The organism is Paraburkholderia sp. BR10954 (genome assembly GCF_040965775.1).
Classification (GTDB): Bacteria; Pseudomonadota; Gammaproteobacteria; order Burkholderiales; family Burkholderiaceae; genus Paraburkholderia; species Paraburkholderia youngii.
This window is the reverse complement of record NZ_JBFRCK010000009.1, coordinates 173,015-229,609: the sequence shown is the minus strand read 5'-3', so window position 1 is coordinate 229,609 and position 56,595 is coordinate 173,015. Positions and strand designations below refer to the sequence as shown.

53 protein-coding genes and 2 pseudogenes (2 of these 55 only partly in view) are annotated in these 56,595 nt (G+C 64.4%); 20 read left to right on the top strand and 35 right to left on the bottom strand.

What is annotated here, in order from left to right; all coding sequences use genetic code 11:
* From AB4Y34_RS16190 to AB4Y34_RS16140, 11 genes are all read left to right on the top strand, one after another.
* A protein-coding gene (locus tag AB4Y34_RS16190) for a formylmethanofuran dehydrogenase (RefSeq protein ID WP_368716597.1) crosses the window boundary here: on the top strand, nucleotides 1-114 show its final stretch. It extends 1,266 nt beyond the left edge of the window; the window shows 114 of its 1,380 coding nt (coding positions 1,267-1,380); the start codon falls outside the window, past its left edge; it ends in the stop codon at nucleotides 112-114.
* Nucleotides 111-1,820, top strand: a complete 1,710-nt coding sequence (locus tag AB4Y34_RS16185; protein WP_368716596.1) for a formylmethanofuran dehydrogenase subunit A — start codon at nucleotides 111-113, stop codon at nucleotides 1,818-1,820. Before AB4Y34_RS16190 ends, AB4Y34_RS16185 begins: the two co-directional genes overlap by 4 nt.
* Nucleotides 1,821-1,830: 10 nt before the next feature.
* A complete protein-coding gene (fhcD, locus tag AB4Y34_RS16180) occupies nucleotides 1,831-2,802 on the top strand; it encodes a formylmethanofuran--tetrahydromethanopterin N-formyltransferase (RefSeq protein ID WP_368716595.1) in 972 nt (323 codons plus the stop codon).
* Complete coding sequence (locus tag AB4Y34_RS16175) at nucleotides 2,799-3,635, top strand: formylmethanofuran dehydrogenase subunit C (RefSeq protein WP_368716594.1); 837 nt, start codon at nucleotides 2,799-2,801, stop codon at nucleotides 3,633-3,635. The genes fhcD and AB4Y34_RS16175 overlap by 4 nt, the downstream gene beginning before the upstream one ends.
* Nucleotides 3,636-3,642: 7 nt before the next feature.
* The gene (locus AB4Y34_RS16170) at nucleotides 3,643-4,299 is read left to right on the top strand and encodes a cytochrome b (protein ID WP_368716593.1); all 657 of its coding nucleotides are present in this window, start codon (nucleotides 3,643-3,645) and stop codon (nucleotides 4,297-4,299) included.
* Nucleotides 4,296-5,336 (top strand): alpha/beta fold hydrolase, encoded by a 1,041-nt coding sequence (locus AB4Y34_RS16165; RefSeq protein ID WP_368716592.1) that lies wholly within the window; start codon nucleotides 4,296-4,298, stop codon nucleotides 5,334-5,336. The genes AB4Y34_RS16170 and AB4Y34_RS16165 overlap by 4 nt, the downstream gene beginning before the upstream one ends.
* Nucleotides 5,333-6,247 (top strand): pyrroloquinoline quinone biosynthesis protein PqqB, encoded by a 915-nt coding sequence (gene pqqB / locus AB4Y34_RS16160; RefSeq protein WP_176379716.1) that lies wholly within the window; start codon nucleotides 5,333-5,335, stop codon nucleotides 6,245-6,247. The genes AB4Y34_RS16165 and pqqB overlap by 4 nt, the downstream gene beginning before the upstream one ends.
* 76 nt (nucleotides 6,248-6,323) lie before the next feature.
* Nucleotides 6,324-7,082 carry a pyrroloquinoline-quinone synthase PqqC gene (gene pqqC / locus AB4Y34_RS16155; RefSeq protein WP_368716591.1) on the top strand — a complete coding sequence of 253 codons (759 nt, stop codon included), beginning with the start codon at nucleotides 6,324-6,326 and terminating at the stop codon, nucleotides 7,080-7,082.
* Complete coding sequence (gene pqqD / locus AB4Y34_RS16150; RefSeq protein ID WP_176379717.1) at nucleotides 7,079-7,357, top strand: pyrroloquinoline quinone biosynthesis peptide chaperone PqqD; 279 nt, start codon at nucleotides 7,079-7,081, stop codon at nucleotides 7,355-7,357. The genes pqqC and pqqD overlap by 4 nt, the downstream gene beginning before the upstream one ends.
* 4 nt (nucleotides 7,358-7,361) lie before the next feature.
* The gene (gene pqqE, locus AB4Y34_RS16145; protein ID WP_176379718.1) at nucleotides 7,362-8,600 is read left to right on the top strand and encodes a pyrroloquinoline quinone biosynthesis protein PqqE; all 1,239 of its coding nucleotides are present in this window, start codon (nucleotides 7,362-7,364) and stop codon (nucleotides 8,598-8,600) included.
* Nucleotides 8,597-9,259 carry a response regulator transcription factor gene (locus AB4Y34_RS16140; RefSeq protein ID WP_013091038.1) on the top strand — a complete coding sequence of 221 codons (663 nt, stop codon included), beginning with the start codon at nucleotides 8,597-8,599 and terminating at the stop codon, nucleotides 9,257-9,259. The genes pqqE and AB4Y34_RS16140 overlap by 4 nt, the downstream gene beginning before the upstream one ends.
* On the opposite strand, the gene AB4Y34_RS16135 is transcribed toward AB4Y34_RS16140, so the two are convergent.
* Nucleotides 9,229-10,227 (bottom strand): histidine kinase, encoded by a 999-nt coding sequence (locus AB4Y34_RS16135; RefSeq protein ID WP_368716590.1) that lies wholly within the window; start codon nucleotides 10,225-10,227, stop codon nucleotides 9,229-9,231. The genes AB4Y34_RS16140 and AB4Y34_RS16135 overlap by 31 nt on opposite strands.
* Nucleotides 10,228-10,406: 179 nt before the next feature.
* On the opposite strand from AB4Y34_RS16135, the gene AB4Y34_RS16130 reads away from it, so the two are divergent.
* Nucleotides 10,407-12,788 (top strand): TonB-dependent receptor, encoded by a 2,382-nt coding sequence (locus AB4Y34_RS16130; RefSeq protein ID WP_368716589.1) that lies wholly within the window; start codon nucleotides 10,407-10,409, stop codon nucleotides 12,786-12,788.
* Between the two features lie 204 nt (nucleotides 12,789-12,992).
* Here the strand turns inward: AB4Y34_RS16130 and AB4Y34_RS16125 are convergent, their stop codons facing one another.
* From AB4Y34_RS16125 to AB4Y34_RS16105, 5 genes and pseudogenes are all read right to left on the bottom strand, one after another.
* A complete protein-coding gene (locus tag AB4Y34_RS16125; RefSeq protein WP_368716588.1) occupies nucleotides 12,993-13,463 on the bottom strand; it encodes a lysozyme inhibitor LprI family protein in 471 nt (156 codons plus the stop codon).
* Between the two features lie 60 nt (nucleotides 13,464-13,523).
* Nucleotides 13,524-14,024, bottom strand: coding sequence for a lysozyme inhibitor LprI family protein (locus AB4Y34_RS16120; protein ID WP_176379721.1), 501 nt, complete (start codon nucleotides 14,022-14,024; stop codon nucleotides 13,524-13,526).
* Nucleotides 14,008-14,571, bottom strand: coding sequence for a lysozyme (locus AB4Y34_RS16115; protein ID WP_368716587.1), 564 nt, complete (start codon nucleotides 14,569-14,571; stop codon nucleotides 14,008-14,010). The genes AB4Y34_RS16120 and AB4Y34_RS16115 overlap by 17 nt, the downstream gene beginning before the upstream one ends.
* Before the next feature lie 39 nt (nucleotides 14,572-14,610).
* Nucleotides 14,611-15,043: pseudogene (locus tag AB4Y34_RS16110) on the bottom strand (hypothetical protein).
* A gap of 357 nt (nucleotides 15,044-15,400) precedes the next feature.
* A complete protein-coding gene (locus AB4Y34_RS16105) occupies nucleotides 15,401-16,528 on the bottom strand; it encodes a beta-propeller fold lactonase family protein (protein WP_368716586.1) in 1,128 nt (375 codons plus the stop codon).
* Nucleotides 16,529-16,707: 179 nt separating this feature from the next.
* Here AB4Y34_RS16105 and AB4Y34_RS16100 point away from each other — a divergent pair, with 179 nt between their 5' ends.
* The 5 genes from AB4Y34_RS16100 to gph all read left to right on the top strand — a co-directional run bounded on the left by AB4Y34_RS16100 (nucleotide 16,708) and on the right by gph (nucleotide 20,400).
* Nucleotides 16,708-17,499 carry a TonB family protein gene (locus tag AB4Y34_RS16100; RefSeq protein ID WP_255208777.1) on the top strand — a complete coding sequence of 264 codons (792 nt, stop codon included), beginning with the start codon at nucleotides 16,708-16,710 and terminating at the stop codon, nucleotides 17,497-17,499.
* Between the two features lie 59 nt (nucleotides 17,500-17,558).
* The gene (locus AB4Y34_RS16095; protein ID WP_368716585.1) at nucleotides 17,559-18,329 is read left to right on the top strand and encodes a MotA/TolQ/ExbB proton channel family protein; all 771 of its coding nucleotides are present in this window, start codon (nucleotides 17,559-17,561) and stop codon (nucleotides 18,327-18,329) included.
* On the top strand, nucleotides 18,320-18,742 hold the full coding sequence (locus AB4Y34_RS16090) for an ExbD/TolR family protein (protein ID WP_368716584.1): 423 nt from the start codon (nucleotides 18,320-18,322) through the stop codon (nucleotides 18,740-18,742). The genes AB4Y34_RS16095 and AB4Y34_RS16090 overlap by 10 nt, the downstream gene beginning before the upstream one ends.
* Nucleotides 18,743-18,889: 147 nt before the next feature.
* The gene (locus tag AB4Y34_RS16085) at nucleotides 18,890-19,717 is read left to right on the top strand and encodes an HAD family hydrolase (RefSeq protein ID WP_368716583.1); all 828 of its coding nucleotides are present in this window, start codon (nucleotides 18,890-18,892) and stop codon (nucleotides 19,715-19,717) included.
* Entirely contained in the window at nucleotides 19,708-20,400 is a 693-nt protein-coding gene (gene gph / locus AB4Y34_RS16080) for a phosphoglycolate phosphatase (protein WP_176379725.1), read from the top strand. Before AB4Y34_RS16085 ends, gph begins: the two co-directional genes overlap by 10 nt.
* Before the next feature lie 9 nt (nucleotides 20,401-20,409).
* Here the strand turns inward: gph and AB4Y34_RS16075 are convergent, their stop codons facing one another.
* The 9 genes from AB4Y34_RS16075 to AB4Y34_RS16035 form a co-directional block, all read right to left on the bottom strand.
* Nucleotides 20,410-21,072: an ankyrin repeat domain-containing protein gene (locus tag AB4Y34_RS16075; protein ID WP_176120541.1), complete on the bottom strand. Its 663-nt coding sequence runs from the start codon at nucleotides 21,070-21,072 to the stop codon at nucleotides 20,410-20,412.
* Nucleotides 21,073-21,086: 14 nt separating this feature from the next.
* On the bottom strand, nucleotides 21,087-21,707 hold the full coding sequence (locus AB4Y34_RS16070; RefSeq protein WP_176379726.1) for a cytochrome c: 621 nt from the start codon (nucleotides 21,705-21,707) through the stop codon (nucleotides 21,087-21,089).
* Nucleotides 21,704-23,437, bottom strand: a complete 1,734-nt coding sequence (locus AB4Y34_RS16065; RefSeq protein WP_176379727.1) for a PQQ-dependent dehydrogenase, methanol/ethanol family — start codon at nucleotides 23,435-23,437, stop codon at nucleotides 21,704-21,706. Before AB4Y34_RS16065 ends, AB4Y34_RS16070 begins: the two co-directional genes overlap by 4 nt.
* A gap of 418 nt (nucleotides 23,438-23,855) precedes the next feature.
* Complete coding sequence (locus tag AB4Y34_RS16060; protein WP_368716582.1) at nucleotides 23,856-24,728, bottom strand: VOC family protein; 873 nt, start codon at nucleotides 24,726-24,728, stop codon at nucleotides 23,856-23,858.
* An 87-nt stretch (nucleotides 24,729-24,815) separates the two neighbouring features.
* Nucleotides 24,816-25,244 (bottom strand): RT0821/Lpp0805 family surface protein, encoded by a 429-nt coding sequence (locus tag AB4Y34_RS16055; RefSeq protein ID WP_368716581.1) that lies wholly within the window; start codon nucleotides 25,242-25,244, stop codon nucleotides 24,816-24,818.
* A gap of 18 nt (nucleotides 25,245-25,262) precedes the next feature.
* Nucleotides 25,263-27,014, bottom strand: coding sequence for a SulP family inorganic anion transporter (locus AB4Y34_RS16050; protein ID WP_368716580.1), 1,752 nt, complete (start codon nucleotides 27,012-27,014; stop codon nucleotides 25,263-25,265).
* Nucleotides 27,015-27,096: 82 nt separating this feature from the next.
* Nucleotides 27,097-28,056, bottom strand: coding sequence for a DUF2950 domain-containing protein (locus AB4Y34_RS16045; protein ID WP_176379731.1), 960 nt, complete (start codon nucleotides 28,054-28,056; stop codon nucleotides 27,097-27,099).
* Between the two features lie 9 nt (nucleotides 28,057-28,065).
* Entirely contained in the window at nucleotides 28,066-28,461 is a 396-nt protein-coding gene (locus tag AB4Y34_RS16040; RefSeq protein ID WP_368716579.1) for a hypothetical protein, read from the bottom strand.
* Between the two features lie 87 nt (nucleotides 28,462-28,548).
* On the bottom strand, nucleotides 28,549-29,661 hold the full coding sequence (locus AB4Y34_RS16035) for a DUF3300 domain-containing protein (protein ID WP_368716578.1): 1,113 nt from the start codon (nucleotides 29,659-29,661) through the stop codon (nucleotides 28,549-28,551).
* 228 nt (nucleotides 29,662-29,889) lie between these two features.
* On the opposite strand from AB4Y34_RS16035, the gene AB4Y34_RS16030 reads away from it, so the two are divergent.
* Together AB4Y34_RS16030 and AB4Y34_RS16025 are read left to right on the top strand one after the other, a co-directional pair.
* Nucleotides 29,890-30,363 carry a glycine zipper family protein gene (locus AB4Y34_RS16030; RefSeq protein WP_176107434.1) on the top strand — a complete coding sequence of 158 codons (474 nt, stop codon included), beginning with the start codon at nucleotides 29,890-29,892 and terminating at the stop codon, nucleotides 30,361-30,363.
* A gap of 18 nt (nucleotides 30,364-30,381) precedes the next feature.
* Entirely contained in the window at nucleotides 30,382-30,969 is a 588-nt protein-coding gene (locus AB4Y34_RS16025) for a hypothetical protein (protein ID WP_176379733.1), read from the top strand.
* 15 nt (nucleotides 30,970-30,984) lie between these two features.
* On the opposite strand, the gene AB4Y34_RS16020 is transcribed toward AB4Y34_RS16025, so the two are convergent.
* The 18 genes and pseudogenes from AB4Y34_RS16020 to AB4Y34_RS15935 all read right to left on the bottom strand — a co-directional run bounded on the left by AB4Y34_RS16020 (nucleotide 30,985) and on the right by AB4Y34_RS15935 (nucleotide 52,874).
* A complete protein-coding gene (locus AB4Y34_RS16020; protein WP_368716577.1) occupies nucleotides 30,985-32,001 on the bottom strand; it encodes a hypothetical protein in 1,017 nt (338 codons plus the stop codon).
* Between the two features lie 19 nt (nucleotides 32,002-32,020).
* Entirely contained in the window at nucleotides 32,021-32,278 is a 258-nt protein-coding gene (locus AB4Y34_RS16015; protein WP_176107432.1) for an RNA-binding protein, read from the bottom strand.
* Nucleotides 32,279-32,298: 20 nt separating this feature from the next.
* Entirely contained in the window at nucleotides 32,299-33,081 is a 783-nt protein-coding gene (gene fabI / locus AB4Y34_RS16010) for an enoyl-ACP reductase FabI (RefSeq protein ID WP_176120531.1), read from the bottom strand.
* Between the two features lie 12 nt (nucleotides 33,082-33,093).
* Complete coding sequence (locus tag AB4Y34_RS16005; protein WP_176379735.1) at nucleotides 33,094-34,269, bottom strand: acetate/propionate family kinase; 1,176 nt, start codon at nucleotides 34,267-34,269, stop codon at nucleotides 33,094-33,096.
* A 4-nt stretch (nucleotides 34,270-34,273) separates the two neighbouring features.
* Nucleotides 34,274-35,209 (bottom strand): phosphate acetyltransferase, encoded by a 936-nt coding sequence (locus tag AB4Y34_RS16000; RefSeq protein ID WP_368716576.1) that lies wholly within the window; start codon nucleotides 35,207-35,209, stop codon nucleotides 34,274-34,276.
* Between the two features lie 118 nt (nucleotides 35,210-35,327).
* Nucleotides 35,328-37,664, bottom strand: coding sequence for a DUF3141 domain-containing protein (locus AB4Y34_RS15995; protein ID WP_368716575.1), 2,337 nt, complete (start codon nucleotides 37,662-37,664; stop codon nucleotides 35,328-35,330).
* Nucleotides 37,665-37,842: 178 nt separating this feature from the next.
* Entirely contained in the window at nucleotides 37,843-38,454 is a 612-nt protein-coding gene (locus AB4Y34_RS15990) for a membrane integrity-associated transporter subunit PqiC (RefSeq protein WP_368716574.1), read from the bottom strand.
* Entirely contained in the window at nucleotides 38,451-40,070 is a 1,620-nt protein-coding gene (locus AB4Y34_RS15985) for an intermembrane transport protein PqiB (RefSeq protein WP_368716573.1), read from the bottom strand. Before AB4Y34_RS15985 ends, AB4Y34_RS15990 begins: the two co-directional genes overlap by 4 nt.
* On the bottom strand, nucleotides 40,054-41,334 hold the full coding sequence (locus AB4Y34_RS15980; protein ID WP_176379740.1) for a paraquat-inducible protein A: 1,281 nt from the start codon (nucleotides 41,332-41,334) through the stop codon (nucleotides 40,054-40,056). Before AB4Y34_RS15980 ends, AB4Y34_RS15985 begins: the two co-directional genes overlap by 17 nt.
* Entirely contained in the window at nucleotides 41,331-42,845 is a 1,515-nt protein-coding gene (locus tag AB4Y34_RS15975) for an efflux transporter outer membrane subunit (protein ID WP_368716572.1), read from the bottom strand. The genes AB4Y34_RS15980 and AB4Y34_RS15975 overlap by 4 nt, the downstream gene beginning before the upstream one ends.
* Nucleotide 42,846: 1 nt before the next feature.
* On the bottom strand, nucleotides 42,847-46,080 hold the full coding sequence (locus AB4Y34_RS15970) for an efflux RND transporter permease subunit (RefSeq protein WP_176379742.1): 3,234 nt from the start codon (nucleotides 46,078-46,080) through the stop codon (nucleotides 42,847-42,849).
* Nucleotides 46,081-46,092: 12 nt separating this feature from the next.
* Nucleotides 46,093-47,343 (bottom strand): efflux RND transporter periplasmic adaptor subunit, encoded by a 1,251-nt coding sequence (locus AB4Y34_RS15965; protein WP_176379743.1) that lies wholly within the window; start codon nucleotides 47,341-47,343, stop codon nucleotides 46,093-46,095.
* A 16-nt stretch (nucleotides 47,344-47,359) separates the two neighbouring features.
* Nucleotides 47,360-47,752, bottom strand: a complete 393-nt coding sequence (locus tag AB4Y34_RS15960; RefSeq protein WP_176379744.1) for a hypothetical protein — start codon at nucleotides 47,750-47,752, stop codon at nucleotides 47,360-47,362.
* A 155-nt stretch (nucleotides 47,753-47,907) separates the two neighbouring features.
* A complete protein-coding gene (locus AB4Y34_RS15955) occupies nucleotides 47,908-48,297 on the bottom strand; it encodes a response regulator transcription factor (protein WP_368716571.1) in 390 nt (129 codons plus the stop codon).
* Between the two features lie 150 nt (nucleotides 48,298-48,447).
* A complete protein-coding gene (locus tag AB4Y34_RS15950; protein WP_176120520.1) occupies nucleotides 48,448-49,071 on the bottom strand; it encodes a response regulator transcription factor in 624 nt (207 codons plus the stop codon).
* A gap of 5 nt (nucleotides 49,072-49,076) precedes the next feature.
* Nucleotides 49,077-50,525: an ATP-binding protein gene (locus AB4Y34_RS15945; RefSeq protein ID WP_368716570.1), complete on the bottom strand. Its 1,449-nt coding sequence runs from the start codon at nucleotides 50,523-50,525 to the stop codon at nucleotides 49,077-49,079.
* 782 nt (nucleotides 50,526-51,307) lie between these two features.
* On the bottom strand, nucleotides 51,308-51,853 hold the full coding sequence (locus AB4Y34_RS15940) for a YSC84-related protein (RefSeq protein ID WP_176120518.1): 546 nt from the start codon (nucleotides 51,851-51,853) through the stop codon (nucleotides 51,308-51,310).
* A gap of 341 nt (nucleotides 51,854-52,194) precedes the next feature.
* A pseudogene (locus tag AB4Y34_RS15935) lies at nucleotides 52,195-52,874 on the bottom strand (hypothetical protein).
* 233 nt (nucleotides 52,875-53,107) lie between these two features.
* On the opposite strand from AB4Y34_RS15935, the gene ppk2 reads away from it, so the two are divergent.
* Complete coding sequence (gene ppk2 / locus AB4Y34_RS15930; RefSeq protein ID WP_176379748.1) at nucleotides 53,108-53,923, top strand: polyphosphate kinase 2; 816 nt, start codon at nucleotides 53,108-53,110, stop codon at nucleotides 53,921-53,923.
* 28 nt (nucleotides 53,924-53,951) lie between these two features.
* On the opposite strand, the gene AB4Y34_RS15925 is transcribed toward ppk2, so the two are convergent.
* A complete protein-coding gene (locus AB4Y34_RS15925; protein ID WP_176107417.1) occupies nucleotides 53,952-54,704 on the bottom strand; it encodes an SDR family NAD(P)-dependent oxidoreductase in 753 nt (250 codons plus the stop codon).
* Nucleotides 54,705-54,847: 143 nt separating this feature from the next.
* Nucleotides 54,848-56,595 carry the 3' portion of an acyl-CoA dehydrogenase family protein gene (locus AB4Y34_RS15920; protein WP_368716569.1) on the bottom strand. The gene runs 37 nt beyond the window's last position, so only the last 1,748 of its 1,785 coding nucleotides appear in the window; its start codon lies beyond the right edge, outside the window; the stop codon is at nucleotides 54,848-54,850.

The window sequence follows — 56,595 nt, the reverse complement described above, 5'->3', positions numbered from 1 at the left end:
GTGATGCCGCTCACCGCCGCGCGTGGGGTGGCGCTGGAAACGGTTGCGTCGATTGCCGCGCGGTTGAACGAACGACTGAACGAACGACTGAATCCGCGCGAGGATCAGCCATGACTCTCGTTCGGCTTAAGGGCGGCACGCTGTTCGACCCGATCAACAACGTCAACGGCGAGCGCCGCGATCTGACGTTTCGCGACGGCCGAATCGTCGATGTTCCCTCCACCACACCCGTCGATCGTGAATACGACGCGACCGGCATGATCGTGATGGCGGGCGGCATCGATCTGCATTCGCATATCGGCGGCGGCAAGACCAATCTGTCGCGCCTGCTGCTGCCCGAGGACCATCGCGCCGACGGGCGGGGCGCCCATGCGCCTCGCGAGGCCGCCTACGAAGCCGCGCGCGACGACAGCGGCCGCTACCTGCGTCTGCCTTCGTGCGGCGTCTGCGCGCCGGGCACGCTCGCGACCGGCTACCGCTACGCTGAAATGGGCTACACGGCCGCGTTCGAACCGGCGATGATGCCGTCGAACGCGCGCCACACGCACCTCGAAATGGGCGACACGCCGATCATCGATCACGGCGCGTACGTGATGCTCGGCAACGACGAACTGTTCCTGCAAATGCTCGCCGCACGCGACGACTTCGAACGTCTGCGCGACTACGTCGGCTGGACCATCGACGCGAGCAAGGCGCTCGGCGTCAAGGTGGTGAACCCCGGCGGCATCTCCGCGTTCAAGTTCAACCAGCGCTCGCTCAACGTCGACGAACCGCACGCGCACTACGGCATCACGCCACGCGACGTGCTGCGCACGCTGACCCGCGCGCTGACCGAACTGCGCGTGCCGCATCCGCTGCACGTGCATACGAGCAACCTCGGCGTGCCCGGCAACCTCGCATCGACGATCGCGACGATGGACGCCGCCGACGGCCTGCCGATCCATCTGACGCATATCCAGTTTCACAGCTACGGTACCGAGGGCTCGCGCAAGTTCTCGTCGGGCGCGCGGCAGATTGCCGAGGCCGTGAACGCGCGGCCGAACGTGTCGATCGACGTCGGCCAGATCATCTTCGGACAGACCGTCACGGCCTCCGGTGACACGATGATGCAGTTCCGCAACGCGCCGCTCGCGCGGCCGCACAAGTGGGTGGTCGGCGATATCGAGTGCGACGCGGGCTGCGGCGTCCTGCCGTTCCGCTATCGCGAACAGAGCTATGTGAACGCGCTGCAATGGATCATCGGCCTCGAAACCTTTTTGCTCGTCGACGACCCGTGGCGCGTCGCGATGACCACCGATCATCCGAACGGCGGACCGTTCACGAGCTATCCGCATTTGATCCGCCTGCTGATGGATAAAGCGTTTCGCGATGAGCAGCTGGCGAAGCTGCATCCCGAAGCGCAGGTCGCCAGCGCGCTGCCGGAACTCGAGCGCGAATTCTCGCTGTACGAGATCGCGATCATCACGCGCGCCGGTCCCGCGCGGCTGCTCGGTCTGCGCGATCGCGGCCATCTCGGCGCGGGCGCGGCGGCGGATATCGCCGTCTATCGCGACGAGCCGGACCGCGAGCGGATGTTCACGTCGCCCGCCTATGTGTTCAAGGACGGCGAACTGGTCGCGCGCGACGGCACACTGGTCGCGACGCCGACCGGCGGCATCCATTTCGTCGCGCCCGAATTCGATCGCGGTATCGAGAAAACGCTGCGCGCGTATAGCGACGCGAATCTCGCGAGCAACTTCGCGCACGCCGCGATCAGCGACGACGAAGCCTGCCGCTGCTGCCGCGGCGGGCGGCTGTTGCCCGTCGAATGTCTAACCTGACGCGGCCACGATGAACGCTCCCGCCCCGCTCGAAATCAACGGCACCGCGATCGACGCGACCTTCGCCGAAGCCTTCCCGATGAAGGCGACGCGGCTCGTGATCACCGCGCACACGCCAACGTGGGCGATGCACGCGGCGAACTCGCTGTCGGGCTTCGCGACCTCGGTGATCGGCTGCGGCTGCGAGGCGGGCATCGAACGCACGCTCGCGCCCGAGGCAACGCCCGACGGCCGTCCCGGCGTCGCGGTGCTGCTGTTCGCGGTGTCGACGAAGGAACTGGCGAAGCAGATCGGGCGGCGTGTCGGCCAGTGCGTGCTCACCTGTCCGAGCACGGCCGTCTACAGCGGCATCGATCCGGCCACGAGCCGCGCGCCGCTGTCGGACCCGGCGCCGCTCGGCAGCGGGCTGCGTTTTTTCGGCGACGGCTGGCAGATCGCGAAGATGATCGACACAGGAAACGGCCCCACGCGTTACTGGCGCGTGCCGGTGATGGACGGCGAGTTCGTCTGCGAAGACACGGCGGCGACGGTCAAGGCCGTCGGCGGCGGCAACCTGCTGCTGCTCGCGCGCGACCAAGGCGCGGCGCTCGCCGCCGCCGAAGCCGCGGTCGCCGCGATGCGCGGGCTGCCTAACGTGATCATGCCGTTTCCCGGCGGCATCGTGCGGTCGGGCTCGAAGATCGGCTCGAAGTACGCGGGCGCGACCGCATCGACCAACGACGCGTTCTGTCCGAGCCTGATCGGCCTCGCATCGCGCAGCGAGTTGAGCGCGGACGTGGGCTGCGTGCTGGAGATCGTGATCGACGGTCTGACCGACGCCGACGTCGGCGCGGCGATGACGGCCGGTATCGGCGCGGCGACCGGACTCGGGCGCGCGGCCGGCGTGCTGCGCATTTCGGCGGGCAACTACGGCGGCAAGCTCGGGCCGTACCACTTTCATCTGCACGAGCTGGCGGCGGGACTCAACGGGGGACGCGCATGAGCACGACCACGTTGCGCGTGAAAACACCGCCCGGCTTTCGCGTCGATGCGGCCGCACTGTCGCCGGCGGCGCTGGCGAGCATGAGCGTGGCCGAGATCGAGCGCATCGTGCTGCCGGCCGGCAACGAGCGCTGCGTGGTCGGCGACGTATTCGAGGTTTCGCGCGATGACGCGCCCGCATCCGGCGACGACATGGCCACGCTGCTGATCGACGGCGCCGCGCGGTGGCTCGACCGGCTCGGTGCGCAGATGGACGGCGGACGGCTCGTCGCGCGCGGTCCGGTCGGCGACTACAGCGGCTTCAGGATGAGCGGCGGCTTGCTTGAAATCGACGGCGACGCGGGGCACTTCACCGCTTGCGAAATGCGCGGCGGACGCGTGACGGTGCGCGGCGACAGCGGCGACTTCGCCGCCGGCGCGCTGACGGGCGACATGGAAGGCATGAGCGGCGGCACGCTGACGATCCACGGCAACGCGGGCGCGCGGCTCGCCGACCGGATGCGCCGCGGCCTCGTGCTGGTCGGCGGCAACGCGGGCGACTTCGCGGCGTCGCGGCTGGTGGCGGGAACCGTCGGCGTGGCGGGGCAACTGGGCGCACACTATGCGTATGCGATGAGGCGCGGCACGCTGCTGCTCGCGCAACGACCCGAGGGTTTGCCGCCCCCGACGTTCACCGGCGGCGGACACGGTTTCGACGTATTCTGGTCATTGCTCATACGCAGCCTCGCGGCCGAAATCGCGCCGTTTTCGCAGTGGCGCGCGGACCGTCTGCCGGTTCGTTTTACGGGCGACCTCGCGGTCGACGGCCGCGGCGAAATACTGATCGCCGGGTGAGGCAGCTATGTCGCCCAGGACTGAAACGCTATTCGGCAAAAAAGAAACGTCCCGCCACGATGTTGCATGGAGACAGGGCATGACGACAGCGGATTCTCGAAACGCGAAGCCTGATATCAACGTCAACGCAACTGCCAGCGCCGGCGGCCCGCGCTATGCCGGGCTGCTGATCGCGCTGCACTGGCTGATCGCGCTCGGCATCATCGGTCTGCTCGCGCTCGGCCTCTATATGGTCGGATTGCCGAAGGGCTTGCCTGTCAAAGCGACGCTGATCAACCTGCACAAGTCGCTCGGACTGACGGTTTTCCTGCTGGTGCTTTTGCGCATCGTCGCGCGGGTGGTCCTTCACCGGCCTGCCCTGCCGCCGATGCCACCGTGGCAACGCGCCGCCGCGCGCACTACGCAGGGTCTTTTATACGTCTGCATGGTGGCGATGCCGCTCGCCGGGTATCTCGGCTCGTCGTTCAACCGCTACGGCACGCGCTTCTGGGGGATCCTGCTGCCGAAGTGGGGCTGGGACGACGCGCATCTGCGCGAGCTGTTCTTCGGCCTTCATCATGCGATCGGCTATGCGCTGATCGCGCTGATCGTGCTGCACGTGGCGGGCGCGTTCAAGCATCAGTGGATCGATCGCGACAACCTGCTCGTGAGGATGCTGCCATGACGATGCGAAGCTCGTCGCGCCCCCCGCAGGCAGCCGCGGCGCTCGAAGTGCATACGCTGCGCACGCGCGATGGCCATCGCGTGTGGTATGCGCTCGCCGGCGCGCGCGACGGCGTGCCGGTCGCGGTGCTGCACGGCGGCCCCGGCAGCGGCAGTCAGCCCGGTGTGCTGCGGCTCTTCGATCTGCGGCGTTTTCGCGTCGTGCTGATCGACCAGCGCGGCACCGGTGCATCGACGCCGCACGGCAGCGTGCGCCACAACCGCACCGACTATCTGATCGCCGATCTCGAAGCGATTCGCGCGCGGCTCGGCTTCGCGCGCTGGGGCGTGCTCGGCGGATCGTGGGGCGCGGCGCTCGCGCTCGCGTATGCGGGACAGTGTCCACAGTCGGTCACGGGCGTCGTGCTGCGCGGCCTGTTTCTAACATCCGCGCGCGAAGTGCGCGGTTTGTTCATCGCGTCGCGCAAGCGCGCGCCGCGTGTGTGGTCGAGACTGCGTGCCGCTGCCCGCTGCGACGAGCCTGCAACGCTAGCCGCGCGATGTGGCTCCGGCTTGCAATACGGCGCGAGCGAAGCGCGGCAACGTGCGGTCGCGCTGGCATGGCGCGGTTATGAAAACGCGGTGCTGGCGAGTGCATCGCCGCGAGGCGCCGCGGCACAACAACGCGGGGCCCAGCGAAACGCACACGATTCCGAACGCCATGCCGCTCGCAAGTTGATCGGCAAATACCGGATTCAGGCGCACTACCTCGCGCATCGCTGCTGGCTCGGCGAAACGCGTTTGCTGTCGCTCGCGCGGCGCGCGGCGGCGGCCGGCGTGCCGATCGCGGCCGTGCATGGCTCGCGCGATCCGGTGTGTCCGCACGGCAATCTGCGGCGTCTGTCGCGCGCGGTTCCTTCCGCGCGTGTCGAGTCCGTGAGCGCGGCGGGCCATCTGGCGAGCGACCCCGCACTGCATGCACGCGTCGCTCAGGTGCTCGCCGCGATGTTCATTCCCACCATCGACGAGGAGCGCAGCAGCATGCGTCACGCGGCATGAAGATCAAGGTACTCGGCTCGTCGGCGGGCGGCGGTTTTCCGCAGTGGAACTGCAATTGCCGCAATTGCGACGGCGTGCGTCGCGGCACGGTGAAGGCGACGCGCCGCACGCAGTCGTCGATCGCGGTCAGCGCGAACGGCGAGGACTGGCTGCTCGTCAATGCGTCGCCCGATCTGCTCGCGCAGATCGCCGCGCATCCCGAGCTTCAGCCGGCGCGGCGCGCGCGCGACAGCGGCATTGCCGCGGTGCTCGTGATCGACGCGCAGATCGACCACGTGACCGGCCTTCTGATGCTGCGCGAACGCGACACGCCGCTGCCGCTGTACGCGACCGATGCGGTCTGGCAAGACCTGCGCTCCGGCTTTCCGGTCGCGCCGATCCTGTCGCACTACTGCGGTGTCGAGCATCGCCGTATCGCGCTAGACGGCGCGCCGCTCGTCGTCGACGCATTGCCCGGCATCCGCATCGACGCGCTGCCGCTATCGAGCAAGGCGCCGCCGTACTCGCCGCATCGCGAGGCGCCCGAGCGCGGCGACAACCTCGGGCTCGTGCTGACGAACCTGCAATCGGGCCAGCGCGTGTTCTACGCGCCGGGCCTTGGCGCGATCGAGCCGCACGTGCTCGCGGCGATGCGCGAGGCCGATCTGCTGCTCGTCGACGGCACGCTGTGGACCGGCGACGAAATGATCCGCCTCGGCCTGTCGAAGAAGACCTCGGCGGATATGGGCCATCTGCCGCAGAGCGGCGCGGGCGGCATGATCGAAACGCTCGATTCGCTCGGCGCGAAACGCAAAGTGCTGATCCATATCAACAACACGAATCCGATCCTGATCGAAGACGGCCCCGAGCGGCGCATGCTAGGCGAGCATGGAATCGAGGTCGCGTACGACGGAATGAGCTTCGAGCTTTGAAGTGCGCAGTAAAGAGTGCGAAGAGATGAGGTAGGCAGGCGCGGCTGTAAACGACGATAAAACGGAGACGGACGGCATGAACGCGAAAGACATTCAGGACACGATACCGACACGCGACGCAAGTGCAGCGGGAACCCAGCTCATCGAGCGACCCGCCTGGAGCCGTGAGGAATTCGAAGCGCAGTTGCGCGCGAAGGGCACCGCCTACCACATCCACCATCCGTTCAACGTGAAGATGAATAGCGGCGGTTGCTCGCGCGAGCAGATTCGCGGCTGGGTCGCGAACCGCTTCTACTATCAGATCAACATTCCGCTCAAGGATGCGGCCGTGCTGTCGAACTGTCCGGACCGCGCGACGCGCCGCCGCTGGGTGCTGCGCATTCTCGATCACGACGGCTATGAAGGCGCGGAAGGCGGCATCGAAACCTGGGCGCGTCTTGGGGACGCGGTCGGTCTCACGCGCGACGAATTGTGGTCGCTCGAACACGTGACGCCGGGCGTGCGCTTCGCCGTCGATGCCTATGTGAATTTCGCGCGCCGTGCGCCGTGGCAGGAAGCGGTGTGCTCGTCGCTGACCGAGATGTTCGCGCCGCAGGTGCATCGCGACCGGCTCGCGAGCTGGCCCGAGCACTATCCGTGGATCGAACCCGAGGGCCTCGCGTACTTCCGCTCGCGCATTTCGCTCGCGCAGCGCGACGTGCAGCACGGACTCGAAGTCACGCTCGCACATTTCACGCGACGCGATCAGCAGGAACGCGCGCTCGAAATTCTGCAGTTCAAGCTCGACATTCTGTGGACCATGCTCGACGCTATCGAGAAGGCGTTTCCGCAATGAACGACACCACACGCGCCGACCCCGCCACGCCGCTCACGATCGCGAAGCCGTTCCGCCTGCAATGGGAGCCCGCGCAGAACGCGCACGTGCTGCTCTACCCGGAAGGCATGGTGAAACTCAATCAAAGCGCGGGAGAAATCCTCAAGCGCTGCGACGGCACACGCGACATCGATACGCTGATCACCGAGCTCGAACAGGCGTTCAACGCGACCGGCATCGGCGCCGAGGTGCGGGCTTTCATCGCCGACGCGCATGGGCGCGGCTGGCTGGAGTAGTGCGATGACCGATCTTTCTCAACCAGGCTCTCAACCCGGCGGGCAACCGCAAAGCAGCGCGGCCGCCGCGGTGCCGCCGCCGCTGTGGCTGCTCGCGGAGCTGACCTATCGCTGCCCGCTGCATTGCGCGTTCTGCTACAACCCGCTCGACTACACCGATCACAACCGCGAACTGACCACCGGCCAATGGCTCGACGTGCTGCGCGAGGCGCGCGCGCTCGGCGCGGTGCAACTCGGATTTTCGGGCGGCGAGCCGCTGGTGCGCGACGACGTCGAAGTGCTGGTCGAAGAAGCGCACAGACTCGGCTTCTACACGAACCTGATCACGTCGGGCGTCGGTCTCACCGATCAGCGCCTCGGCGACCTTAAGGCCGCCGGGCTCGATCACATCCAGTTGTCGTTCCAGGACTCGACGCAGCAGCTGAACGACTTCCTCAGCAGCACGCGCACGTTCGAGCTGAAACAGCGCGTCGCCGCCGCGCTGAAACGGCACGGCTTTCCGATGGTGATGAACTGCGTGCTGCATCGCTACAACCTGCCGCACGTCGACAAGATCATCGAGATGGCGCTGGCACTCGGCGCCGAATATCTGGAGCTGGCGAACACGCAGTACTACGGCTGGGCGCGCGAGAATCAGGCGCAACTGATGCCGACGCGCGAGCAGCTCGAAGAAGCCGAAGCGGTAGTCGCGCGCTATCGCCAGACTCATGGCGAGCGCTGCAAGATCTTCTTCGTCGTGCCCGACTACTTCGAGCGCCGCCCGAAGCGCTGCATGAACGGCTGGGGCGCGGTGTTCCTCGGCGTCGCGCCCGACGGCGCAGCGCTGCCGTGTCACGCTGCGCGCGGCTTGCCCGGCCTGACACTGCCGAACGTGAAGGACATACCGTTGCGCGAGATCTGGTACGACAGCGACGCATTCAATCGCTTTCGCGGTTTGCAGTGGATGAAGGAGCCGTGCCGCAGCTGCGACGAAAAGGAACACGACCTCGGCGGCTGCCGCTGCCAGGCATTCCTGCTGACCGGCGATGCGGCCAACGCCGACCCTGTCTGCGACAAATCGCCGTTTCACGAGAACGTGGTCAAGATCGTGCGGCACGCGGCGTCGGAATCCGCGGCGACAGCAGCGGCGCGCGAACAGCCGATCCTGTTCCGCAACGACGCCAACTCGCGCAAGCTCGCGGCGGCGGCCCGCGAGCCCGACACGGCCGGCGACAACCGAGCATCACCCGGAGCCCAATCATGAGTGCCGACACCATCTCCGTTCTGCTCGTCGACGATCATGCGGTCGTGCGCGAAGGCTACCGGCGTCTGCTCGAATTGAACGACGACGTCGAGGTGTGCGGCGAAGCGGCAGACGCCGCGCAGGCCTACCAGCGTTTTTGCGCGTTGCGGCCCGATGTGGTCGTGATGGACGTGTCGCTGCCGGGCGCGAGCGGCATCGAAGCGATGCGGCGCATGCTCGCGCGCGAACCGGATGCGCGCGTGCTGATCTTCAGCGTGCACGAGGAATCGATCTTCGTGCGGCGCGCGCTCGACGCGGGTGCGCTCGGCTACGTGACAAAGGCGAGCGCGCCGGACGTGCTGGTCGAAGCGGTGCGCTCGATCGCCCGGCGCGCCGGCTATCTGAGCCCGGACATCTCGCAGGCGCTTGCGCTGCGCACCGCGTTCAACGAAGGGCCGCCGGGGCGTCAGTTGTCCGCGCGCGAGTTCGAAGTGCTGCGGCTGCTCGTGCAGGGCTACACGCTGCCGAGCATCGCCGAAAAGCTCGGCTTGAGTCAAAAGACGGTGGCCAACCATCAATCGGTGATCCGGCAGAAGTTCGGCGCCGACAACGGCGTGCAGCTCGCGCAGATGGCAAGCCGCCTCGGACTTCAGTTCACGGGCTCGGCCAGCCCCGCTTGAGCGGATACGCGCGCGCAGAACAGAAAACCGCGCTGCGGCTCGCTCGCGACGTGAAACTCGCCGCCGAGCGCCTCGACACGTTCGCGCATGCCGATCAGCCCGAGCCCGCTACGCGGCTTCGTCAGATCGGTGCCGGGGCCGTCGTCGGCCATCGTGACGACGATCTCGTCGATCTGCGTGCCGTTGTCTTCGCGCGGCGCGCGCACCATGAACAGTTCGACGCGCGAGCGGCGCGCGAACTTCGACACGTTCGTCAGTCCTTCCTGCACGAGCCGGTACAGCGTGATCGTCAATGCATCGCTGAGGCCGCTGAAATCGCCTTCGATCGTCATCGAGAACGACGCCTCGGGCAAACGCTCGCGCCAGCCGTCGACGCAATGTTCGAGCGCGGTCGGCAAGCCGAATTCGTCGAGACCGATCGGCCGCAGGCGGCGGATCATGCCGCCGATCTCGCGGTACACATGCGTCGCGCTCTGTATCAGCCCGAGCGCGATGCGATGAATCTCCGGCTCGCGCTCGCCCGATAGATCGCGGATGCGCGCCGCGTCGAGCGACATCGCGTTCAGGTATTGACCCAGCTCGTCGTGCAGCTCGCGCGCCATATGGCGGCGCTCGAGTTCCTGCGCCTGCAGCGCCTGACTGGCGAGGCGCCGGTTGTCGGCGAGCAGTCGTTCGGCCTGTTCCTCGAGCATGCGGCGATGGCGCGCTTCGCGGCGCGCATCGCTATAGCGTCGCCACGCGAACCATGCGAGCGCGATCGACAGCACGAACAGCGTGCCCGGCAACTCGTCGAGCTGGAAGCGCTCCATGCCGCGCGTGAACCGGTAGATCTTTTCGCTCAGATCGAAGGCGGCGCCGAGCGCCGCCGCGAGCACGGTCACGGCGACGACCCAGCCGAGGTCGCGCCATATCGGTGACGATGGCGGCGGGCGGCCAGCAGACGAGGAATGGATCGGTTCGCTTGACATGACGCTTGCATTCTACTCAGCGCCGGCACGCGCAGCGGGTTTCGCGCGAGTTTGGGAACGCTTCCCCGGCAGATCGGGAAAAGCTCCCGCGCGGCTTACAGATGTGTATGCGAAGCTTTACACCAACGTCGAACAACGCGCGACACGCGCGCATAACAAGCCGGCAGGAGACAACAACGATGAGGATGCGATCTCAAGCACGCCGCAAACGCCGGCTTCAGCGGCGCGCCGGCATCACCTTCTGTGTGGGTGGCGCGCTCGCCGGTTTGTCCACGGGCGTATGGGCGCAGGGGCAAGCCGAGCCGCCGGTCGCGGCGTCGGCGCCGGCTTCGGCGTCTTCCGCGGCGCCTTCCAAGGCCGCCGACGACAACGCCACCAACAACACGACACCCACCACGACCCTCGCACCGATCGTCGTCGTAGGCACCACGCCGTTGCTCGGCATCGGCACGCCGCTGACGCAAGTGCCGGCCAACGTGCAGACGGTCCATGCGGCCGATATTCAACGACAGGGACGCCAGACGCTTACCGATTACCTCGCGGCGAATCTGCCTAGCGTCTCGATCTCCGACGCTCAGGGCAATCCGTATCAGATGAACCTGTTCTATCGCGGCTTCACCGCGTCACCACTGCTGGGCACGCCGCAGGGCTTGTCGGTATTCGTCGACGGCGTGCGCGTGAACGAGCCGTTCGGCGACGTCGTGAACTGGGACCTGATACCGCAACAGGCAATCGACACGATGCAGCTGATCCCCGGCTCCAATCCGACCTTCGGCTTCAACACGCTCGGCGGCGCGCTGGCGATCACGACGAAAAACGGCAAGGACAACCCGGTCGGCGAGGCCGAAATACAGGGCGGCTCGTGGGGACGCAAGGCCGCGCAGATCGAACAGGGCGGCACGATCGGCCAGAACCTCGATTACTACTTCACCGCCAACGCCGCGAACGACAACGGCTGGGCCGAGCAGAACGAGAGCCGCATCCGCCAGGCATTCGGCAAGCTGCGCTATACCGACGCCGACACCACGCTGTCGTTGTCGGCCGGTGGCGCGGACAACGATCTGCACGGCGTGCAAACCATTCCGCGCTCGTTCCTCAACAACCCGAAGCAACCGTACACGTATCCCGACCGGAATCAGAATAGCGTCGGCTACCTGACGCTGTCGGGCGATCATTACTTCAACGACAACGTCGAGCTGAGCGGCAACGCGTATTACCGGCACTTTCGCAATGCCAATACCAGCAGTAACGTCAACGAAAACTTCGGCAAGATCGAGGACGACGGCGACGTCGATACGTTGCAGGCGACCAACGTGCAATCGACCGTGACGACCGACAGCTACGGCGCGAGCTTGCAACTGACGCTGCTCGGCAAGCTCGGCGGCATGAAGAACCAGTTCATCGCGGGCATGGCCGTCGATGCCGCCAATTCGCACTTCACGCAGTCGTCCCAGGACGCGATGTTCACCGATTCGCGCGCGACGGTCGGCATCGGCAATTTCGAACCGCAAACCAACGCGAACACGCACAACACGAACTACGGCATCTACCTGACGGACACACTGTCGCTGACGCCGCAGTGGTCGCTGACGCTGTCGGGCCGCTACAACTGGGCCGATGCGACGATCGGCGACGAATCCGGCACGCAGCCGCAACTCAACGGCCACCATACGTTCTCGCGCTTCAATCCGGCGGTCGGCATCAACTGGAACCCGACGCCTGCCGTCACCGCCTATGCGACCTACAACGAGGGCATGCGCTCGCCGACCGCGATCGAACTGGCCTGCGCCGATCCGAACGCGCCATGTTCGCTGCCGAACGACTTCATCTCCGATCCGCCGTTGCAGCCGGTCATCTCGAAGACCTATGAAGTCGGGGCGCGCGGCAGGATCGGCGGCAACACGACATGGAGCGCCGCCGCTTACAGCACGACGCTCGACAACGACATCCAGTTCATCAGCAGTAACGGTGCGGGCAGTTCGCAGGGTTTTTTCCAGAACGTCGGGCGCACGCGCCGGCAAGGCGTCGAACTGGCAGGGCAGACGAAATATGGTCCGCTCACGGTGACCGGCAGCTATAGCTACGTCAACGCGACCTACCAGTCGACATGGGTCGAAAGCAGCCGCAGCAATTCGAGCGCCGACGCGAACGGCAACATCACCGTGCATCCCGGCGACCACATCCCGAGCATTCCGGCGACGACCGTCAAACTACGGCTCGATTACGCGGCCACCTCGAAATGGCGAATCGGCACGAACCTGACTTGGCGCGGCAGCATCTACGCGCAGGGCGACGAGAACAATCAGGACGTGAACGGCAAGATCTCCGGCTATCTGCTGATCGATATGGACACCTCGTATCAGGTGACGAAACAGTTGCAGGTGTTCGCATCGGTGTCGAACCTGCTCGATAAACGCTATGCGAGTTTCGGCGCGCTGGGGGCGAACTTCTTTACCGGGCCGGGGAATACGTTCAACGGCGCGAGTCCGGTCAACGAGCAGTTCGTCGGGCCGGGGGCGCCGAGGGGGTTTTGGGTGGGGATGAGATATGGGTGGAAGTAGTGGTGGATTGCGTGGTGGCGTCGCAGTCGTGGTGGTTATGACGTTTACCCCGTTTTGATCGAACAGAGGCCGCGTAGGAATTCGTTTTGCTGCTTGCGAATTAAATAATGGCAACGCGCCCCCGTGACGTCGTGCTGCCAATGCCGCGTATGCCCACTGACAAAAATCTCGGCAAAACGCCGCCCACGCGGAGCATGTCAACGCTCAATCATCTGAGTTGGGTTTGGTCAATTCATCGAGCCGGTGTTTGGTGATTCCAGTCATGCAATCCCAAAAGTCTACAAATCGTAACGATGCCTGACCCACGGAATAAACGTTCGAATAGCAGTCGTTTTCTCTATAAAGCAGCCAGTTCGCCTGTGCCTTTTTGAAATACGGTAACGCTGCGGGTTGCCCATATGCACCATTCGCCTTGTCATCTTCTTCAAGAATTTTTTCGACTTCAGACACCCTCTTGTCAAATGCATCCATAATGCGCTCGTACCGGAACTGAGCGCAGGCAGATAAATCTGACGTTCCGAGCATTTCCCGTTTGCCATATAATTCTATTTCTTTACGACTTTTCCCATAAAAATAGTCGCTCGTGGGTTTCGCTTTTTTATAATCGAACTCCGATCCATAGATGGACTGTGAACAATAGGTCGCCTGCGACATACAAAGCAGCAGAAAAAACATACTAGTGCTGCGCATCATAAATTCCCGTTTCAAATAGCTTCGCCGAAACGGAACTGCTTTTTAGCGAACACTCCAATCCTTGAGCAATTTAGCCAACTCGTTTACGCGTGTTTGCGTAATGTCAGTCATACATCCCCAAAAATATATATCGCGCTCTGCCGCCTCGCCCATCATATATGTTTCGGCATAACATTGACTGTCACGAAACTTCATCCAGGAAACTTGCGCCGAAACGAAATATGGCATCGCCAATGGTTTCTCATCATAGGTTTTTAAAAAATTATCTCCCCGCTCAAATCGCGCCGTAACAGCTTTAAGCTTGTCATCCAGCCGCACCTTTGCACGCTCAAATTCCCGGTGTTGGCATTGAGCTAGATCATCATTCGTCGCATGCTCTCCGCTCTTGCACAAATGATCAATTTCCTTTTCCGAGTGGCCGGAGAAATACGTCGCCGATGATTGGATCTGCTTGTAATCGAACTCCCCCGAATAAACGGTGGCCGCTATCGAGAAGATCGGCCAAAATGCAATCGCCGCGATAAGTTTAGTGTGATGAGTCATAGATCCCTGCCTCGAACATTTCTGCCTCACGGTGACGACGCCTGAGCAAGCCCTTAACTAAGCGACCCTGATGGTCATGGCTGTAAGTTCTCATCTTGTCGCCAACCTTGTCATAATCACCAGTGTTAACGAAATCGAGGAGGTTGGCGCCATGGCCTTGTAGATTGTATATAAAACACACCAAGGCGTCGTACTCGTACTGATGTAAAGGGACCTTGATCGAGTTATTGACAATTCGCTCAGCCTTTTCAACATCAGCGCGGAGCATGTTATCGGCATCTGCCTCCGCAATTCCATTTGAAAAATGCTTCTCAGATATTGCTCCTGATATCGGCCCCATATGAACAAGATGACCGTAACCGATAGTCGCATTGCCTTTTCCGCTTCCATCCTTCTCATATATGACCGCACTGAATTTCTCCCAACCCTTCAGAAATTCAATACCTCCGGCCGATAACTTCCATGGCTTGCAGTAGCGTGTCACATAAACATTGACGTTTGAATTAGCGTTTGCATTGGTCACGCATTCGTGCAGCGGATGAGTCATTTTTACCCCGTTTTATGAGTTACCTGGATAGACAAATTGTTACGCTGACTGGCGATGTCCAAGATAGATTCGCACCGCTTGCGCGCCGTCTGTCTTGTGCCGCTGTGTACGTCCCGCGTGATCGGTGACCCCATGCTTCAACTCGCCCGATGGGAATCGCACCGTATAGAGAGTATCGGAAAGCGCGCGCCCGTTCGGGTCCCGAAGCGTGAACTGTTCATCGAAACGCTTCTTTGATCGTTTGCGACAATTGCACGCCCATTGCAACGCCCAGCGCTTCGGCCATGGCATAACCGCTTTTCAGCTTACGAACCCTCTCAAACGGAAAGAACTCCCCGGTTTCCATGTTCAAGGCCTGTGCGGACGGCATCGGCGGGAACTTGGAATAAATAGAAAAGATAATGCTGCAAACTCCGCATTCTTCCTCCACTGTCCAATCCGTCCCACTGCTTTGCTGCATCTGTTCCTCCATTGCACTCCTCATGAGTTTTCTGGCATTGCTACGAGAATTAACCATCGAAACGGACCACGGTCAACGACTTTAATTCGGGATAAGCCCGTTTTTACAAAAATTGACGCTATTGGTTTCCGATAACTCGTTTCTATTGCATATTTCTGCGTGTGCGGAATCGGGATTTAAGCAGGACAGGAGACTTGCCCCCGAGCTGTTAAGCATGCCCGGCACACGTAAAAAAGCCGCCCCTCTCAGGCGGCTCATTTGTGCCCGTTCTCGTAGAGCGGTACAAGACAGGAAGTCAATATCAACTCAGCAAAGCAAAGCCAACAGACCTCGAAAAGATCTGCAACAGCCTCTTCGTCAGCATCCCACTCAATGCGATTCGATCGACCCATCGCTATGCGGATACGTGACGATGCCCCACGCGAGCGGCAGTTCACCGATCTGCTTGAGCGGCTGATAGCTCTTCGCGTCGAGCACGTACACCGCGTCGGAGCGGCCGCACGCGACCATCAGCTTCGAGCCGTCCGGCGTAAAGCTGAAATGCCAGCAGCGCTGGCCGACCGGCACATCGGCGACATGTTCGAAGGTGTGGCCGTCGAACACCTGCACGACCTTGTCGCGCGCAGCAGCCACGAAAAGCCGCTGACCGTCCGGCCCGAACGCGACGCCATAGGGTCCAAGTTTGGTGTCGACGGTCTTGACCACCTCGAACGTGTGCGCGTCGATCACGACGAGCTTGCTGAGCGACTCCAGCGTTACCACATAGTGCTTGCCATCGGGCGACAGCCGGATGCCGCGCGGCCGGCCGCCCGCCGCGAGTTTCACGGTCCTGATCGGCGCGCCGGTTCGTGCGTGATAGATCGACACCGTATCGTCGCCTTCGTTGGTGACCAGCATCATCTGACCGTCGCGAGAGAATTCGATGCCTTCGGTTTCGTGGCCGCTCGTGACCGAGCGGATGACCTGCCAGCTCTTCATATCGATGATCGCGATTTCAGCGGGCGGCTTGTTCGCGTCGTCGTCGTCCGCGCCGGGCTTGCCGCCCGCGTTCGCTTCGGGCTTGTTGTCCCCTTTCGCGTCGGGTTTGCCTTCCGGTTTCGCTCCCGGCGGCCCGCCGTCCTCGCCGGGCTCGTAGGTCACGTACGCGTAGCCGTTGCGCACCCGCACATATTCAGGGTTTTTGCCGATCTTCACGCGCTTGACGACCTTGCCGGTGGCGGTGTCGATCACCGCGAGATCGTTGGTGTTCTTGTTGGCGACCAATAGACGCGTGCCGTCGGCGTTCAGGCTCAGGCCGCGCGGGCCGTCCGCGCCGACCGGAAAGGTCTGTGCAAGCGTCATCTGGTCGAGATCGATCACGCCGACGCCGGCCTTCTCGCTCGTCACGTAGGCGAGCGGCGCGGCCGTGGCATGCGCGGCGCTCGCAGCCAGCACGAGCGCGCAAGCCAGCGCGAGGGAACGGCGTGGCGGTCGGGGGGGAATCCGTGTCTCCAGCATCGTTGTACTCCGTGTTGATATGGCGGCGCCGCGATGGTTCGCGTCATCGTTTCAAGGTAGCCCACCGGGTGATTGTTTGACAACGCGGATCGGCGGGAGATTTTCCCGAATTGCTTCGCGCCGGCCGTCGCGGGTTTGAAAAGCGGGGTCCACGGAGGACAATGACCGCGGAGGTGACGATGATGCTGCAAGTTGCCGTGGTGCACCCAGCAAGTTCTGCGAATCCCGCGGCCGGCTACCGTCGCGCGGCGATCGTGCTGGGCGCCGTGATCGTCGCGCATCTGCTGCTGCTTGCCATCGCATTGAGCGCACGCAACCGGATCGTCGAGCGTCCGGTCGAGCCACGCACGATCACCGCGTTGCTGCTGAGCCCCGAGCCTCCCGCTCCGGTCGTTTCCTCACCCGCGCCGCCCCCGCCCGCCGCTGTCGCCCCGCCGGCACCCACGCCGGCCGTCACGCATCCCGCCGTGCACCCCAAACCGGCGCCGCAGCCGCGCGCGCAGGTGCCGCACAGGGTGGAAAAGCCTGTGCCGACACCGTCTCCGACACGCGAAGGCACCACGCAGCCCGTCACGCAAACCGCCGCGCCATCGGCGGCGCCGCAGGCCGCCGTGCCCACCACGCCAACGGCCGCCGCGCCGTCGGCGGCATCCGCTACCGCCGCTCATCCGGCGGTGCCCGCGTCGACCGAGCCGCGCAACGTGGCGCATGTCGACTGCTCGATTCCGAAGCCCGACTATCCCGACGTCGCGAAGCGGCGCGGCGAGCATGGCACGGCGATCGTGCGCTTCGTCGTCGGTCTGAGCGGGCATATCGAAACAGCGCAATTGCAATCCAGCAGCGGCTCGGCTCGGCTCGACGACGCGGCGCTCGCCGCCGTGCATGCGGGCGCCTGCCAGCCCTACACCGAAAACGGCACGCCGGTGCGCGCCGCGTACTCGCAGTCGTTCGTATTCGGACTGACCGAGTGACCGAACCGATGTAACCGAACCGCCAAACAGACCACCGACACCAACCGAAGGAATTCGCCATGCAACATTACGGACTCGCAAACGTCTGGGATTCGGGTGATTTCGTCACGCGCGGCATTCTGTGTGTGCTCGTCATCATGTCGGTGCTGTCGTGGACGGTGATCATCGTGAAGCTGTGGCAAGTGGTCCGCCTCAGGCGCGTGACCAGCCAGAGCGACGCGCGCTTCTGGAGCGCGGACCGCTTCGACGACGGACTGCACGCCCTCGGCTATCCGGATTCGAGCGCGCAGGACAACCCGCTGCTCGCGCTCGCGCTGGCGGGCCATGAAGCCGCGACGCATCATCGGCAGACGCAGCAGCAGTTGCACGACCGCATCGACGTGTCGGACTGGATCACGAGGCGTCTGCAGGACACGATGGACGAAACGATCGCACGTCTGCAAAGCGGCCTCGCGATTCTTGCTTCGATCGGCAGCACCGCGCCTTTCGTCGGGCTGTTCGGCACCGTATGGGGCATCTACCATGCACTGATCGTGATCGGCGAGACCGGTCAGACTTCTATCGATCATGTTGCCGGCCCGGTCGGCGAGTCGCTGATCATGACGGCGTTCGGGCTCTTCGTCGCGATACCGGCCGTGCTCGGCTACAACGGACTGACGCGCGCGAACCGCTCGATCGTCGCGCGCCTGAAGCGCTTCGCGCACGGCTTGCATGCGTACTTCGTGACCGGTGCGCAATTGCCGTCGAGCGCCGGCCCGCAGATGCGCGTGGTGCCGCGCGGCACCAACGCGACGAACGCAACCCGCGACGGAGACCTCGAATGGCAATGAGCCCTTTCTCCGACGACGACGATCAAGGTCTGATGAACGAGATCAACATGACGCCGCTCGTCGATGTGATGCTGGTCCTGCTAATCATTTTTCTCGTCACCATTCCGGCGCTGCAGCACGCGGTCAGGATCGATCTGCCGCATGCGAGCAGTCAGCCGGAAGCGGTCAAGCCCGCGCATGTGGACGTCGCGGTGCAAGCGGACGGCACGGTGCTGTGGGACGGTCAGCCCGTGACCGACGACGGCTTGCGCGCGCGCATCGACCAGGCCGCCCTCGCGACGCCGCAGCCGGAGCTGCATTTGCGCGCCGATCGCAAGGTGCCGTACGAGCGGGTCGCGATCGTGATGTCGGCGGCGCAAAGCGGCGGGCTGACGAAGCTGGGCTTCGTGACCGATCCGCAGCTGGGCAAATGACGCGGCGCGGCGCGCAGGTTGCGGCGTGCTCGTCGGCACCTAATGCAATGCTTATCGACGGCGAAAGAATCTCTGAATTTGAATCGGCGGATGGCTCGGCTATCGTGGTGCGTGTCCGAACGGCACCCCCCTCGCGAGGACCGCACGATGCAAGCCCTGATCTTCGACGTCGACGGCACGCTCGCCGACACCGAGACCGCTCATCTGCAAGCGTTCAACGCCGCGTTTGCGGAAGCGGGCCTCGACTGGTTCTGGGACGAAGCGCTCTATTCGGGCCTGCTGAAAGTGGCGGGCGGCAAGGAGCGTCTGCTGCATTACTGGCGCACGGTCGCGTGCGAGGAAGCCGCGGGCCCGCGAGCGCGAGAGGCCATCGACGCGCTGCACGCACTGAAGACGCGCCACTACACCGAGCGCGTGCGCGAGTGTGGCGTGCCGCTGCGACCCGGCATCGCGCGTCTGATCGACGAGGCGAACGAGGCCGGCCTGCGCGTGGCGATCGCGACGACCACGACGCCCGCCAACCTCGACGCGCTATTGCACGCGCATTTCGGCGCCAGCTGGCACCATCGCTTCGCGGCGATCGGCGACGCCGGCACCACGCCGGCGAAAAAGCCCGCCCCCGACGTCTATCGACACGTGCTCGAACAGCTCGGCTTGCAGCCCGCGGCCTGCCTCGCCTTCGAGGACTCGCGCAATGGGTTGCTCGCGGCGCGCGCCGCGCGCGTGCCGGTCGTCGTCACGCCGAGCACTTTTACCGCGCATGAGGACTTCGATGGCGCGCTGGCCGTGTTGCCTCATCTCGGCGATCCGCATGCGCCGATCGTTCCGATGGTGCGCGGCGAATGGCATCGCTGGGTGGATCTGGCGACACTGCGTCGCTGGCATGAAGACGCCACGCGGCGTCCCGATTCGGCCGCGCGCGGCGCACTGAACGCGGACCAGGCGAACGCGAATGCGAGCGCGTCATGGCGATGAACCGCGGCTACCACGCTGTCCTGATCGATCTGGATGGCACGATGGTCGATACTGCGCCGGACATCGTCGCGGCCACCGGCCTGATGCTGAAAGACTTCGGTGCCGACCCGCTGCCGTCAGGCATGGTGACCGGCTTCATCGGCAACGGCGTGCGCAAGCTCGTGCAACGCTCGCTGAACGCGGCGGGCCTCGGCCAGCATGTCGAACTGGAGCACGCGCAGCACGTATTCGAGCGGCATTACGCGGTGACCAACGCGGAACTGGGTCGGGTATATCCCGGCGTGATGGCCGGGCTGCACGCGTTGCGGCAGCACGGGTACCGCTGCGCGTGCGTGACCAACAAGCCGCAGGCGCTGGCGGCGGCGCTGCTCGACAAAACGGGGCTCGCCGCTCATCTGGACGGGCTGGTCGCGGGCGACACCGTGGCGCGCATGAAACCGTCGCCCGAACCGCTTTGGCACGCGTGCCGGCTGCTCGACGCCGAGCCCGAACGTTCCGTGCTGGTCGGCGATTCATCGGTCGATGTCGCGGCGGCGCGCGCGGCCGGTCTGCCGGTCTTTATCGTCAGCTATGGCTATGGCAGCGCGAGCGGCGCCGACATGCCGCGTTGCGACGCGCTGATCGATTCGTTCGAGGCGTTGCCGGCGATTCTGGCGCAAGCGCGGCCGGCATTGCGCGCTTGATTCCAGCCGCTAACTCGCCGACAACAACCCCGCGACCCGCGCCGACTTCGTCTGCACCGCGATGTCTTTCGCCGTCATTCCCCGGTTGTCCTTCAACGACCGGTTCGCGCCGCGCGCGAGCAACAGCTGGGCAGTCTCCGCGCGATCGTAGCCGGCCGCCCACATCAGCGCGGTCAGATCGTTCTTGTAGGTCCGGTTCACGTCGACGCCGGCATCGAGCAATTGACCGACGACCTTCGTGTGCCCCTCGCCCGCCGCGTATTCCATCGCGGTCTTGCCGACGCGATCGGTCGCGAGCGGATCGGCGCCATGCGCGAGCAGCAGCGCGACGATCTCGTCGAAGCCGCCGTAGGCGGCGGCCATCAGCGGTGTATCGCCCGGCGCGTTCGCATGCTGGACGTTCGCGCCGCGCTCGATCAGGGTGCGCGCCATCGCCGTATCGCCCTTCTTGCACGCGGTGACGAGCGCGGTGTCGCCGATCCGGTTCATCGCATCGACCGACGCGCCGCGCTGCAGCGCCGCGACGACCGACTGCTGATCGTCGTCCTTCGCGGCCGCGAGCAGTTGGCGGTTGATTTCCCCCTGGTCCTGCGCGAGCGCTGGCACGCAAGCACCGAACGCGGCGGCGAGCAGAACGGCGGCCACAAGTGGCCGAGTGATCATGTCTGTCATCGTGTCTTCCCCCGCTACTGCAGATTGTTGATATAGGCGGCCAGATGATGGATGTCGTCGTCGGTCAGATTACGCGTCACGCTGGCCATGTTGCCCGCATCGTTGGTGCGCGTGTGCGAGCGAAAGTCCTGCAACTCCTTGACGATGTACTGATAATGCTGGCCCGCGACGCGCGGAATCTCGTTCTGCCCGGAAAAGCCGCCCAGGTGGCACATCGTGCACAACACCTCGGCGGCCTTCCTGCTGCCCGCTTCTATGCCGGCGCCATCCGCTTTGAACTGCACCGATATGGGCTTCTGCGCGGCGAAGTAGTCGGCGAGGTCCTGCATGTCCTCGGCCGACAGGTTCGCCGCCATCGGCGACATGCGCGGATCGCTGCGCCGTCCCTGCTTGAAGTCCTTCAATTCCAGATATATATAGCGCGCGGTTTGGCCGGCCAGAATCGGATAGTCCGGATTGGTCGAATTGCCCATCGGCCCGTGACAGGCCACGCACACCTGCGCTTTCGCCTTGCCCGCCTCGGCGTCGGCGCGCGCGCCCGACGGCAGCCATGCGGCGATCAATCCGCCGCACAGCAGCGCCACCCATGCAGCGCGCGCCCCACCCGGCGCTCCCCGCGGCGCCGGCCCCCTCATGGCACCGCGAACACGATGACGCTATTGCCGCGCTTGTAGTCGAGCTGCGTATTGCCGCCCGCCGCGACCGCCACGTATTGCTTGCCGTCGAGCGTGTACGACACGGCCGGCGCGTTGACGCCCGCGCCGCACTGGAACTCCCACAGCTTCTTGCCGTTCGCGGCATCGAACGCGCGGAACAGGCCGTTGCCCTCGCCGTTGAACACGAGGCCGCCCGCCGTCGCGAGTACGCCGCCGATCAGCGGCTGGTCGGTCTTGTAGTCCCACGCGATCTTGCCGGTGTCGACGTTGACGGCCGACAGCTGGCCCCATTGCGCCTCGGACGGGATCACCTTGAACGCGCCGCCGAGCCACAGCTTGCTGCCGCCCGGATAGGCGGCGTCCTCGACCTGGTACGTCATCGGCTGATGCAGGTTGGCCGCGTAGACGAGACGCGTCTGCGGATCGAACGCGATCGGCGACCATTCGACGCCGCCGTTCGCGCCCGGCAACATGCGCGCGCCGGCCGCGGTCGGCAGCGTCCACATGTTTTCCTGCGGAATCATCGCCTGCGAGAAGCGGATCAGACGGCCGGTCGCACGATCATGCACGTACACGTGACCGGTCTTGCCCGCATGCACGATGCCGGGGATCATCTTGCCGTCGTTGTCGCGCACGTCGATCAGCACCGGCGGGCTCACCGCGTCGAGGTCCCAGACGTCGTGCGGCACGTACTGGTAGTGCCATTTGTACTTGCCGGTGTCGAGATCGATCGCGACGAGCGAGTCCGTATAGAGGTTGTCTCCCGGCCGGATCGCGCCATACAGGTCCGGCGACGGATTGCCGACCATGAAGTACACCGTGTTCGTTTTCCGGTCGATCGCCGGCGTCATCCACACGCCGCCGCCGAGCGTCTTGTAGAAGTCGCCGCCCTTGTCGGCCAGCTGCTTCTTCTCTGCGTCGATGTCGCGCTTCTCGTCGCGGCCGGTCGCGTCTTTGGTCGCCCACACGCCTTCCTGGCCGGTTTCGGGAATCGTGTAGAAAGTCCACAGCAACTGGCCGGAATTCGCGTCGTACGCCTTCACGAAGCCGCGAATGCCGTACTCGCCGCCGTTCGTGCCGATCAGCACCTTGCCGTCGACGACCGCCGGTGCCATCGTTTCCGAGTAGCCCTGGTCGGGATCGGCGATCTGGGTTTGCCACAGCACGTTGCCGGTTTTGGCGTCGAGCGCGACGAGCTTGGAGTCGAGCGTGCCCATATAGAGCCGGTCACCCGAAATCGCTACGCCACGGTTGTTGGGTCCGCAACAGAACGTCGTGACCGGACCCATCTTGTGCTTGTAATGCCAGTACTCCTTGCCCGTCTTCGCATCGATCGCGTACACATGATTGAAAGACGTGGTCAGGAACATCACGCCATCCTTCACGATCGGCGCGGTTTCCATCGATTCGTTGACAGCCGTCTGGAAGATGAACACTGGTTTGAGCTTCGCGACGTTCGTCCTGTTGATCTGCGAGCCCGGGTAATAGCGCGTCTGCGCATACGAGCCGTTCGAATGCAGCCAGACCGCCGTCATGCTGCCGGCGCGATCGAGCTGATCCTGGGTGACGGGCTGAAGCGTCGATGGCACCGGCGCGGCGGTGGTGGTCGTGCTGTTCTGTACTTCGTCGGCGGCATGAGCCGCGGGCAAGCCGAACGCGATGGCGAGCAGTGGCAGGCCGACAATTCCCTGAATACGGTTGAATGGCATGAGCGTCTCCTAGCTTTTTATATTCCTATGAATTGCAGGGCAGGAGTGCGACATGGATCCACGCGGACGACAGCGTGAAAGAACACGGTGGCGCAACCCTCGCAGACAACAAAAGCGTACGGCTTCGAATCGTTGTTTAGCTCTGTCAGGACGGGTCGGCTTCGCAGAGGGGGAGAAGTGAGGCACGGGTCCGCGGCAAACCGGCTCGATTAAGGGTAGGCGATGTGTTGTGGATTTTCTAGAGTAAAGCGTTAACGAGTAGCAAGCGATCGGCGCGCATCGTTGTCGCCAGTCACTGCCGCGCTGGTCATCGTTTTCACCTACGTTGCGACGAGTGGACTACGCGTCGAAACCGAACAGCCGGCGTGGCGAATATGCTCATGAGTATTTCCACTGAATAGACCGCTCATTGAGCCGATCAGAACCGCCCGCCGCGCCAATCTGCGCCCTGCAGATAGTTCCGGTTGCTCTGTTCCGGATTGCGGTTTACCAGAGGTCGCGCGTAAAGCGGGTGATGCAGGCTGCGCACTTCGTGCTCGAGCCTGAAGCAACGCTCCCCGGACGCCAGATCGACGAGGTCGGCAAACCGGTATTGATGCGGCTCCTCTCCATATACGAGGCCTTTTTCGGCGAGCCGCCTGAACGGCTCCGAAAAAGCCGCCGTGTAAATGGCGATGTGGTGTCCGTCGTATTCAGGAACGGGCTCGGTTGTCTCCGCATACAGCAGTTGCTGATGCGTGCCGATGTCGATGATCGCGCGGTGCAAGCCATGCTTCTCTTCGATGTCGACGGGCGCATCGAACATATCGCGGTAAAAGCGTGCGATAGGCAGCGCGCGGCCGACCGGCACATCCATCTTCACGAACGCGATGCCCAGATCGATTTGCGACCACGGAGCCGACGCGGATCGATCGACGGGATCGAGGCACTCGTAGCGGTTGCCCCAGGGACACGTCACTTCGACACTGCCTGCGCGCTCCGTCCAGCCGAACCCGGTGCCGGCGAGCAGCGGCTCGACCGAGCGCAAACGCTTCACCAGCGCGTCGAGTTCGCCCACCACGAGACCGACACTGCCGCGCAAACGTTGCGCCGCCCCGTGCGGCAAGTGAATCTGCGAGCGGCCGATGTTGATCCACATATTCTCGACCCCGGTCATCACGAACGGATCGCGCGTGAGCCCGAGGCCGGTGACGTAGAAGGCGGTCGCGAGAATCTGGTTGGGGATTTTCAGGTTGACGTGTTCGAGCAGGATCAGATTGCCGGTATCGTCGTTAGCGTAAGAGTGTTCCATGTGTCTGCCTTGTGCATGAGCCGCGAAACGCTGGGCAAATTATGCATCAACAGCGCAAATGGTTCGTATCGAGCGACGCGCAGGCGCTTATCTCTTCAGTACCTTCCACGGTCCATCGCCAGTTTTGCAGACGATCGGCGTCCAGGTTTGCGTCTGTCCTTTCGCAACCGCGGTCAGCGTCGCGGTCCGGCAGGTTCGATCGCCGTCCTTCGTCGTATCCTGCGGCGTCACCGTGCCCTTGATCGAAACGGAATTGCCGGTCCCCGCATTGCTCCACTCGTACGATTCGCCATCCTTTTTCGTATCGAGCGCCTTTTGCGCCGCATCGTTGAGCGCTTTGCGGTCGGCTTCGTGCATGTAGGTGACGGGCGTGTCTTTCAGAAAGTTCAGGTTCGCTGCATGGCACAAGAAGGGGCTGGCGAGCAGCGCCGCTGCCGTCAACCACTGCGTGATCGTGAGGGAGTGCACGGCGTCGTGTGTGAGCGCGCGCGCGCCGGGAAGCAATTGACGTGACATCTGGTTTTCTCCTCGAGATCATCCGCGACCCGCTTCGTCCGCGAGATCGCCGTTTTGCTGGAATGCGTCGATGAGGTCGGCCACCGAGCCGCGTCGGCTGATGTGGCCGACACGAACCTCGAGCCCCTCGGCGCGCAGCAGGTCGCGCACGTCCGCGTGAGCGCCGACGACCTTCATCCCGGTGCCCGCCGCCTGCAGCGCGACGTGCATCGCCTTGAGCATGCGCGCGCCCGCCAGATCGACGACCGGCGACGCCGACAGATCGCAGATCACGAGCCGCACCGGCTCGGGCGCGGCGCGGATCATGCGCCAGATCGTCTCGCGTACGTGCTCGACGTTAAAGTACAGCAGCGACGCCTCGACCCGCACCGCCAGCACATGCGCAATCGTCTCGTTCTCGGCATGACGTTCGAGATCGGAGAAATAGCGCGTGCCGGGAATACGCCCGAGCATCGCGACATGCGGATGCGCGGCGCGGCGGATGATCAGCAGCATCGACACCAGCACCGCGACGATCACGCCCTTCAGGATGCCCAACAGCAGCACCGCCGCGAACGCCACCATCGAAATCGCGAATTCGAAGCGGCTCACGCGCCACACATGACGCAATTCGCGGACATCGACGAGGCCTTTCACGGCCACGAGCACGATCGCCGCCAGCACGACGTTGGGCAGATTCGCGAGCAGTCCGGTGAGGAACATCAGACAGAAGCCGATCGCCAGCGACGCGAAGACCAGCGCCAGCGGGCTTTTCGCGCCGGCCTTGTCGTTCACCGACGATTGCGACAGCCCGCCCGCGACCGGAAACGCCTGGAACAATCCCGCGGCAAGATTGGCCGCGCCGAGACCGAGCAATTCCTGGCGGGCGTCGATCTCGTCACCATGTGCCTGCGCGAGCGCGCGCGCGGCCGACACGCTCTCGACATAGGCGAGCAACAGGCACGCGAACGCGAGCGAGATGATGCCATCGACATCGCTTACCCGCAGCCCCGGCAGACGGAATTCAGGCAAGCCCTGAGGCAGCGCACCCACCAGCGTAAAGCCGCGGCTGGCCAGCGACGTGACGGACAGCGCGACGATCGACGCAGCGACCACGGCGAGCGCCACCGGACGCCCCGGCAAAAACTTTTCGCCGAGCAGCAGCAACGCGATGCAAACGAGGCCGAAGGCGAACACGCTGACATTGGTGAGCGGAAGCTGCCCCCACAGCACGGCGATCCGTTCGAAGAAAAATTCACCGCCGCCTTTCACGCCGAACAGCTTCGGCAACTGGGTCATCGCGATCGTCAGCGCGGCGCCCGCCTTGAAGCCGAGCAGAATCGTCTCGCTGATGAAGCTGACGAGCGAACTTAGGCGCAGCAGCCAGCCGATCACGCACATGCAGGCAATCAGCACCGACGTGAGCGCGGCGATCGAAGCCCAGCGCGCCGGATCACCGTCGGCCATCGTCGCAACCGTCACGCCGACCAGCATCGAGATCGCCGAGGTCGGGCCGACCGCGAGCTGGCGCGACGAACCGAACAGCGCGTAACAGAGGCCGCCGACCAGATAGCCGTAGATGCCGTATTGCGGCGGCACGCCGGCGAGCGACGCATACGCGAGCGATACCGGAATGCCATAGGCCGCGAGCGTCACACCGGCGACCGCGTCTTTCGCGAGCCAGCGCGGCTGATAGCTTCGCAGCCATTGCGCGGGCGGAAACGCGGAGCGCCACCCGCGCGCGGGTGGCGTGGCTGACGCGAGGCCGGTGACGCCAGGTGGGTGGTTCAACGTAGCGCCTCGAGTACGAAAGCGGTGCCGACGGAAGCACGGGCGCGCGGCGCGGGCATGGCCACTTCCGACCCCGGGCGGCTCAAAGCGAATCCTTGACGCGCTGCCACGTGTGATCCGGGTTGAATTCGGTCACCGGCGGCGCATGCGGGCCACGGTCTTTCTGGTAGATCACGCCGTTGTTGCTGACCACGAAGGTCATCACGCCGCTCTTGCCGTACTGCGCCGGATAAGCGACCATCGCGAACCCCGCGATCATGTGGCCGTTGATCACGTAGCTGAACGCGCCGCCCGGCGCGTTCTTGCCCTGCCGCGTCAGGATCTGGAACTGGTAGCCCCGGTAAGGATCGCCCGCCGCGTGGCCTTTCAGATATTCGGAGCTGGCCGCGACGAGCGGGCCGAACGGACTTTCCTCTTCGTCGCTGTTTTCGTCGGTATGCCAGTAGAGACCGTCCTGCTTGCCCGGCGTGCTGGCCAGTTTCTGCGCGTATTCGTGCAGGCCGTCGTGGTTCCGGTCGCGCGACGCATATTGGCGCTGCGCGTCGAGATAAGCCTCCAGCACCCTGATCGCTGCGAGTTCATTGGAGCCGATGCGTCGATTGATCAGTTCTTCTTCGCCCTCTTCGGTCGCGAAGCGCCAGCCGCCGCCGTCCTTGACGATCGGTATCGGCATCGGCCACGCCTCGTCGCCGACCAGCAGAATCCGCCGGTTCGGTCCCCTGTCGTCGAGCACGTGATAGGCGTCGAGCTCCTTGCTCGCCTTGGCCCAGTTCGCCTCGTTCTCCGCCTGATCCGGCGACACCACGAGGCTCTTGTGCGCTTCGCCGAAGATCGCGACGAGCGACGCTTCGTCGTCGGTCTTCAGCGCGCTGGACAGCGCGGCGACCGCGTCTTCCGGGGTGGCGAAAGTGCGCTGCCCTGCGGCGAACGCCGCCAACGGAACCGACAGCGCGAGCACCATCGCGCACAGCCGCCGCGATGAGGTCACGCGTCGCCGCGAAACGTCGCGTGCGCGCTTTCCGGTGATGCTCTGCCCGCTCATGGCTGCTCCTTATCGCCGTCCGCCGCCGCGGCCGCCACCACCGGCCCGCGGCGTGAATCCGCCACCCCCGCGCCCGCCGCCGGAAAATCCGCCGCCGCCACCGCCGCCGAATCCACCGCCACCGGCGTATCCGCCTCCGCCGCCACGCGCCGCCGACTGGCGGCTCGCCGCGCCGCGCGCGCTACTGGCTTGCGCATCGCGCGCCGAGCCGTAGCCGCTGAACGCATCGCCGCCGCGCGCGCCCGTCGACGCGGTCGGACGCTGGGACGGCTGCGGCCGCCCTTGCGCGCCAGCGCCGCCCCCTGCGAAGTTGGCGCCCGCACCGCCGCCAGCACCGCCTGCGCCGCCACCCGCAAAGTTCGCACCGGCAACGCCGCCTGCTCCGCCGCGGTTGCCGCCTGCCAACCCACCACCCGCACCCGCGCCGCCGCCGCGCGACGGCGGATCGCCGACCCGCTGCGTGCGCGCCGAACGATCCGAGATACCGCTGACCTAGCCCGGCTTCTTGTCCGGGGTCCATGCGGAGGTACCGCCTCCCTGCCCGCGACCGCCGCCGCGGTTGATGTCGCCGGTGTTGACATTGCCGCTGTTGATATTGCCGCGCTCGACGTTCCTATCGCCCCGGTTAACGGTTCTATCGCCGCGCTCGACGTTTCTTTCGCGGTTGATGTTGATGTTGTTGTTGCCGCCGCCCCCGTAATGCGTTTCATAGTGCCCGCCGTTCCAGGCGGCGGTAATCGCCGCGCCCCAGATCAGCCCCGTCGCGAGCGCGGCGCCGGGCGCGTACGGATAGTAGTAGGCCGGATAGGGGGTCGGCGCATACGCGTAGGTCACGGGTGCACTGGCCACCACGACGGTCTGCGGGTTGTACTGCGGCACGTAGATCACCTGCGGATCGGCCGGCTGGATCTTGATCACTTCCTTCTCGACGACCACGACCTGCTTGTCGTCGGATTTCAGGTGCCCCGCCGACTGCGTTTGGCGCCGGAAGCGCTGAATCGCTTCGAGCACCGAGCCCTGATCGGCCACGACGGCTTCGCCGAGATCGATCGTCCAGTCGAGATCGGTGCTCATGTTCTTGACGATGTCGGGGTAATTCAGCAGCGCCTTCACCGGATCGTGCCACGCGTCGTTGAGCTTCAGCGACTTGTTGTTCTTGTACTGGTCGAGAAACCGGTCGGCCTGCACGATTTCCACCGGATAGGTGGATGCAGGCAGGATGATCGCGATCAGATCGTCCGGATACAGCGCGATCGGTCCGACGAGCTTGTCGAGCGTCGCCGCGGGAATGGGCGCGTTTACCGCGTTCGCGGGGGCGTTCGCGGCCGGCGCCTGCGCCAGCGACACCGCAATGGAGAACGCGCCGCAGCACGCCAGAAGCGCGGCGCCCAGCACATGGCTGACGCGTCGCGCGCGCCTCGGCTCGTCGTCGAGCGCCGTTGCAAACGGGATGGTGCGTGCACGCGCACGCGAATCGCGGTCCATCGATGCTTCCCCTTGCGCTTCGTCAGCGGCCTCGGGCTGCATCGCTACGCGGCAGTCCACGGCCATAATCTTCGACAGACAGTTCTCCGAAGCAATGGAAACGACCTGCACCTGTTGCATGAATACAGTTTGGAAATCACAAACGATATTGCAAATACGACCTTGGTCCGATTGCGCCAAACAAGCCCGCGACAGCATGATGAAAGCGAACCTGCCATTGCTGCGCATCCACCGCGCGGCAACCGGTCCCATCAGAATTCCCATTCACGGGTGCCGGTTGCGCCCTCACGCCTGCACCAACAGGCAGCCGGCGACTCGCACCCGCGTGTGCCCACGCAAGGAGCTGTCGTGAACAAATCGACGAAATATGCCGTTATTGCCGCGTTGACGGCGTCGCTGTCGCTGGAAGGCATCGCGCAATCGAGGCCGATAGCGTATCCGGCCAGAGGGCAGAGCCCGCAGCAACAGCAGCAGGACGAAGGGGCCTGCTATGCGTGGGCGAAGAACAATACCGGCATCGATCCGACCCAGGTCGCCAACGCCCCGCCCCCGCCTTCCGGCCCCGCGGTGGGAGGCGGCGAGCGCGTGCAGGGCGCGGCCCGCGGCGCGGCCGGCGGCGCAATCATCGGCGCGATTGCGGGAGACGCCGGCAAGGGCGCGGCGATCGGCGCGGCGACCGGCACGATGGTCGGTGGATCGCGCGCGCGGCAGAACCGGCGTGCGGCCGCGGCAAATTCGCAGGCGCAAACACAGGGCGCGATGGACACGTTCAATCGCGCTTTCGCCGCATGCATGTCGGGCCGGGGTTACACCGTCAATTGACCACGCAAGGGGAACAGCATGATTAACGGCAAACTGATCATCGCGGCGGCGCTCGTGTGTGTCGCGAATACGGGGTTCGCTCAGACGGAGGCACCGGTCACGGTCAAGAGCGAGCCCGGCAAAGTCACGGTGTCGGGCACGGTCAAAACCACCTCGACGGTCGTCGGCATCGAGCCGGAAACGCGCACCGTCCTGCTGAAGGATCCGAAGGGCAAGGTCGTGCAGGTCGTGGTCGGCGAGGAAGCGCGCAACTTCGATCAGATCAAGGTCGGCGACGTGGTCAAGGCCGAGTATTCGCAGGCGCTGACCCTCATGCTGAAAAAAGGCAACGCGCCGCTGACCGCCAACGAAACGCAGACGCTCGATCGCACACCGGCAGGCGCGAAACCCGGCGGCTCGGCCTCCCGCCAGGTCACGATCATGGCTAACGTGATCGCGGTCGATCACCAGAGCGGCGTGGTCACGCTGAAAGGCCCGCAAGGCAATTTGGTGGATCTGGTCGTGCAGGACCCTGAACAGCTGAAGCGGATCAAGAAAGGCGACCAGATGCAAGCGGTCTATACCGAGGCCGTGGCCATCGCCGTGGAGCCGGTTGCCGGCAAATAGCGGGCATGGCTCGCATCAGATCAGGCGGTGCGCTTGCGCGAGGTCGCTGAGGGGCGGCGAAAAATCAGCGCGTCGGAAACGCACCGTCGAGAAAACCCGCATTGCATTGGGACTTGCCGGCAGATGCGCAAGGCGAAACTCGATTTCGTGCGCGGGACGCGCATCTCCCTCTTCCACGACGACGTTCATCCGGTCGAGCCGGTATTTGCTCTTGCGCACGTAGACATGCGCGTCCGGCGCCTGCAGTACACCGCACATCACGTCGAGATGCCGCTCCAGCGCCTCGGTCTTCAGGCCCAGCTGCGCTAGAGCCTGATCGTTCTCTTCGATCTGCGCCTGCAGCTTCGCCACCTCCGCGTAATTCGACGACGCGTCGCTACCCAGCAGCGAGCGCACGCCCGCCCCTTGCCGTTCGAGAATCGTCAGACGCGTTTTCAGCAGCGCTCTTTCGCGTTCCAATTCGTCCTGCCGCGACGTCTCGGCCTCGATCTTGCCGAGGCCTTCGAGCACGAGCTGATCGACGATCCGCAACAGGATTTCATGCCGCAACGCGGCTTCGGACTCGCCGCACACGCGCACCTGGTGATCGCTGAAGTTGAGGGTCGTCTGCGCGAGGTCGGTCTGGGTCGTCTCGCCTCGTTGGCCGACGCCGAAAACGCGCCGCTCGTCGAAGGCCATGCCGAGCACCGCGAATACCGGATCGGCAACGGGATGGTCGCTGAAGAACTGATTCAGCTCGTGGGAGCGGTTGAAGACCGGGCAGACGTCGTCGGGTGTGGCGAAAAAGGCGTGGATGTATGGGTCGGTCGCCCACGCCGCCGCGCTCGCTTCGCGCGCGGGGGGCACTTCATCGGCGAGCCGGTCCAGATAGGCGAGCGTGTGTTGCACGGCGGGCCGCAGGCGCGACGCATAGTTGCGCGCGAGCCGCAACGACGGACAGAGCCCGACGATCCGCTCGACGATTTCCTGCGCCTGCTGATCGTCGCTCTCCTGGTCAGCGCTGCGCTTCGTCAGCCACGACAACAGACCCATCTCCGGCTCCCGTCGCCCGTTACGACTCGTCGCGCTCCGGCAGCAGCTGCGCGACGATCGTGTGGTTCTTCCAGAACAGGTTATGCACGCGGCTTTGCAGTATGCGCAGCCCGTCCGTGGGCACGTCGTCGAAGACGACCACCGCACCCGGACGCGAACCCGTGCCGGGCACCCGCTGGATCGAGCTGAAGCGCGGGAATCCGTAGCGAATCAGGAACTCGCCGATCTCTTCGTCGGAGACGCTTTCCTCGACGTTTCCAAGAAACAGTTCAGCCATGATGCTTACTCCTCCAGACCCTAAGCGACGATGTTCAATCCGCCGTCGATATACAAGGTGGAACCGGACACCCGCCGTGCATACGGCGTGGCCAGAAACGCACAGGTATAGCCGACGTCCATGATGTCGACCAGTTCGCCGAGCGGCGCGCGCTGCACCGCTTCGTTGAGCAGCAGCTCGAAATCCCTCAGGCCCGAAGCGGCGCGAGTCTGCAGCGGTCCGGGAGAAATCGCGTGCACGCGGATGCCCTTCGGTCCCAGCTCGAACGCCAGATAGCGCGCGCAGGCTTCGAGCGCCGCCTTGACGGGGCCCATCAGGTTGTAATTCGGCACCACCTTGTTCGCGCCGTAGTAGCTCATCGTCAGCATGGTGCCGCCGTCTTTCATCAGCGGCGCGGCGAGGCGCGCCATCCGCACGAACGAATGGCACGAGATATCGATCGCGCTCAGGAAGCCCTCGCGTGACGATTGCAGCAAGCCGCTCTGCAGATCCGCTTTGGGCGCCCATGCAACGGCGTGAACGAGAATGTCGAGCTCCCCCCATGTTTTCTCGATCCGGTCGAACACGGCCTCCATTTCGTCCTCGCCCGTTACGTCGAGCGGCATGAAGATCTCGGCATCGAGTGCTTTGGCGATCGGCTCCACATAAGGAAGCGCCTTATCGTTCGCATAGGTGAGCGCGACGCTCGCGCCGAGCTCGCGAAACGCCTTCGCGCATCCATAGGCAATCGAATGCTCGTTGGCGACGCCGGTCACGAGGGCCTTCGCACCTTCGAGAATCAAACGCGGTTGCTCGACAGACATGGTGAAACTCCTCTATGGGGCGATAGCGCGCGTATGACGGGCAATCATCAGTTCTTCGTTGGTGGGCACGACCCACACCGCCAGCTTGCTCGAAGCGGTCGTGATCAGCGACCCGTTCGCCCGATTGGCCGCGTCGTCGAGTTCGGCGCCGAGCCACGCGGCGTCGCGCACGATGCGCTCGCGAATCTCGACCGCGTGCTCGCCGATGCCGGCCGTCAGCACCAGCGCGTCGATACCTTGCATCGCCGCCGCGAGACTGCCGAGTTCGCGCCCGATGCGGTAGGTGTAGACGTCGATGGCAAAGCGCGCGCGCGGGTCGTCGCTGTCGAGCAGCACGCGCATGTCGCCCCCGATGCCCGACAGGCCGAGCAGCCCCGAGCCCTTGTAAATCAGGTCCGCGATCGCCTGCGAATCCATCTTCAGCTCGTCGAGCAGATAGAGAATCACGCCGGGGTCGAGGCTGCCGCAACGCGTGCCCATCGGCAGGCCTTCCACCGCCGTGAAGCCCATCGTGCTGGCCACGCTCTTGCCCGCGACCATCGCGCACATGCTCGCGCCGTTGCCCAGATGCGCGACCACGGTGCGCCCCGCCGCCGCGTCCGGTGCGATCTGCGGCAGCACGCTCGCGATGTATTCGTACGAAAGCCCGTGAAAGCCATAGCGCCGCACGCCGTGGTCGGTAATCGACGGGGGCAGCGCATAGGCTTGCGCGGTCTCGGTCTGCGTGCGATGAAACGTGGTGTCGAAGCACGCGACCTGTGGAAGGTCGGGACGCAGTTGCGCAAGGATGCGGATCGGCGCGAGGTTATGCGGCTGATGCAGCGGCGCAAGCGGGCTCAGGCTGTCCAGCTGGTCGATCACCTCGGGGGTCACGATAACGGGCCCGGTAAAGCGCTGTCCGCCATGCACGACTCGATGCCCGACCGCCTTCAGTTGATTGCCGCTGCCGTGCTCGCGCAAAAAGCCGCCCAGATATTCGATCGCGCCCTGATGGCCGAGGCGATGGCCGTCGCCCCATTCGTGCGAGCTGACATTGCCGTCGCGATCGGTCGCGCGAAAACGCGGGTTCGTGTAAAGCGCTTCGATCTGGCCGCGCAGAATCAGCTCGAGTTGCGCGTGTTGCGCGTCGAAGGCTCGGAACTTGAGGCTAGACGAGCCTGCGTTCAATACGAGGATCACATCCGACATGGCGTCACCCGACCACCTTGGCGGCCTCGCGCCTTGCCTTCGCCACCAGTGCGGCGACCGCGCACGACGCGAGACGCGTCGACAGCGAATCCGCGCGGCTCGTCAGAATGATCGGCACGCGCGCGCCTAGCACGATGCCCGCCGCGTCCGCGCCGGCCAAAAACGACAGGCTTTTCGCCAGCATGTTGCCCGCTTCGAGGTCCGGCACCACCAGTACATTGGCGCGTCCCGCCACCCGCGATTCGATCTTCTTGATGCGCATGGCTTCGAGGCTGATCGCGTTGTCGAGTGCAAGCGGACCGTCGACGAGACCGCCGGTGATCTGTCCGCGGTCCACCATCTTGCACAGCGCCGCCGCTTCCACCGTCGATGGAATCTTCGGATTGACGCTCTCGGTCGCGGACAGGACCGCCACGCGGACTTCGTCGAATTTCAGCGCGTGCCCGAGATCGATCGCGTTCTGCAGGATGTCGACCTTCTCTTCGAGCGTCGGCGCGATGTTGATCGCGGCGTCGCTGATGATCAGCGCGTTCTCGTACGCGGGCACGTCCATCACGAAGCAATGGCTGATGCGCCGCTCGGTGCGCAGGCCGGTGTCACGGCGAATCACCTCGGCCATCAGCTCGTCGGTGTGCAGGCTGCCCTTCATCATGGCCTCGGCCTTGCCTTCGCGCACCAGTTGCACGGCTGCGGCGGCAGCGGCATGGCTATGCGGTGCATCGACGATCGTGAAGTCCGAGATGTCGATGCCGTGCTCGGCGGCGACCGCTTCGATACGGACGCGTGGCCCGACCAGAACCGGCTCGATCAGGCCCATGCTCGCCGCTTCGACCGCGCCCTGCAGCGAACTCTGGTCGCACGGGTGCGCGACCCCTGTCGGCATCGCCGGCAGCGTCTGGCAGAACTCGATCAGGCGCTGATACTTCGCGTGCTTTTCCATCGGCTTATTCCTCGTGTGTACAACGCGTTAGATTCGTGACGCGCGATGCGCCCGGCTTACCTGCGCCGTGCTTACCGTTGCGTCACGCTTGCGTCCGGCCGCGCATCGTGCAAGTCGTTCACATGCGCGTGGGGTCAGGCAAACGCGCGTCGCGCTTGCGATTCATCCGCGAACCCAGCACCGCGCGGATGCGTTCGAACGCGTCCTTTTGCGCGGCGTCGGGCGACGCGTTCAACACGCGCTCGTCGCTCGCCAGCTTGTCGAGCAGTTGCAGAAAGCGCTCGCGGTCCTCGCTATGGGAAAGCAGCTTAGGCAGCGTCGCAATCGCCCGGTCCGGTTCGAGGCTGACGATGATTTCCTGCTCGCCCCGGATGCGCCGCCAGTGATCGCTGCTGATGTCCGGCAGATACTCGGCGTAGCTTTCGGCGATCTCCTTGCGCAACTCGTAGCGCGCGAGCGGCAACGATTCGCCCCTTCGCGACAACAGGAAGGCCGCGCGCGCGAGCGCCTCCGTGTAGCCGCCGTCGCCGATCGCCTCCAACACCGTGCGCACGAACGGCAACTCGCGCGGATCGATCGCGCCGGTCTGCGCGGGCGCGCCATCGGCCGCGGGCTTGCTCAGATACGTCGCATACAGATTCGCGTACACGCTGAAGAAGCTGGCCTCGGTCGCCGCGTCACGCATCGCGCGGTAATAGTCGAGCGACGCGCTGATCATTTGCGAGCCGTTGCGTTCGAGCTTGCTCCACGGGTTATCGGCGCCGGCACGCTGACGATTCTCACGCACCGATTGCGCCGCCGCCGGCAGCCACCCAAGCCACGGATTCATCGCGGAAACGGCCCAGCGCTGCCAGCGCAACGGATGGAACTGGCGCAGCATGCGGGCGCTCGTTTCGTTCGACATCGCCTGCACGAACGGCTGCGCGAACAGTTCGTACATGCGCTGATTCACATCGGACACCGCGGCGACCGCTTCGAACGGCTTTTCGTCGATGCGGCCGAAGCGGTTGTAGCGCGCGGCAATCTGCTCGAGCCGCCGCTCATGAAATTCCACTTCGTATTCGATCTCTCCGGCCGCGTTGCGGGTCTCGTTGATGGCCATGCCGTAGAGTCCCGGCGGAAACGTCTCGATGGTCTCGAGCACGGAGACGATCTGCCTGTGCTCTTTCTTCGCGACTTTGCCGGACACGAAAATACCCAGATGCCCGATGTTCTGGTGCGTCAGACCGACGATCACCTGACCGCGCGCCTTGATCTCCTCGGTGCTGCCGTACAGGTCCGCGACCCAGTTGAACGCCTGTTGAGGCGGCGTGATGTTGTCGCCCATCGACGCGAACAGGACGATCGGCGAGCGGATTTCACGCAGATCGAACGCCTGGCCGCTGCTGTTCGTCACTGCACCCGACCACAGCTTGTTGCCGACGAACAGGTTGCGCGTGATCCATTCGATCTCTTCGCGATTCATCAGGTAGTAGCTGCCCCACCAGCGCTCGAATTCCAGAAAGCGCGGCGGTTCGGTATCGACGTTCGAGTACAGGTGGTAGTACTTGTCCCAGAACGTATTGGCGGGGTTCAGGTTCTCGAAGTTCTGCACCAGATACGCGCCGTCGAACTTGCCGTTGCCGAGATCCGCCGCGTACGACGCGAGCCACGCGCCGCCCAGCATGCCGCCCGAATAGCGCATCGGGTTGTCGCCCTCGCCTTCGCTCCAGGCGGCGCTCCAGTACGACATCGGGGCACCGTTGATGACGATCGGGCCGGTCTCCTCGGGGTCGGAGCTGGCGAGCATCATCGCCGCCCAGCCGCCCTGGCAATTGCCGATGATCGCGGGCTTCGGACTGTCCGGATGCAGCGCGCGCACCTTGCGCACGAATCGCTGCTCGGCATTGCACACGTCGAGCAGAGTTTGACCGGGTTCGGGGTCGCGAAAGAACACCACGAAGTAGACGGGATAGCCCGCGCGCAGCGCGATGCCCGCCTGCGAATCGTCCTTGAAGCCGCCGATGCCGGGGCCGTGGCCCGCGCGCGGATCGATGATCAGATACGGGCGCTTGCGCACGTCGACGCCCACGCCCTCGAGCGGACGAAGTTGCAGCAGCGCATAGTTGACCGGCCGCTCGAACGTGCGGCCGTCGAGCAGCATGTCGTACTCGAAATGCAGCACCGGCGTGGGACCGCTGACGCTGCGTTCGACGAATTCGTTGCCGCGCCGGTATAGCGTGTCCCAGAAGAGCAGCGAACGCTGCGCGGCATCCACCGTGTATTGCCACGCGCTGAGCGGATCGAATGGCGCGGGCATCGCGCTTGCAGTCGGCGCGCCATCGTGATCGAGGCCGAGCGTTTCGGTGACCCGTTCGTTCAGATGCTGCTGCGCGATTTGCGTGCGCTTTTGCAGCACGCGGGTGATTTTCGAGGCAATGTCCTGGCTTTGTGACAACAGCGTTTCAGCGTCCATCGGAAGACTCCTGAAAGGTGCGCGTCACGATCGCTGCGGACGCACGCGCCGTGCATCGATTGAATCGTGGATTTGGCCCTGGCCTGTGGCAATCGGACCAAGGTCTTATTATGCGCGCGACCCGACGCTGCACCCGGCTTCGGGCGCTGTGCGTGTCGAAGTGACGCAGCGCGACGCGTCATTGAGCGGGGCTCGCCTGCACTGCGGCGGCGATATCGCGGCTCACCGAGGCGAGCGCGCGATCATGCGCGGCGATGATCGGCTCGAAGCCGGGACCGGACACGCTCTCGCGAGCGACCGAGCGGCCGGTGACGGCGCGGAGCTTGCCGGGCGGGCGTACGGCCCACAGCACGTCGACGGTGACGTCGCGCCCCGCCACGGACTCGAAGCGCATCACGTCGATCCGCACGCGCCAGACGACGGACGGATCGCGTACCGCATCGAACACCGAAATCTGCTGCGAGTTCAGCAGTGCGCCGAGGTCGGCCGCGATCACACGGCCGATGTCGCCACCGAGCGGCTGCGCCCAGCGGTCGAATTCATTGACCTCGACCTCGTTGTTGCCGATCCGCGTGACGATCTGCGGCCGGTCCACGATCTCGGGAATCGTGACCGGACCGATCACGGCCGCGATCGGCCGGCTCGCGCCGGTGCTGCTCAGCGATTCGTCGGGGCTCAGCGTGTAGAAGTTCGTCGCCGGCGACTTGCAGGCGCCGAGCAGAGCGGCGGCGAGCGCGAGCATCAGGCAGGCCGTGAGGCGGGCTAAAAAGCGGACCATCGAATCTGTCATGGCTTCTTGCCCTCCGACTTGCCGCGCACGAGCGACTCCGGATGCTGCGCCAGATAGTCGGACAAGGTGCGCAGCGACGCCGCGGTGCGGGTCAGCTCACGCATCGCGTCCTCGGTCGACTGCTGCAGCGACGAGTCCGGCTGCAGCGCGGCATTCGCCGAATCGAGCGTGGATTGCGCCGACAGCAGCGTGTCGAGCGCTTTCGGCACGACCTGGGTGTGGAGCTGCCCGAGCATCGCGTTGGTGGTGCGCAGCGTCGAGCGCGCGTCTTTGCCGATATCCTCGAACGGTATGTTGTTGATCTTGGTCAGCAGTCGCGAGACGGAGTCCTGCAGCGATTGCAGCGTGCGCGGAGTCGCCGGCATTTCGGGCGGCGTCTTGGTCCAGTCGATCGACGCCTTCGGCGCGTCGGGGAAAAAATCCACCGCGAGATAGAGCTGGCCCGTCAGCGGATTGCCGCTTCTCAACTGGAAGCGCAAGCCGCGCTCGACGAGGAAGTTTGCAAGCGCGCGCGGGTTCTCGACGAGCCGTCCGCCGTCGCCAGCGCCGTCCTTCTGATAGCGCGACGTGAACCGCTCCGGATAAAGATTGATTTCGACCGGAATGCTGAACTGGCGCGTCTTCGGATCGAAGCGCGTGTAGATCGCCGTCACTTCGCCGATCACGACGCCGCGGAAATCGACGGGCGCGCCGACCGTCAGACCGCGTACGGAATCGGTGAAATTCACCACGTACTTGTCGACGATGCGATCGTGCTGCTCCATCGCGTCGGCGCGCCTGGGGTACAGCTCGAACCGCGTGCCGCTATCGGCGCTCGTCTCTACCTGCGATCCTGGCGGCGATTCGAACGCGATCCCGCCGATGATGATCGACACGATCGACTGCGTTTCGAGGCGCAAGCCGTTGCTGTCGAACGACATGTCGACACCGCTGGCGTGCCAGAAACGCGTGTCGGTTCTCACGAACCGGTCGTAGGGCGCGTTGACGAACACCTTCACGGTGACGCCACGGCCGTCCGGGTCCAGGTGAAACGACGAGACCTGGCCCACCTGGATTCTGCGGAAAAACACCGGCGTACCCACGTCGAGCGAGCCGAGTCCAACTCCGTGCAACGTGTACTCGCGCCCCGGCACGTCGCTCGCGATCGCGGGCGGTTCCTCGAGGCCGACGAAACTGCGTCGCGCTTTCGGCGAATTGCCGACATCGACGTCGATATACGAGCCCGACAGCAGCGTGCCGAGCCCCGATACCGTGCCGCCCGAAATGCGCGGACGCACCACCCAGAAGCGCGTGTTGTCGACGAGCAGGTCCGACACGTCACGCGTGACCTCGGCCTTGGCCACCACGCGCTTGTGATCCGGCGTCAACGATACCGCTTCGACCACGCCGATGTCGACGTCCTTGAACTTGAGTTTCGTCTTGCCTGCTTCGAGACCGTCGCCGGTCTTGAAGCTGATGCTGATCTGCTCGCCGCGCTCCATCACCGCCTTCACCGCGAGCCAACCGCCGATCAGGATCGCGACGATCGGCACGAGCCAGACCAGTTGCATCCGCCAGCGCGAGCGCGGTACCGGCTCGGCGGCGGGCAACTCGGGCTCTTCAGTCGGAGTGGACACGTTCGGTCTCCATAGCGTCCCACATCAGGCGCGGATCGAAGGCCATCGCGGCAAGCAAGGTCAGCACGACGACCGCGCCGAACGCGACCGCCGCCGGGCCGGCCTTGATCGTCGCGAGCGCCTGGAACTGCACCAGCGCGACCAGCATCGTGATCACGTAGATATCGAGCATCGACCAGCGCCCGATCAGCTCGATCAGCCGATAGATCCGCGTGCGCTGCCCGGGCAGCCATTGCCAACGAAGCTGCGTGGACAACGCGAGATAGCCGATGCCGAGAATCTTCAGCATCGGCACCGCGATGCTCGCGATGAATACGAGCACCGCAAGCGGCCACGAGCCCGATACCCACAGATAGACCACGCCGCTCAGGATCGTGTCCTTCTGCGAGCCGAACAGCGAACTCGTGTCCATCACGGGCAGCACGTTGGCCGGAATATAGAGCACCATCGCGGCGACCAGATACGCCCACGTGCGTGACAGGCTCGCGGGCTTGCGCTGGTGCAACGGCGCCTTGCAGCGCGGGCAGACATGCTTGCCCGCGCCGCCGGGCTGCTTGAGCAGCAGGCCGCATTCTTCGCACAGCACGAGCCCGTAGGCAGCCGCCGTGATGGCGTTGCGGCGCACGCGGATCGGCGGCAATTGCCAAGCTTGCGCGCCACGCGCCGCCGTGATGCGCGACCACACTTCGCGCGGATCGAACGTCGCCGCCGCGGCCGCGAGCAGCAGCATCAGCGCGATGAACGACCACAGCGCGGTGCCCGGCACCACCTTCGCGATATGCGCGAGCTTGACCAGCGCGACCAGCAGACCGAGGATCAGCACCTCGGTCATGCCCCACGGCCGCGCGAGCTGAAACACGCGAAAGAACTCGACCGGGCGCCACGGTGCGCGCCCGAAGTGCAGCGGCAGCAGCAGCCACAGCATCGCCGCGGTTTGCAGCACCGGCGTGACGATCGTCGTGAGGCCGACCAGCAACGCGAGCGGCCACGCGCCGTGGGTGTACAGCATGCGCACCGAACCCGCGAGCGTCGTCTGTACGATATTGCCGTTCAGCGACAGACCGACGATCGGAAACGCGTTCGAGATCACGAGCAATACCGCCGACGCGCACGAGAATGCGAGCGCATACTCGGGCCCGTTCGAGCGTCCGCGCCTGAGCTCCGCGCGGCAACGCTGGCAGCGCAACGCATTGCCGGCGGCGGGCGGCGCGCCGAGCTGAAGCAGGTCGCACTCTTCGCACGCGATCAGCTCGTTGCCCGTCATCTCGCCTCCACTGCACCCGACGTTCCACCCGGCGCGGTCGAGTTCTGCGAGACCGGCGCCATCGCTGGCGACGCTTGCGGCCCGGCCGGCGGTGCAGTCATTTTTTCCGCCTCGGCCACCCAGCCGCCGCCCGTCGCCTTGTAGAGCGTGACGTACGAGGTCAGCACCGCGCCTTGGGTCTGCGCATAGCTCAATTGCGCGTTGAACAGGCTGCGCTCCGCATCGAGCACTTCGATATAGCTCGTATAGCCGCCTTCGTAACGCTGCCGCGCGAGGTGCGCATACTTGACCAGCGCTTCGACCTGAAGGTTTTGCGCATCGAGTGCCTGATGGGTCTTCTGCACGGAGAGCAACGAGTCCTCGACCTCCTGGAACGCCACCTGGATCGCCTTTTCATACGAGTACAGCGCTTCCTGCTGGCGCGCTTCGGCCTGATGCACCTGGCCGGTGATGTTGCCCGCCGTGAAGATCGGCTGCGTGACGCTGCCCGCAAACGACCACGCGCGCGCCGGTCCGGTGAACAGATTCGAGAACTGCGCGCTGACCGAACCGAACAGCCCGGTCAGCGAAATCGACGGGAAGTACAACGCGCGCGCCGCGCCGATCAGCGCGTTTTGCGCGACCAGCGTCTGCTCGGCCTCCAGCAGATCGGGACGGCGTTCGAGCAGTTCGGACGGCAGCCCCGCGGGAATCGGCGGCGTGCCCATCTGCGCCAGCTCACGGCCGCGCAGAATCGCGCCGGGATTCCTGCCGATCAACACCGATAACGCGTCTTCCTGCTGGCCGATCTGCGCTTCGAGCTGCGGCACCGTGACCTGCGCGGCTTGATACTCCGACTGGCTTTGCGCGAGTTCCATCTGCGAGACCTCGCCGTAGCGGAAACGCGCCTCGAACACGCGCACCGATTCCGCGCGGCTTTGCACGGTCTCCTTCGCGATCTCGAGCTGCCGGTCCAGACTGCGCAGATTGATATAGGCCGAAGCGACCGAGCTGACCAGCGTCAGAATCGTCGCGCGGCGGCCCTCTTCGCTGGCGAGCAGATTCGCGCGCGCCGCCTCGGTTTCGCGGCGCACCTTGCCGAACAAATCGAGTTCCCAGGACACCGCCAGGGTCGCTTCGAACTGGTTGTAGACGGGGCTCACGCCCTTGGGCACCGTCACGGCTTCGACCTGCGAGACGCGTTGGCGCGACGCGTCGGCGCCTGCCGAGACTTGCGGGAACAGCCCGGAACGCGTGGTCACGAACATCCCGCGAAACTCGTCGACCCGGGCGGCCGCGACCTTCACGTCGCGGTTGTCCTGTAGCGCGGTGGCGATCAGCTGATCGAGCACCGGGTCCTGAAACTGCTCCCACCATACGGCGTTGGCGATGCCCGCGGCCTCGCCCTGGGCGAAACGATAGGTGGCTGGCACCTCGACCGCCGGGCGTTGGTAGTTGGGGCCTAGCAGGCATCCGCTCAGCGCGAGCAGCATGACGGAGGCAAGCAGACGGGTCGGTGCCGTGCCGCGCATGTCATTCACCTTCCCGCGGCGCGGACGGCGCCTCGCTCGACGCACCGGGCCCGGCCACCGCCGAGGGCTCCCGTCCCGCGCCGCCACTGTGCTGCGCGTCCGGCTTCGACTTTTTGCCTCCCTTCGAGCGCGACGACATCGATTCGAGCAGGTAATAGAACATCGGGATGAAAAACACCGCGATCGCCGTCGCGCCCAGCATCCCGCCGATCACACCGGTACCGATCGAATGGCGGCTGTTCGCCGATGCGCCCGTCGCGATCGCGAGCGGCACGCAGCCGAGAATGAACGCGAGCGAGGTCATCACGATCGGGCGCAGCCGTTCTTCCGCGGCGGTCATCGTCGCGTCGAGGACCGATGCGCCGCCCTCGCGGTTGAGCACCGCGAATTCGAAGATCAGGATCGCGTTCTTCGCGGCGAGCGCGACCAGCATCGTCAGCCCGATCTGGAAGTAGACGTCGTTGGACAGCCCGCGCAGCATGATCGCGAGCAGCGCGCCGAACAGCGCGAACGGCACCGCCATCAGCACGCCGAACGGCAGCGTCCATTTCTCGTACTGCGCGGCGAGGATCAGGAACACCATCACGAGACCGAACACGAACACGAGCCCGGAGGTGCCGCCCGACTGCCGCTCCTCGAACGCTTCGCCGCTCCACGCGACGTCGTAACCGTCGGGCATCTGCGCCGCGAGCTCTTCGAGCGTGGAGATCACCTGCCCGGAGCTATAGCCCGGCGCGGCATTGGCCGTGATCTTGACGGCCGGGAAGTTATTGAACCGGGTGACGAGGTCCGGGCCCGTCACATAGCGATAGGTCGCCAACGCCTTGATCGGCACCATCGTGCCGTTGGTGCTGCGCACGAAGATCTGATCGAGGTCGGTCGGCTTCAGGCGATACGACGGCTCCGCCTGCAGGATCACCTGCCACAGTCGGGCCGAGCGGTTGAACTGCGACACGTACAGCGAGCCGAACATCGTCTGCATCGCGCTATAGACGTCTTCCACCGGCACGCCGAGCGTCTCCGACTTGTCGCGATCGACGTTCACCATCAGTTGCTGCGACGACGCATTGAATGTGGACGTCACGCGAGTCAGTTCCTTGCGCGCCCGCGCTCTCTGCAAAAACTGCTCAACCACGCCCGCGAGCTGTGAGATGTTCCCGTCACCCTTGCTCTGGATCCACACCTCCGTGCCGCCCGTCGTGCCGAGCCCCGGAATCGACGGCGGATTGACCGGCAGTACGATGCCCTCCTGCACGTTCGAGAAGTACTTATACGCGTCGAGCAGAAGCGCGCGCGCATTCTGCGTCCTGATGTTGTCCCGCGTGTAGCGTTCGTCGAAGCTCTTCAGACCGACGAAGAAGGTGCCGGCATTGTTCTTGTTCTGACTGTCGAGCAGGCTGAACCCATCGATCGTGGTGATGCTGCCGACCCCTTCCCGCTCCTTGAAGTAGTCGGTGATGCGTTGCGATACCTGGCCGGTGCGGTCGAGGCTCGCGGCGTCCGGCATGATGACCGCGCCAAGCAGATAGCCCTGGTCCTCGGGCGGCAGGAACGCGGACGGAATCGAGCGCACCATCAGCACCGAGAGCGCGATCAACGCCACGAAGAACACGAGCCCCATGATGCAGCGCTTGATGATAACTTTGACCGCGCGCGTATAGCCCGCCGTCATGCGGGCGAACTGATTGTCGAACCAGCGGAAAAAGCCCTTCTTCTCGTGGTGCGCGCTCTTCAGCAGCAATGCGGCGAGCGCCGGCGACAAGGTCAGCGCGACGATGCCGGACAGCACCACCGAAATCGCGATCGTGATCGCGAACTGCTTGTACAACTGCCCGGTGATGCCACCGAGAAACGCAACCGGCACGAACACCGCGCACAGCACCAGCACGATCGCCACGACCGGTCCGGCGACTTCGTCCATGGCCATTTTCGAGGCTTCTTTCGGCGACAGCTTGTGCACCGTCATGTTGCGCTCGACGTTTTCGATCACCACGATCGCATCGTCGACGACGATACCGATCGCGAGCACCATGCCGAACAGGGTCAGCATGTTGATCGAAAAGCCGACCAGCAGCATGAACATGCAGGTGCCGACGATCGACACCGGCACCGCGACAATCGGAATCAGCGTCGCACGCAGGCTTTGCAGGAACACGAACACGACGATCACGACGAGCACCAGCGCTTCGAAGAACGTGTGGATCACGTCCGAGATCGACGCCCGCGTGAACTCGGTCGTGTCCATCGCGATCTCGTAGGTCATGCCTTCGGGAAACGACTTCTTCAGCTCCGCGAGCGTCTTGCGCACCTGCTTCGACACTTCGAGCGCATTGGCGCCCGGCTGCTGATACACGGCCAACACCGTGGCCGGCTTGCCCTGGAAACGGCTGCGAATCGAGTAGTCCTTCTGGCCCAGCTCGGCGCGGCCGATGTCCTTCAGGCGCACGATCGCCGCGCCGCCGCTCGCCGCGCGCACGATGATGTTGTCGAACTGCGACGGCTCGGCGAGACGCCCCGTGGTCGTGACCGCGAACGACTGCTGCACCGCCGAGCCCGTTGGCGACTGTCCGATGCTGCCGACCGCGAACTGCTGGTTCTGGTTCGAGACGACCTTTTGCACGTCGGCGGCCGTCACGCCCAGTTGCGCCATTCGATCCGGCTTCAACCATATTCGCATCGCGTAGTCTGGATTACCGAATATGGACGACTGGTTCGCGCCGGGAATCCGCTTGATCGCGTCGAGTACGTAGATGTTCGTGAAGTTCGCGATGTAGGTCGCGTCGTACCGGTCGGTGGGCGAATAGACCGCGATCACCATCATGAATGCCGACGACTTCTTCTGGACCTGAACGCCCTGCGACTGCACCGAGCTCGGCAATTGCGGCAGTGCGAGATTCACGCGGTTCTGCACGTCGACCTGGGCCAGTTCGGGATTCGTGCCGATGTTGAAGAACACGTTGAGCGTAAAACTGCCGGTCGACGAACTGGACGAGTTCATGTAGATCATGTTGTCCGCGCCGTTGACCTGCTGCTCGATCGGCGCGGCGACGTTGTTCGCGACGACCTCGGCGCTCGCGCCCGGGTAAGTCGCGGACACGGTGATCTGCGGCGGCGTGACGTCCGGGTATTGCGCGACCGGCAGCGCGAACATCGCAATCGCGCCGCCGAGCGTGATGACGATCGAGATGACCGACGCGAAAATCGGCCGGTCGATGCAGTAGCGCGAGATATTCATGTGGGCGCCCCGTCACTCGGCGGCGGGCGCCGCTGCCGCGCCACTTTGCGATGCAGCCGTCGCCACGGCCGCCGAGTCCTTGGCCGCCGGCAGCTCCTTGACGATCTTCAGCTGCGAATCCGCGGTGACGCGCAGCGCGCCATCCACGACGATGCGCTCGCCCGCCTTCAGTCCATCGGACACGAACCAGTTGTCGCCCTGCCACTCGCCGACTTCGATGACCCGCTGATGCGCCTTCGCATCGTTACCCACGACCCACACGAAGTGACTCTTCGCGCCCTGCAACACCGCGCGCTGCGGCACCAGCGTCGCGTTGGGCCGGATCGCACCGCCGACGTGGGCCTTCACGAACTGCCCCGGACGCAGGGTGTTTTTCGGGTTCGCAAAGGTCGCGCGCACGAGGAAGGTTCCCGTTTCCGTGTTGAACGCAGGGTTCGCGAAGTCGATCTGGCCCTGCTCGGCATAAGGCGTGCCGTCGGCGAGAATCAGATGTACGGAGAAATTGTTGTTCGGCGGAAAGCGCAGCCGTCCGGCCGCGATTTCGTCGCGGTACTTCAGCATCTCGTTCTCGGAAATGCTGAAGTTCACCCACATCGGGTCGAGCTGGTACACGTAGGTCAGCAAGCTGCTGTTGCCGGTTGCCGTCACGTAGCTGCCATCCTGCTGACGCGCGAAGCTCGACAGCCCGTTCAGCGGAGACTTGATCGTCGTGTAGCCGAGGTTCAGCTGCGCGGTATCGACTTCGCCCTGCGCGGCGAACACCGCCGCGGCGCTTTGCTTCTCGTTGCCGACAGCGTCGTCGAGATCCTTCTTGCTCAACGCGTTCTGCGCCGCCAATGGTTGCACGCGCGCGAGATTGGCCTTGGCGACTTCGAGACGCGCCTGCTGCTGGGCCAGTTGCCCTTTCGCGGTCTGCAGCGCGGCCTCGAACGGCTTGCGGTCCATCTGGAACAGCGTCTGTCCCGTCTTGACCAACATGCCTTCGGTGTACAAGCGCTTGTCGAGAAAGCCGTCCACCCGCGAGCGGATCTCGACTTCGCGCGAACTCTGGGTTTGCGCGGTGAATTCGAAGTCGACCGGCGTGTCCTGCTGGACGACCGTCATCACGGTCACTTCCGGCACGGCGGCCACCTGCGGTGGCGCTTCCTTCTTGCACGACGCGAGCAGCGTGAGCAGCGTCAGTGCCGCGACGACGGCGAGCAACGGGAGAGGGCCGCGAGAATCCGGCCGCGGCGAGGCCAAACACACGGGTACGGTTTTCATCGCGCACTCCGCCTGATTACAAAGGCGTGCAGTTGCCGAACAGCACGAAGGCATCGTTTCTGTTCGCGATCATCAGCGTCATCTCGCCGTCCGTCGAATCGACGGCCAGCGTCCAGCCAAAGCCCATCTCATTGCCAAGCATCACGAGCTGATCCGCCTCTTTGGTAACCGAGAGCATCGGCGTCGTGTGCGCGGGGCCGACGACCGCGCGTTTGTCGAAGTCGAGCGTCAGGAATTTCGGCAGACCGAGATCCGCGGGCAACGCGCGCGTGCAGGCGATCCCCGGATCGCAGGCGTGCGCGTCGATCGTCGCGCACATCAGCCGCTTGCTGCCGTCGAAGTCCGCCGCGTCCACCTGCATCGCGGCGGCACCGAGAAGAATCGCGAGACCAACCGAAATTGATTTCATCACTTGCGCTCCCGCTTTTATCCTTGAACGCTGCCGCGCTACGCGCGGCGCAGCCGGCGTTCGGTTCGACGCTTGGACTGAGTTCAGTTTGGTGGTCCGAAGAAACGGCGGCAATCGGACCTTGGTCTCATATCTTCCGGTGCGAAGGCGCGCGTTCAGGGTGACGGCGGCGGACCGCCGATGGCCACCTCGACCGCCTTGAACAGAATCGCGCTGGTGAAAGGCTTGCGCAGATACGCGGCCGCGCCGGCCGCGAGCGCGGCCTGGCGGACTGAGAGATCTTCGTAGGCGGTAATCATGATGACCGGCACGCCCATTTTCGCGAGCTGACGCTGGACTTCCAGGCCGTTGGTTCCCGGCATCTGGACGTCCAGAATCACGCAGGCAGGCCGATACGACGGAATTGCCGCAAGCGCATTCAAGAACTCGTCACCGCTGCAAAACGTCTCCGCCCTGATACCTTCGGAATGCAGCAAACGCTTGATAGCTCGGCACACCGACTCGTCATCGTCGACCACCGCAACGAATTGGTTAGGGTTGACCATATGACAGCGCGAACGCGCGGCCGCTCCGGAAAGGGGACCTCTGATGCCTTAGCGTACTGGTTGAAACCCCAATGAGATATAAGACTTTGGTCCACTAGCGGTGTCGGTCAGCGCCGCTGAAAGTGGCGGCGCAACGCGGGAGCCGGGCGATTATTCTTCGTCGGCCGTACAAAGGCCGCCTTTTCGCACCAGATGAACGAGTTCGACGATCGATCGGGCCTTCATCTTCTCCATCACGCGGGCCCGATGAATCTTGATCGTTTTTTCGGCCGCTCCCAGATCGCTCGCAACCTGTTTGTTCAGACGGCCGGTCACGACGAGCTCCATCACTTCGCGCTCGCGGCGGGTCAGATGCCGCATGCGCTCTTCTATTTCCTCGCGTTCGTGGCGCCGCCTGCTTTCCACACATGCGCGCGCGAGCGCGCGATCCACCGCGGCGAGCAACAGCGAGTCGCGCACCGGCTTGGGCAGGAAGTCGACGGCTCCGCCTTTCATCGCGTCGACGCTCGAGCCGATGTCGCCGTGGCCGGTCAGAAAGACGATCGGCAGCAGCTGATCGAGCTTGCGCTGCACTTCGAGTCCCGTCATGCCCGGCATCTGCAGATCGAGAACGAGGCAGGCCGGCATGCTCGTCAAATCGGCTCGTTCGAGAAAGGCCTCGGGACTGTCGAAGCATTCGACCTGGTAGCCGGACGCGCGCAGCAAGCGGGCAAGCGCGCTGCGCACGCTGCCGTCGTCGTCGACGATGAACACGCGAGTGTTGGTCTGGTTCATGATGATCAGGGCACGAGTCTCTGTCGGATATCGGTCGCGACGGGAAGCGTGACGTGAAACGATGCCCCTTTGCCCTCGTTGTTTTCCGCCCACAGCCGGCCGCGATGCGCCGTGACGATCGTGCGGCTGATCGACAGGCCCAGCCCGAGCCCCTGCGGTTTGGTGGTGAAAAATGGCCGGAAAATCCTTTCCATGCTGTCGACGTCGAGGCCCTGGCCGCAATCTTTTACCGTTATCCGTATCAGCCCGTCCGCTTCCTCGCGCACCGTCGTTTCGACGCGGCGGTCCGCGGCAGGGCAAGCCTTGACCGCGTCGAACGCATTCAGCAGCAGGTTCAGGATCACCTGCTGAAGCTGAACCTTGTCGCCGCAAATCAGCGCCAGATTCTCCGGGATGTCGAAGCTCGTCTGCACGCCGCGTGTCAACGCATCGCTGTGCACGAGCATCGCGGTGTCGCGCACGACGTTGCCGGCGTCCAGCAACTGCAACTCGACATCGCCTTTGCGCACCAACGCGCGGATCTTCTGCAGCACGTCGTTCGCGCGGCAATTGTCGGCCACGATGTCTTCGAGCGCTTCGCGCAGCTCCACCGCGTTGGTGGTCTCCGAATCCAGGAATTTGCGTGCGGCCTGCGCGTTGAAGAGGATCGCGGTAAGCGGCTGCTTCAACTCGTGTGCGAGCGATCCGGCCAGTTCGCCCAACGAAGAAACGCGCGCGAGGTGCGCGAGATCCCTCGTATTTCCATCGACTTCGCCGCACGCACTGCAATCCGATATCGCGGTGATCCGCAATTCCTGATCGTGCACGCGGCACCGGGTGGTTTCCGCTTCCGCGTGAAAGCCGCCGCCATCACGCCGCCGCGCGATCAGACTCTGCGTGGTCGTGACGCCGAGTTGCAGCTTCGCGCCACGACTGCCCGGGCCCGACCGATCGGCGTTGAACCCGTCGATCGGAAACAGCTTGGCGCTCGGCGCGCCGATCAGCTCTTCCGCCGTGTAGCCGAACAGTTGCGCCGCCCGCGCGTTCGCGAAGATGATCTGGTCCCGCTGATCGATCGTGACGATCGGGACCGGCAACATTTCGAGCGTCTCGCACAGCGGCACTCTCCCGTCGAGCATGCGCCGCGTGCCGCTATCGCCTTCGCCTCGCAACCATGACGAGCAAGCGGCGACATAGCGCCGCCACGCCGGCAAGCCGTACGGCGGCTCGTGGGGATCGCGGGTACTCTGCCGGCTCGGCACGCCGGTGATACCGCGAGCGCGCTGAAACCGGTGATGCCGGGGTGAAGACTGTCTGGAGCGGTCGTGCCCGGATAGTGGGGGACCGTCGTTGCGCGCATTGTCGGTCTGCGACGGGTTGCTTTGGCCCATGTGGCGCGGTTGCGCGTGCAGTGCCGTGAGGATTCCCGCTACCCCGATCGCCAGGTGTCTTCCATGCGCGATCAGATTAATCATTGGCACCTCCGGGTCCAGTGCGAACGGGTTCTGTACAACTGCGACGTCTTTATCGTTGGGCTTCGAACCAAATAAGTGACTTCACAATCGGTACTTCGCACTTCTGGTGGCTGGAAGTCAGTATAGGATATCCAGAATCAGTTACCGACAGGAGACCGTAATTTATGCCACTTACTCGGGAAAGTACCCAATGGTTTTTGCATTGTCCGCCATCAATCGGCAAATGGCGACTGAGTTTGTTAGGCAGTTAATTATTGCGGCGCGAGGCGAAAGTTAGCAAACCATGAACATCGCCGTTTCGCGCCGCAATGCTCTCTGCGCGATAGCGCTTTCAAATGGAAACTCCAACGGTAAAATTTTCATGCAATGCGAATCACCGAGCCAGCGGGTATGCGCAATGCCAGTCCTCTAATTTAATTAATTTCCTGAAAATATGTTTTTGATGCAAGTCAACGTTTTATCGCCATTATTCTTGCGGTGAATCATTTGCTTTCAGCAATCGCAAAAGATAATCTATGCCAGGCAGATGACTAACGTCGTCTTTTCTACCGGTATTGAATAGGCAGGACGGTCAGTGCAGATCAAAGGCAGCGCCGCCGCGAAGCAAGAGCGCATCCGGTTCGCAGCGTTTCGTGAGAACAACGGGAGGGATGATAGGGAGGCCGGCTGAGGTGGGTCCGCCAAAAACCATAACCGGCGCGTCGCCATGCCAAAGCATGCGACGCGCCGCTGGATGACAGCGTCATGACGATCGATCGAATGCCGCCGCTTGCCGCGTCCGGTTACAAATTCATCCGCGTCACCTTGGTGCCAGCCACCGACACGTCGGCCATCAAGCCCGTATTGGTCAAGACCATCGCCACGACCTCGGCGGTCGCCGACGAGGTATCGATCGCGCCGTTAGCCCCGACTTTCAGCAGCGAAACCGACGCATCGGCGCCCGCCGACCAGCCCTTCGAGTTGCGGAATTTGTCGAGCGAAGCCTGCGTCATGAACAGGAAGAACACGGCGGTCGACTGCGCGCCGGCCTGCAATCCGAACGAAGCCGCGGCGGTACTGTAGTAGCCGACCGTCGCTCCCCCGACGCGCAATGCGCCTTCACCGTACTCGCCACCGACGATGAACGCCGCCTTCTTCACCGAAGGAAACACCAGCACGCCCTGCGCCTTCGATACGAGCTCGTGCGAGCCTTGCACCGTATCGAACAATTTCGACAGCGCACCGTTTACGGCCGCGTCGATCTCCTGCCGTTTGGCGGCGTCGGTAGTGGCGCTTTCGCCACTGCCTCCGGTCGTCGTGCAACCCGCCAAAGCCAGACTCGCGGCCATGGATGTCAGCGCGAGCGTGTGCACAAAGTTCCGTCTGTTCACTTTCGACTCCGTTCTGGTTACGATCCGAGTCGCCAGTCGTGATGTCTGGAAGCCTCGATCTTTTTTTCTCTGCCGTGAAGCGGCATAGCCGCCCAAGGAACCATCAATGCCACCGCCGCGCGTCGATCTTCCGAGCGCATGTAGCGAGCATTGGAAGCGTCGCTCTTAAGTAACCGGAGCGACGACTACAACGCTTGCAGATACATGATGTCACGCTGAAACCGCTGCGGAATCGGACCTTGGTCGTACAGGTAACGCAATGCGGATGCTGGGCGAAACGCGAAGCCAGAGGACATCGATCATCCGCCGAGCGCGATGATCGCCATCGTGAGCAGCACGCCGACCGCCGCCATCGCAAGGCCGGCTTGCCAGCCGCGAAATCCCGCGTATTGGCCCAGCGCCATGCCGCTGCCGAATAACATCGCAATGGTCAATACACGGGAGACGACAGCGCGGTCGGGACGTGCGCGAACAGCACGAAGGGCAACGCGACCGGGAACGTCGAGGCAACGACGAGCACGAAGATAGCCGCGGCGGCGACGAAATCGTCGCGCACGAATATGGCTCGCTGCGGCAGATCCGGCCGCGCGGCAACACGCCTGCGGATCGACTCCAGCTCCGTATCGCCGATCAACGGCTTGAGCCATGACGCCATCGCATCGCGAAGCGCCCGAACGCCCGCGGCTGCATCCGGCTCACTTCGCACGGAATGCGCAACCGTCATACGTCTGCCGCGAGACACCAGCGTACGCACGAGGTACATCACCGCGTCCGCGAGACCCCAGGCAAGATTGCAGCCGAGCGCGGTGTAGAACATCTTGTGCCCCGCGTCCGCACCCGCGCCGACGGCCGAGACGGTACCGACGAACGTCAGCGCCATGAAGAGGCCGAAACATAACTCGCACACTCGATCGACGACATCGAGGACCGGCTCCCTATCGCCGACGTTTTCCCGCTCCGTGTGACCGGTGGCATCCATGAGGCCTCCCGTGGCGATGGCGTCGAACTATCCCGCGCGCCTTGCCGGCATATGGACGAGGTACCGCGAGGACAGTCGGATCGGGCTCGCGCGAGCAGACGCCCAGAGCATACAGCGCGCCCTGTACCGACGATATTGGACCAAGGTCGTATGGCCCTGCTTCGCGCCGCGCTCTACCTTGGGAATGGATCATTGCGCAGTACCCTGGAACAGTCCGCGCTGGGGAGAAGAGTATGGCCAAAACGAAGTCGGAAAACGGGCAGCCCGAGAAAGACAGGTCGCTGTCGTACAAGGAGTATCGCAAGGCGCTGTTCGATCTGCATGTCGAGCTCGTCAAGCTGCAGGAATGGGTCGTGCAAACGGGAGCGAAGATCTGCATCGTCTTCGAGGGTCGTGACGGCGCGGGCAAAGGCGGCACGATCAAGGCGATGACCGAGCGCGTCAGTCCGCGCGTGTTCCGCGTGGTCGCGCTTCCGGCGCCGAGCGAACGGGAAAAAAGCCAGATGTATATGCAGCGCTACGTGCCGCACTTGCCGGCCGCGGGCGAGGTCGTCATCTTCGACCGTAGCTGGTACAACCGCGCGGGCGTGGAGCGCGTGATGGGCTTTTGCTCCGAAGATGACGTGCAGGACTTCTTCAAGGCGGTGCCGCTCGTCGAGCGGGCGATCGTTCATTCCGGGGTCATCCTGCTCAAATACTGGCTGGAGGTCAGCCCCGACGAACAGACCCGCCGGCTCGAAGCACGCATCAACGACGGCCGCAAGCTCTGGAAGCTGACCGACATGGACCTGAAATCCTATAGCCGATGGTATGACTACTCGCGCGCCCGCGATGAGATGCTCGCGGCGTCGGACACCGACTTCGCCTCGTGGTACCTGGCGAACTCCAACGACAAGCGGCGCGCGCGGCTGAACATCATCAGCGACATGCTTCAGAGGATTCCGTATAAGCAGCCGGCCCGCAAGAAAGTCTCGCTGCCGAAACGGCAAAAGCCCGACGGCTATAAGGAACCAGACTATCCGTTTAAATATGTGGCTGAGCGGTATTAATGAGGCAGGTGTAGTTCGCCTCGCCTCGCTAGAACGACTCGTTGAACGGCCGCAGGTCGATTTCCTGCGACCACGCGCTGCGTCCCTGCTGATGCAGGTGCCAGTATGCTTCGGCGATGTCGTCGGGATTCAGCAGGCCGTCCGGGCCGCGTTCGGCCACGTATTGCGGCGCGGACGTGCGCAGACGTTCGCCGTCGATGCCGCCATCCACCACCACGTGCGCTACATGAATATTGCGCGGCCCGAACTCGCGCGCGAGGCTCTGCGTGAGCGAGCGCAAGCCGGCTTTGGCCGCGGCGAATGCGGCAAACGGCGGCCGCCCGCGCAGCGACGCGGTGGCGCCCGTGAACAGCAGCGAGCCTCGTCCTGCTGCCAGTAACGCCGGCAACGACGCTCGAGCGAACAGAAAACCACCAAGGGTGATCACACGCCATGCCGCCTCGAACTGCTCGGCGCTCAATTCGAGCGTCGGTCCACGCGTTGCGCCGGCAGCGTTGAAAATCGCGACTTCGAGCGTGCCGTGGTCGGCGAGCTGGCGCGCAATCGCGGCGAGTTCGCTCTCGCTCGTCACGTCGCCGGGCAACGCATCGGCTTGCCCTCCGGCACGCCGGATTTCGTCGACGATCGTATCGAGCCGATCGCGCGAACGGCCCGTCACCGCGACGCGCAAACCCTCGCGAGCAAAACGACGCGCGAGCGCGGCCCCTAGCCCGGCGCTCGCGCCCACTCCGGCAATCCACGCGACACGCGCGTTCGCCGCGTTTCCGACAGCTTCAGTCATCGCACTCTCCTTTGGGTCGTAGCCGTGGCACGACAGGCTTCACGGCACCAAGTACATGCTTGCATGGTGTCATCAGCTTAGGCGACTTTCGTCGGATCGGCTGGCGAATCGAATCGTCGGAGTTGTCGAGCTGCCGCTGACTTTCAAACGTAGGGCAGCGCTGCCTCGCAAGCGGCTTCAACGAGGCTGCGGCGATAAGCGAAGGACGCGAGCGGGTAGTCGAAGAAGAAGCGGCCCGTGTCGCGCTTCTGCACGTAAAACGCTTCGGCCTCGCATTGCGGCGTCGCAATTCGCAGCGTGCGCGCCCACGCGAACGCCAGCAGCATCCAGCCAAGCATCGCGAGATAGTCGTCCGCGACGCGGTAGGCCGTCTCCGGGTCTTGCGCATGGCGTGCCTTGATCACCCGCGTCGTGTTCCCGACTATCTCCGCGAGTTGTTCGAGCTTCGCACCCGCAGAACGAACCAGCGGATCGGATTCCTGGCACAACCGCGCTTCGGCGCGCACGTGACGAAGCAGCATATCGAGGGCTCCAGCCCCGTCCGGCAGCACCTTCCGAACCAGCAGATCGATCGCCTGAATCTCGTTGGTGCCTTCGTACAACATCGACACGCGGCTATCGCGCAACGTCTGTTCGATGCCGTACTCGTGGATGTAGCCGTAACCGCCGAACACCTGCATTGCCTTCGATGCGGCGTCGAATCCATTGGCCGTAAAAAACGCCTTCGCAACCGGCGTGAGCAACGATGCGAGCTGCGCCGCCCGGTCTCGCTCGTCGGCATCGGCATGATGCGCGGCGATGTCGAGCCAATGCGCGGTCCAGTAACCGATCGCGCGCTCGCCTTCGACGATCGCCCGCAGCTCCATCAGAATCCGTCGCATGGCCGGATGAAACGCGATCGGCGCAGCCTGCCCCGCCGCGACGGTCGCACCGGGCGGCACGCTGACCGCGCGCATCTGCGCGCGTTCCTGCGCGTAAGCATGCGCGCGTTGCCACGCGGTATGCGCATGCCCGAGGCCTTGCATCGCAACCTGCAGGCGCGCCGCATTCATCATCACGAACAGGCAGGCTAGGCCGCGATGCGGCTCCCCGACGAGCCAACCGGATGCGCGTTCGAAGCGCATCGTGCAGGTCGGGCTGCCCTTCAGGCCCATTTTCTTTTCGATGCCTTCGCAATGGACACCATTGCGCGAGCGCCCACCATCGGCGTCTTCGAGCCATTCCGGCACGACGAACAGGGACAACCCTTTCGTACCGGATGGCGCATCGGGCAAACGGGCGAGCACCAGATGAACGATGTTCTCCGTCAGGTCGTGCGCGCCGCCGCTGATGAAGATCTTGCTGCCGTCGATGAAATACCCGTCGGTGCCCGGTGCTTCTGTCGCACGCGAACGGATCAGGCCGACGTCGCTGCCGGCCTGGGGCTCGGTCAGGCACATCGTCGATAGCCACTCGCCACTCGCGACTTTCGGCAGCAACTCTGTTTTCACGCGCTCGCTGCCATGCGTCTGCAAGCAGGCAGTCGCGCCGTGCGTGAGCCCAGGGGACATCAACCACGCATGATTGGCGCCCGCGAGCATTTCCTGCAGTGCGACGTCGAGAAGCTGCGGCAGGCCCTGTCCGCCGTGCTCGGCGTCGAGCGACAGCGTCGGCCAACCCGCTTCGACGAACTCCGCGTAGGACTCGCGAAAGCCCGCGGGCGTCGTCACCTTGCCTGCGTCGAAACGACATCCTTCGAGATCCGCGCTCGCGTTCAGCGGCGCGATGCGCTCCTCGACGAAACGCGCCGCTTGCTCCAGCACCTGCTGCGCCGTCTGCGAGTCGAGGTCCTGCCAGTCGGGCACGTCGCGCCACCACGACGCGGCGTCGAGCCACTCGTCGATCGCGAAGC

Bases quoted from the DNA above. Each gene is read 5' to 3' on its own strand.
- AB4Y34_RS16125 (WP_368716588.1), bottom strand. From the start codon at position 13,463: ATGTTTTTTCTGCTGCTTTGTATGTCGCAGGCGACCTATTGTTCACAG.
- AB4Y34_RS16105 (WP_368716586.1), bottom strand. From the start codon at position 16,528: ATGCTGGAGACACGGATTCCCCCCCGACCGCCACGCCGTTCCCTCGCG.
- fabI (WP_176120531.1), bottom strand. From the start codon at position 33,081: ATGTCTGTCGAGCAACCGCGTTTGATTCTCGAAGGTGCGAAGGCCCTC.
- AB4Y34_RS15965 (WP_176379743.1), bottom strand. From the start codon at position 47,343: ATGAAAACCGTACCCGTGTGTTTGGCCTCGCCGCGGCCGGATTCTCGC.
- AB4Y34_RS15925 (WP_176107417.1), bottom strand. From the start codon at position 54,704: ATGACTGAAGCTGTCGGAAACGCGGCGAACGCGCGTGTCGCGTGGATT.
- ppk2 (WP_176379748.1), top strand. From the start codon at position 53,108: ATGGCCAAAACGAAGTCGGAAAACGGGCAGCCCGAGAAAGACAGGTCG.
- AB4Y34_RS15945 (WP_368716570.1), bottom strand. From the start codon at position 50,525: ATGATTAATCTGATCGCGCATGGAAGACACCTGGCGATCGGGGTAGCG.
- AB4Y34_RS16085 (WP_368716583.1), top strand. From the start codon at position 18,890: ATGCAAGCCCTGATCTTCGACGTCGACGGCACGCTCGCCGACACCGAG.
- AB4Y34_RS16060 (WP_368716582.1), bottom strand. From the start codon at position 24,728: ATGGAACACTCTTACGCTAACGACGATACCGGCAATCTGATCCTGCTC.
- AB4Y34_RS16045 (WP_176379731.1), bottom strand. From the start codon at position 28,056: ATGAGCGGGCAGAGCATCACCGGAAAGCGCGCACGCGACGTTTCGCGG.
- AB4Y34_RS16140 (WP_013091038.1), top strand. From the start codon at position 8,597: ATGAGTGCCGACACCATCTCCGTTCTGCTCGTCGACGATCATGCGGTC.
- AB4Y34_RS15980 (WP_176379740.1), bottom strand. From the start codon at position 41,334: ATGACGGGCAACGAGCTGATCGCGTGCGAAGAGTGCGACCTGCTTCAG.
- AB4Y34_RS16130 (WP_368716589.1), top strand. From the start codon at position 10,407: ATGAGGATGCGATCTCAAGCACGCCGCAAACGCCGGCTTCAGCGGCGC.
- AB4Y34_RS16025 (WP_176379733.1), top strand. From the start codon at position 30,382: ATGATTAACGGCAAACTGATCATCGCGGCGGCGCTCGTGTGTGTCGCG.
- AB4Y34_RS16095 (WP_368716585.1), top strand. From the start codon at position 17,559: ATGCAACATTACGGACTCGCAAACGTCTGGGATTCGGGTGATTTCGTC.
- fhcD (WP_368716595.1), top strand. From the start codon at position 1,831: ATGAACGCTCCCGCCCCGCTCGAAATCAACGGCACCGCGATCGACGCG.
- AB4Y34_RS15960 (WP_176379744.1), bottom strand. From the start codon at position 47,752: ATGAAATCAATTTCGGTTGGTCTCGCGATTCTTCTCGGTGCCGCCGCG.
- gph (WP_176379725.1), top strand. From the start codon at position 19,708: ATGGCGATGAACCGCGGCTACCACGCTGTCCTGATCGATCTGGATGGC.
- AB4Y34_RS16055 (WP_368716581.1), bottom strand. From the start codon at position 25,244: ATGTCACGTCAATTGCTTCCCGGCGCGCGCGCGCTCACACACGACGCC.
- AB4Y34_RS16000 (WP_368716576.1), bottom strand. From the start codon at position 35,209: ATGGAAAAGCACGCGAAGTATCAGCGCCTGATCGAGTTCTGCCAGACG.
- AB4Y34_RS16090 (WP_368716584.1), top strand. From the start codon at position 18,320: ATGGCAATGAGCCCTTTCTCCGACGACGACGATCAAGGTCTGATGAAC.
- AB4Y34_RS16115 (WP_368716587.1), bottom strand. From the start codon at position 14,571: ATGACTCATCCGCTGCACGAATGCGTGACCAATGCAAACGCTAATTCA.
- AB4Y34_RS15995 (WP_368716575.1), bottom strand. From the start codon at position 37,664: ATGGACGCTGAAACGCTGTTGTCACAAAGCCAGGACATTGCCTCGAAA.
- AB4Y34_RS15970 (WP_176379742.1), bottom strand. From the start codon at position 46,080: ATGAATATCTCGCGCTACTGCATCGACCGGCCGATTTTCGCGTCGGTC.
- AB4Y34_RS15990 (WP_368716574.1), bottom strand. From the start codon at position 38,454: ATGACAGATTCGATGGTCCGCTTTTTAGCCCGCCTCACGGCCTGCCTG.
- AB4Y34_RS16020 (WP_368716577.1), bottom strand. From the start codon at position 32,001: ATGGGTCTGTTGTCGTGGCTGACGAAGCGCAGCGCTGACCAGGAGAGC.
- AB4Y34_RS16170 (WP_368716593.1), top strand. From the start codon at position 3,643: ATGTCGCCCAGGACTGAAACGCTATTCGGCAAAAAAGAAACGTCCCGC.
- pqqB (WP_176379716.1), top strand. From the start codon at position 5,333: ATGAAGATCAAGGTACTCGGCTCGTCGGCGGGCGGCGGTTTTCCGCAG.
- AB4Y34_RS15950 (WP_176120520.1), bottom strand. From the start codon at position 49,071: ATGAACCAGACCAACACTCGCGTGTTCATCGTCGACGACGACGGCAGC.
- AB4Y34_RS16100 (WP_255208777.1), top strand. From the start codon at position 16,708: ATGATGCTGCAAGTTGCCGTGGTGCACCCAGCAAGTTCTGCGAATCCC.
- AB4Y34_RS15955 (WP_368716571.1), bottom strand. From the start codon at position 48,297: ATGGTCAACCCTAACCAATTCGTTGCGGTGGTCGACGATGACGAGTCG.
- AB4Y34_RS16075 (WP_176120541.1), bottom strand. From the start codon at position 21,072: ATGACAGACATGATCACTCGGCCACTTGTGGCCGCCGTTCTGCTCGCC.
- AB4Y34_RS16120 (WP_176379721.1), bottom strand. From the start codon at position 14,024: ATGACTCATCACACTAAACTTATCGCGGCGATTGCATTTTGGCCGATC.
- AB4Y34_RS16065 (WP_176379727.1), bottom strand. From the start codon at position 23,437: ATGCCATTCAACCGTATTCAGGGAATTGTCGGCCTGCCACTGCTCGCC.
- AB4Y34_RS15975 (WP_368716572.1), bottom strand. From the start codon at position 42,845: ATGCGCGGCACGGCACCGACCCGTCTGCTTGCCTCCGTCATGCTGCTC.
- pqqC (WP_368716591.1), top strand. From the start codon at position 6,324: ATGAACGCGAAAGACATTCAGGACACGATACCGACACGCGACGCAAGT.
- AB4Y34_RS15940 (WP_176120518.1), bottom strand. From the start codon at position 51,853: ATGGCCGCGAGTCTGGCTTTGGCGGGTTGCACGACGACCGGAGGCAGT.
- AB4Y34_RS16185 (WP_368716596.1), top strand. From the start codon at position 111: ATGACTCTCGTTCGGCTTAAGGGCGGCACGCTGTTCGACCCGATCAAC.
- AB4Y34_RS16165 (WP_368716592.1), top strand. From the start codon at position 4,296: ATGACGATGCGAAGCTCGTCGCGCCCCCCGCAGGCAGCCGCGGCGCTC.
- AB4Y34_RS16070 (WP_176379726.1), bottom strand. From the start codon at position 21,707: ATGAGGGGGCCGGCGCCGCGGGGAGCGCCGGGTGGGGCGCGCGCTGCA.
- AB4Y34_RS16175 (WP_368716594.1), top strand. From the start codon at position 2,799: ATGAGCACGACCACGTTGCGCGTGAAAACACCGCCCGGCTTTCGCGTC.
- AB4Y34_RS16015 (WP_176107432.1), bottom strand. From the start codon at position 32,278: ATGGCTGAACTGTTTCTTGGAAACGTCGAGGAAAGCGTCTCCGACGAA.
- pqqD (WP_176379717.1), top strand. From the start codon at position 7,079: ATGAACGACACCACACGCGCCGACCCCGCCACGCCGCTCACGATCGCG.
- AB4Y34_RS16035 (WP_368716578.1), bottom strand. From the start codon at position 29,661: ATGCAACAGGTGCAGGTCGTTTCCATTGCTTCGGAGAACTGTCTGTCG.
- pqqE (WP_176379718.1), top strand. From the start codon at position 7,362: ATGACCGATCTTTCTCAACCAGGCTCTCAACCCGGCGGGCAACCGCAA.
- AB4Y34_RS16005 (WP_176379735.1), bottom strand. From the start codon at position 34,269: ATGTCGGATGTGATCCTCGTATTGAACGCAGGCTCGTCTAGCCTCAAG.
- AB4Y34_RS16135 (WP_368716590.1), bottom strand. From the start codon at position 10,227: ATGTCAAGCGAACCGATCCATTCCTCGTCTGCTGGCCGCCCGCCGCCA.